At 38.9% G+C, this 57,671-nt stretch carries 52 protein-coding genes, 1 tRNA gene and 1 other annotated feature; of the genes, 15 read left to right on the top strand and 38 right to left on the bottom strand.

What is annotated here, in order from left to right:
- Nucleotides 1-4: 4 nt before the first annotated feature.
- From alr to EQ827_RS03270, 3 genes are all read right to left on the bottom strand, one after another.
- The gene (alr, locus tag EQ827_RS03280; RefSeq protein ID WP_181189556.1) at nt 5-1,111 is read right to left on the bottom strand and encodes an alanine racemase; all 1,107 of its coding nucleotides are present in this window, start codon (nt 1,109-1,111) and stop codon (nt 5-7) included.
- Between the two features lie 2 nt (nt 1,112-1,113).
- A complete protein-coding gene (gene acpS / locus EQ827_RS03275; RefSeq protein ID WP_181189555.1) occupies nt 1,114-1,473 on the bottom strand; it encodes a holo-ACP synthase in 360 nt (119 codons plus the stop codon).
- 72 nt (nt 1,474-1,545) lie between these two features.
- A complete protein-coding gene (locus EQ827_RS03270; RefSeq protein WP_181189554.1) occupies nt 1,546-3,048 on the bottom strand; it encodes a DEAD/DEAH box helicase in 1,503 nt (500 codons plus the stop codon).
- Nucleotides 3,049-3,363: 315 nt separating this feature from the next.
- Here EQ827_RS03270 and EQ827_RS03265 point away from each other — a divergent pair, with 315 nt between their 5' ends.
- The gene (locus EQ827_RS03265; protein ID WP_181189553.1) at nt 3,364-4,344 is read left to right on the top strand and encodes an aldo/keto reductase; all 981 of its coding nucleotides are present in this window, start codon (nt 3,364-3,366) and stop codon (nt 4,342-4,344) included.
- A 185-nt stretch (nt 4,345-4,529) separates the two neighbouring features.
- Here the strand turns inward: EQ827_RS03265 and EQ827_RS03260 are convergent, their stop codons facing one another.
- Nucleotides 4,530-5,888, bottom strand: coding sequence for a UDP-N-acetylmuramoyl-tripeptide--D-alanyl-D-alanine ligase (locus tag EQ827_RS03260; protein WP_181189552.1), 1,359 nt, complete (start codon nt 5,886-5,888; stop codon nt 4,530-4,532).
- Nucleotides 5,889-5,993: 105 nt separating this feature from the next.
- Between EQ827_RS03260 and EQ827_RS03255 the strand changes: the two genes are divergently transcribed.
- Nucleotides 5,994-7,190, top strand: coding sequence for a multidrug efflux MFS transporter (locus tag EQ827_RS03255; protein WP_309109328.1), 1,197 nt, complete (start codon nt 5,994-5,996; stop codon nt 7,188-7,190).
- A gap of 121 nt (nt 7,191-7,311) precedes the next feature.
- Here the strand turns inward: EQ827_RS03255 and EQ827_RS03250 are convergent, their stop codons facing one another.
- The 5 genes from EQ827_RS03250 to EQ827_RS03230 form a co-directional block, all read right to left on the bottom strand.
- Nucleotides 7,312-7,560, bottom strand: a complete 249-nt coding sequence (locus EQ827_RS03250) for a type B 50S ribosomal protein L31 (RefSeq protein WP_181189551.1) — start codon at nt 7,558-7,560, stop codon at nt 7,312-7,314.
- 97 nt (nt 7,561-7,657) lie between these two features.
- Nucleotides 7,658-8,929, bottom strand: a complete 1,272-nt coding sequence (locus EQ827_RS03245) for a UDP-N-acetylglucosamine 1-carboxyvinyltransferase (RefSeq protein ID WP_181189550.1) — start codon at nt 8,927-8,929, stop codon at nt 7,658-7,660.
- 72 nt (nt 8,930-9,001) lie between these two features.
- On the bottom strand, nt 9,002-10,615 hold the full coding sequence (locus EQ827_RS03240; protein WP_181189549.1) for a CTP synthase: 1,614 nt from the start codon (nt 10,613-10,615) through the stop codon (nt 9,002-9,004).
- 174 nt (nt 10,616-10,789) lie between these two features.
- Nucleotides 10,790-11,335 (bottom strand): DNA-directed RNA polymerase subunit delta, encoded by a 546-nt coding sequence (gene rpoE, locus EQ827_RS03235; RefSeq protein WP_181189565.1) that lies wholly within the window; start codon nt 11,333-11,335, stop codon nt 10,790-10,792.
- A 95-nt stretch (nt 11,336-11,430) separates the two neighbouring features.
- Nucleotides 11,431-11,868 carry a DUF1934 domain-containing protein gene (locus tag EQ827_RS03230; protein WP_181189548.1) on the bottom strand — a complete coding sequence of 146 codons (438 nt, stop codon included), beginning with the start codon at nt 11,866-11,868 and terminating at the stop codon, nt 11,431-11,433.
- A 183-nt stretch (nt 11,869-12,051) separates the two neighbouring features.
- Here EQ827_RS03230 and EQ827_RS03225 point away from each other — a divergent pair, with 183 nt between their 5' ends.
- Genes EQ827_RS03225 through mscL form a run of 3 tightly spaced genes read left to right on the top strand, consistent with a single transcriptional unit; the run spans nt 12,052 to nt 14,589 of the window.
- On the top strand, nt 12,052-12,864 hold the full coding sequence (locus tag EQ827_RS03225; RefSeq protein ID WP_181189547.1) for a lipoate--protein ligase family protein: 813 nt from the start codon (nt 12,052-12,054) through the stop codon (nt 12,862-12,864).
- Between the two features lie 3 nt (nt 12,865-12,867).
- The gene (locus EQ827_RS03220) at nt 12,868-14,202 is read left to right on the top strand and encodes an HD domain-containing protein (protein ID WP_181189546.1); all 1,335 of its coding nucleotides are present in this window, start codon (nt 12,868-12,870) and stop codon (nt 14,200-14,202) included.
- A 15-nt stretch (nt 14,203-14,217) separates the two neighbouring features.
- Complete coding sequence (gene mscL, locus EQ827_RS03215; RefSeq protein WP_181189545.1) at nt 14,218-14,589, top strand: large conductance mechanosensitive channel protein MscL; 372 nt, start codon at nt 14,218-14,220, stop codon at nt 14,587-14,589.
- 81 nt (nt 14,590-14,670) lie between these two features.
- On the opposite strand, the gene EQ827_RS03210 is transcribed toward mscL, so the two are convergent.
- The 11 genes from EQ827_RS03210 to EQ827_RS03160 form a co-directional block, all read right to left on the bottom strand.
- The gene (locus EQ827_RS03210; protein WP_181189544.1) at nt 14,671-15,645 is read right to left on the bottom strand and encodes a ribose-phosphate diphosphokinase; all 975 of its coding nucleotides are present in this window, start codon (nt 15,643-15,645) and stop codon (nt 14,671-14,673) included.
- Nucleotides 15,646-15,687: 42 nt separating this feature from the next.
- Nucleotides 15,688-17,076, bottom strand: coding sequence for a bifunctional UDP-N-acetylglucosamine diphosphorylase/glucosamine-1-phosphate N-acetyltransferase GlmU (gene glmU, locus EQ827_RS03205; protein ID WP_181189543.1), 1,389 nt, complete (start codon nt 17,074-17,076; stop codon nt 15,688-15,690).
- 80 nt (nt 17,077-17,156) lie between these two features.
- Nucleotides 17,157-18,002 (bottom strand): pur operon repressor, encoded by an 846-nt coding sequence (gene purR, locus EQ827_RS03200; protein ID WP_181189542.1) that lies wholly within the window; start codon nt 18,000-18,002, stop codon nt 17,157-17,159.
- Nucleotides 18,003-18,110: 108 nt separating this feature from the next.
- Nucleotides 18,111-18,344: a Veg family protein gene (locus tag EQ827_RS03195; RefSeq protein WP_181189541.1), complete on the bottom strand. Its 234-nt coding sequence runs from the start codon at nt 18,342-18,344 to the stop codon at nt 18,111-18,113.
- 53 nt (nt 18,345-18,397) lie between these two features.
- The gene (gene rsmA / locus EQ827_RS03190) at nt 18,398-19,309 is read right to left on the bottom strand and encodes a 16S rRNA (adenine(1518)-N(6)/adenine(1519)-N(6))-dimethyltransferase RsmA (RefSeq protein ID WP_181189540.1); all 912 of its coding nucleotides are present in this window, start codon (nt 19,307-19,309) and stop codon (nt 18,398-18,400) included.
- Nucleotides 19,299-19,868, bottom strand: a complete 570-nt coding sequence (rnmV, locus tag EQ827_RS03185) for a ribonuclease M5 (protein WP_181189539.1) — start codon at nt 19,866-19,868, stop codon at nt 19,299-19,301. Before rnmV ends, rsmA begins: the two co-directional genes overlap by 11 nt.
- Nucleotides 19,855-20,625: a TatD family hydrolase gene (locus EQ827_RS03180; RefSeq protein ID WP_181189538.1), complete on the bottom strand. Its 771-nt coding sequence runs from the start codon at nt 20,623-20,625 to the stop codon at nt 19,855-19,857. The genes rnmV and EQ827_RS03180 overlap by 14 nt, the downstream gene beginning before the upstream one ends.
- Before the next feature lie 18 nt (nt 20,626-20,643).
- Nucleotides 20,644-22,650, bottom strand: a complete 2,007-nt coding sequence (gene metG, locus EQ827_RS03175; RefSeq protein WP_181189537.1) for a methionine--tRNA ligase — start codon at nt 22,648-22,650, stop codon at nt 20,644-20,646.
- A gap of 91 nt (nt 22,651-22,741) precedes the next feature.
- Nucleotides 22,742-23,044 carry a chorismate mutase gene (locus EQ827_RS03170; RefSeq protein ID WP_181189536.1) on the bottom strand — a complete coding sequence of 101 codons (303 nt, stop codon included), beginning with the start codon at nt 23,042-23,044 and terminating at the stop codon, nt 22,742-22,744.
- The gene (locus EQ827_RS03165; protein ID WP_181189535.1) at nt 23,041-23,736 is read right to left on the bottom strand and encodes an NAD-dependent protein deacylase; all 696 of its coding nucleotides are present in this window, start codon (nt 23,734-23,736) and stop codon (nt 23,041-23,043) included. Before EQ827_RS03165 ends, EQ827_RS03170 begins: the two co-directional genes overlap by 4 nt.
- Before the next feature lie 16 nt (nt 23,737-23,752).
- The gene (locus EQ827_RS03160) at nt 23,753-24,697 is read right to left on the bottom strand and encodes a hypothetical protein (protein ID WP_181189534.1); all 945 of its coding nucleotides are present in this window, start codon (nt 24,695-24,697) and stop codon (nt 23,753-23,755) included.
- Nucleotides 24,698-24,772: 75 nt separating this feature from the next.
- Between EQ827_RS03160 and EQ827_RS03155 the strand changes: the two genes are divergently transcribed.
- A complete protein-coding gene (locus tag EQ827_RS03155) occupies nt 24,773-25,282 on the top strand; it encodes a YbhB/YbcL family Raf kinase inhibitor-like protein (RefSeq protein WP_181189533.1) in 510 nt (169 codons plus the stop codon).
- A gap of 10 nt (nt 25,283-25,292) precedes the next feature.
- Here the strand turns inward: EQ827_RS03155 and EQ827_RS03150 are convergent, their stop codons facing one another.
- From EQ827_RS03150 to EQ827_RS03135, 4 genes are all read right to left on the bottom strand, one after another.
- Nucleotides 25,293-26,198: a Ppx/GppA phosphatase family protein gene (locus EQ827_RS03150; protein WP_181189532.1), complete on the bottom strand. Its 906-nt coding sequence runs from the start codon at nt 26,196-26,198 to the stop codon at nt 25,293-25,295.
- Nucleotides 26,199-26,531: 333 nt separating this feature from the next.
- Nucleotides 26,532-27,218: a DUF4811 domain-containing protein gene (locus EQ827_RS03145; protein WP_181189531.1), complete on the bottom strand. Its 687-nt coding sequence runs from the start codon at nt 27,216-27,218 to the stop codon at nt 26,532-26,534.
- 1 nt (nt 27,219) lies between these two features.
- Nucleotides 27,220-28,686: an MDR family MFS transporter gene (locus EQ827_RS03140; protein ID WP_181189530.1), complete on the bottom strand. Its 1,467-nt coding sequence runs from the start codon at nt 28,684-28,686 to the stop codon at nt 27,220-27,222.
- A 9-nt stretch (nt 28,687-28,695) separates the two neighbouring features.
- Entirely contained in the window at nt 28,696-29,163 is a 468-nt protein-coding gene (locus EQ827_RS03135) for a MarR family winged helix-turn-helix transcriptional regulator (RefSeq protein WP_181189529.1), read from the bottom strand.
- Between the two features lie 259 nt (nt 29,164-29,422).
- Between EQ827_RS03135 and EQ827_RS03130 the strand changes: the two genes are divergently transcribed.
- The 6 genes from EQ827_RS03130 to EQ827_RS03105 all read left to right on the top strand — a co-directional run bounded on the left by EQ827_RS03130 (nt 29,423) and on the right by EQ827_RS03105 (nt 34,902).
- Nucleotides 29,423-30,346 carry a phosphate/phosphite/phosphonate ABC transporter substrate-binding protein gene (locus EQ827_RS03130; RefSeq protein WP_181189528.1) on the top strand — a complete coding sequence of 308 codons (924 nt, stop codon included), beginning with the start codon at nt 29,423-29,425 and terminating at the stop codon, nt 30,344-30,346.
- A 175-nt stretch (nt 30,347-30,521) separates the two neighbouring features.
- Nucleotides 30,522-31,295, top strand: a complete 774-nt coding sequence (phnC, locus tag EQ827_RS03125; RefSeq protein ID WP_181189527.1) for a phosphonate ABC transporter ATP-binding protein — start codon at nt 30,522-30,524, stop codon at nt 31,293-31,295.
- The gene (gene phnE, locus EQ827_RS03120) at nt 31,292-32,080 is read left to right on the top strand and encodes a phosphonate ABC transporter, permease protein PhnE (protein ID WP_181189526.1); all 789 of its coding nucleotides are present in this window, start codon (nt 31,292-31,294) and stop codon (nt 32,078-32,080) included. The genes phnC and phnE (EQ827_RS03120) overlap by 4 nt, the downstream gene beginning before the upstream one ends.
- Nucleotides 32,077-32,868 carry a phosphonate ABC transporter, permease protein PhnE gene (gene phnE, locus EQ827_RS03115; RefSeq protein WP_181189525.1) on the top strand — a complete coding sequence of 264 codons (792 nt, stop codon included), beginning with the start codon at nt 32,077-32,079 and terminating at the stop codon, nt 32,866-32,868. Before phnE (EQ827_RS03120) ends, phnE (EQ827_RS03115) begins: the two co-directional genes overlap by 4 nt.
- Entirely contained in the window at nt 32,868-34,412 is a 1,545-nt protein-coding gene (locus EQ827_RS03110) for a bifunctional metallophosphatase/5'-nucleotidase (protein WP_181189524.1), read from the top strand. The genes phnE (EQ827_RS03115) and EQ827_RS03110 overlap by 1 nt, the downstream gene beginning before the upstream one ends.
- A gap of 13 nt (nt 34,413-34,425) precedes the next feature.
- Complete coding sequence (locus EQ827_RS03105) at nt 34,426-34,902, top strand: nucleoside 2-deoxyribosyltransferase (protein ID WP_181189523.1); 477 nt, start codon at nt 34,426-34,428, stop codon at nt 34,900-34,902.
- A 109-nt stretch (nt 34,903-35,011) separates the two neighbouring features.
- Here the strand turns inward: EQ827_RS03105 and trpS are convergent, their stop codons facing one another.
- Nucleotides 35,012-36,028, bottom strand: a complete 1,017-nt coding sequence (gene trpS / locus EQ827_RS03100; protein WP_181189522.1) for a tryptophan--tRNA ligase — start codon at nt 36,026-36,028, stop codon at nt 35,012-35,014.
- 325 nt (nt 36,029-36,353) lie between these two features.
- Here trpS and helD point away from each other — a divergent pair, with 325 nt between their 5' ends.
- Complete coding sequence (gene helD, locus EQ827_RS03095; protein ID WP_181189521.1) at nt 36,354-38,633, top strand: RNA polymerase recycling motor HelD; 2,280 nt, start codon at nt 36,354-36,356, stop codon at nt 38,631-38,633.
- A 12-nt stretch (nt 38,634-38,645) separates the two neighbouring features.
- On the opposite strand, the gene brnQ is transcribed toward helD, so the two are convergent.
- Entirely contained in the window at nt 38,646-40,049 is a 1,404-nt protein-coding gene (gene brnQ / locus EQ827_RS03090; protein ID WP_181189520.1) for a branched-chain amino acid transport system II carrier protein, read from the bottom strand.
- Between the two features lie 53 nt (nt 40,050-40,102).
- Nucleotides 40,103-40,338: a binding site (T-box leader), on the bottom strand.
- A gap of 202 nt (nt 40,339-40,540) precedes the next feature.
- Complete coding sequence (locus EQ827_RS03085) at nt 40,541-41,212, bottom strand: CPBP family glutamic-type intramembrane protease (protein ID WP_181189519.1); 672 nt, start codon at nt 41,210-41,212, stop codon at nt 40,541-40,543.
- Nucleotides 41,213-41,368: 156 nt separating this feature from the next.
- Between EQ827_RS03085 and EQ827_RS03080 the strand changes: the two genes are divergently transcribed.
- A complete protein-coding gene (locus tag EQ827_RS03080) occupies nt 41,369-42,085 on the top strand; it encodes a hypothetical protein (RefSeq protein WP_181189518.1) in 717 nt (238 codons plus the stop codon).
- A 58-nt stretch (nt 42,086-42,143) separates the two neighbouring features.
- Here the strand turns inward: EQ827_RS03080 and EQ827_RS03075 are convergent, their stop codons facing one another.
- The 3 genes from EQ827_RS03075 to EQ827_RS03065 form a co-directional block, all read right to left on the bottom strand.
- Nucleotides 42,144-43,355: an MFS transporter gene (locus tag EQ827_RS03075; protein WP_181189517.1), complete on the bottom strand. Its 1,212-nt coding sequence runs from the start codon at nt 43,353-43,355 to the stop codon at nt 42,144-42,146.
- 185 nt (nt 43,356-43,540) lie between these two features.
- Nucleotides 43,541-43,613 (bottom strand) — tRNA-Thr (locus EQ827_RS03070).
- A gap of 154 nt (nt 43,614-43,767) precedes the next feature.
- Nucleotides 43,768-44,289, bottom strand: a complete 522-nt coding sequence (locus EQ827_RS03065; RefSeq protein ID WP_181189516.1) for an HdeD family acid-resistance protein — start codon at nt 44,287-44,289, stop codon at nt 43,768-43,770.
- Between the two features lie 84 nt (nt 44,290-44,373).
- Between EQ827_RS03065 and EQ827_RS03060 the strand changes: the two genes are divergently transcribed.
- Nucleotides 44,374-45,042, top strand: coding sequence for a metal-dependent transcriptional regulator (locus EQ827_RS03060; protein ID WP_181189515.1), 669 nt, complete (start codon nt 44,374-44,376; stop codon nt 45,040-45,042).
- A 92-nt stretch (nt 45,043-45,134) separates the two neighbouring features.
- Here EQ827_RS03060 and EQ827_RS09160 read toward each other — a convergent pair whose 3' ends face one another.
- The 8 genes from EQ827_RS09160 to EQ827_RS03020 form a co-directional block, all read right to left on the bottom strand.
- Nucleotides 45,135-45,887 (bottom strand): DUF975 family protein, encoded by a 753-nt coding sequence (locus EQ827_RS09160; protein ID WP_181189514.1) that lies wholly within the window; start codon nt 45,885-45,887, stop codon nt 45,135-45,137.
- A 46-nt stretch (nt 45,888-45,933) separates the two neighbouring features.
- A complete protein-coding gene (tyrS, locus tag EQ827_RS03050) occupies nt 45,934-47,199 on the bottom strand; it encodes a tyrosine--tRNA ligase (RefSeq protein ID WP_181189513.1) in 1,266 nt (421 codons plus the stop codon).
- Nucleotides 47,200-47,220: 21 nt separating this feature from the next.
- On the bottom strand, nt 47,221-48,390 hold the full coding sequence (locus EQ827_RS03045; RefSeq protein WP_181189512.1) for an aminotransferase class I/II-fold pyridoxal phosphate-dependent enzyme: 1,170 nt from the start codon (nt 48,388-48,390) through the stop codon (nt 47,221-47,223).
- A 54-nt stretch (nt 48,391-48,444) separates the two neighbouring features.
- A complete protein-coding gene (locus EQ827_RS03040; protein WP_181189511.1) occupies nt 48,445-49,134 on the bottom strand; it encodes a YczE/YyaS/YitT family protein in 690 nt (229 codons plus the stop codon).
- Nucleotides 49,135-49,139: 5 nt separating this feature from the next.
- Nucleotides 49,140-49,688, bottom strand: coding sequence for an ECF transporter S component (locus tag EQ827_RS03035; RefSeq protein ID WP_181189510.1), 549 nt, complete (start codon nt 49,686-49,688; stop codon nt 49,140-49,142).
- Nucleotides 49,681-50,517 (bottom strand): PfkB family carbohydrate kinase, encoded by an 837-nt coding sequence (locus tag EQ827_RS03030; RefSeq protein WP_181189509.1) that lies wholly within the window; start codon nt 50,515-50,517, stop codon nt 49,681-49,683. Before EQ827_RS03030 ends, EQ827_RS03035 begins: the two co-directional genes overlap by 8 nt.
- Nucleotides 50,495-51,058 (bottom strand): elongation factor P, encoded by a 564-nt coding sequence (gene efp / locus EQ827_RS03025; protein WP_181189508.1) that lies wholly within the window; start codon nt 51,056-51,058, stop codon nt 50,495-50,497. The genes EQ827_RS03030 and efp overlap by 23 nt, the downstream gene beginning before the upstream one ends.
- Nucleotides 51,059-51,201: 143 nt before the next feature.
- On the bottom strand, nt 51,202-57,468 hold the full coding sequence (locus tag EQ827_RS03020; protein ID WP_181189507.1) for a BspA family leucine-rich repeat surface protein: 6,267 nt from the start codon (nt 57,466-57,468) through the stop codon (nt 51,202-51,204).
- Between the last annotated feature and the right edge of the window lie 203 nt (nt 57,469-57,671).

The raw sequence follows: 57,671 nt of genomic DNA, 5'->3' as shown, positions 1-57,671 counted from the left end.
GAGATTAATTCACGTACTTTCGAACAATTCGATCTGATAAATTGCAAATGATTTCATAATTGATAGTTTGGGCATACTTAGCTGCCGCTTCAACGCTTAAATGAGCTTGATGGTCTACACCAATTAAGGTGACTGTGGTTCCTAAAGGATACAACTTAGGTACCTTAATCATTAATTGATCCATACAAACACGTCCAACAATCGGACAAAAATGGCCTTGCACCAGCACATAGCTGCCACTCATCCGCCGCAGCCATCCATCAGCATACCCAATAGGTACTGTTGCAATAATTTCTTCACTTGGAGCGGTGTAAGTCGCTCCATAACCAATTTTTTGACCCGCAGCAACCTTTTTAATATGCACAATTTGCGACTTAAGAGACAAGGCCGGCTGTAAATCATAAGGTGGCTTAATGGCAGTTCCAGATGGATTCAATCCATATAAAGAAATACCTAAGCGAATCATATTGCTTTGACAATCTAAATGCCATAATGAAGTGGCCGAATTGGCACAATGAACATATTTAAATTGAATTGGTAAATCAGCGGTTAATTCTTTAAATATTTGCACCTGTTGTTCAAAATAATCAGAATCAACTTCATCAGCAGTCGCAAAATGAGTAAAAATCCCTTCCGGAATCAAGAAAACTTGTTGTGAAATGAAGTCACAGGCACAAATAACACTAGCTTTATCGGTAAAACCTATGCGTCCCATTCCGGTATCTAAGGCTAAATGAACTTTTAAGGGTTGACTCAAAGTAGCAGCAGCTTCTTGAAGCCAAGATAAGGTGGCAACCGTTAAAGAAATATTATTTTGAGCTGCTAAATTAGCCTGAGCTACAGGAGTAACTCCTAGAACCAAAATAGGTTGGGTGAGCCCTGCTGCCCGTAATTCTAAAGCCTCATCTAAAACCGCCACACAAAAGCCATCAACGCCAACTTGGCTTAAGGTCTGAGCAACCTCAAGCGCTCCATGACCATAAGCATTAGCCTTTACTACTGCAAAAATGCTAGTTTGAGAATTTAATAATTGACGTTCCTGCAATAAATTATTTTTAAGAGCTTGCCGGTCAATAATTATTTCTGTTGGCCGATGTATTGCTGGTTTCATAACTAATCGACTCTTTTCTCAAGAATAACTTCTGTAAACACGTAATCTTTAGTATGAGAAATAGACACAAATACTGAGCCCAAAAACACTTGTTGTTGAATATACGGTTTGCCTTGGGGATTATTCAAGATGGATAAATCTTGAAAACCAACTTTGCCAATGCCAGTACCTAAAGCTTTAGTAAAAGATTCTTTAGCCGAAAAACGCCCCGCCAAGTATTCTTTTTGCCGTTGTTGTTGATAATGATTAAACTGCTCCAATTCTGAAGGAGTTAAAACTCGCGCAACAAAGCCAGCAGTCCGCTGGGCAGCTTGCCAAACCCGGTTTATTTCTGTAATGTCTATTCCTAAACCTTGAATCATCAACTTCACTTCCAAAAATATAAAAACGCCATAAAAGTATCTTAAACTTTAACGACGTTTCTATTTACATAACTAGGCTTGAGCACGTACGGTATATTTACGCCGCCGCCGTGGCTGTGAATGCCTACTATGGCTGTGTTCACCATTACGATGACTATCGTGATTACCACCACGACGATCAGAGCGATTATTTCGATGTGAACTATGACCGTGGCCAAAATGGCCGCCACCGCGGTGACCATCTCGGGAACGCCGGTTTGGTAAGGGACGTTCAGGAGTAATCTTGACTGGAATGGATTCTGGATCCTTACTCAAATTCTTTAATAATAATTGAGCCAATACCAACGGATCATAATCTTGTAATAATTGTTGAGCTGCTGGAGTGAATTTATCTAATTTGCCAGCTTGTACTTGACGAGCAATTTCTTGCTTAGCGGTCTCAATTTGACCTGCAAGTGCTTCAGCATCGGTCGGTGGCTTTAAAGGCAACATCCGGACATTAGTTAACTGCTCAATACCCCGTAAATAACTAATTTCATTAGGAGCCACAAAAGTTACAGAAATCCCTGAATGACCAGCACGCCCTGTCCGGCCAATCCGATGGACATAACTGTCTGGATCTTGAGGAATATCATAGTTATAAACATGACTAACGCCTGAAATATCTAGTCCCCGAGCAGCAACATCAGTTGCTACAAGATAGGTCAGCTTGCCTGTTTTGAATTGGTGGAGTACACTCATCCGTTTTTGTTGGGACAAGTCCCCATGAATACCTTCAGCATTATAACCCCGTGCTTTCAAGCCGCGTGTTAATTCATCTACACGCCGTTTGGTACGTCCAAAAATCAAAGCTAATTCTGGTTTTTGAACATCGAATAAACGCGTCATAGTATTGAATTTTTCGTATTCTTTAGAGCGCACCATATACTGTTCAATTTTATCAGCTGTTAATTCTTTGGATTTAATTTTAATAATTTGAGGATCCTGCATGAATTTTTCCGCAATCCGCATGATAGGCTTGGGCATAGTTGCAGAATATAACAAAGTTTGGTGTTGAGATGGCACATTCTTTAAAATGTTTTCGATGTCTTCGACAAAGCCCATATCTAACATTTCATCAGCTTCGTCCAAAACAACCTTTTGAACATGTTCCAATTTTAGGGTATGCCGTTTAATGTGGTCTAATAAACGGCCGGGAGTCCCCACAACTACTTGTGGATGAGCCTGTAATTGCTTGATTTGCCGCCGAATGTCGGCACCACCATAAACAGCAATTACTTTAGTATGACGATACTTACCTAAACGCTGCAGCTCTTCTTGAGTTTGTACAGCCAATTCACGCGTAGGTGAAATAATTAAGGCTTGGATGTTAGCATTTTTTACATCTACTTCTTGTAAAATCGGTAACCCAAAAGAGGCCGTCTTACCAGTACCAGTTTGGGCTTGCCCAATGACATCTACTCCTGACAGTACCAACGGAATAGTTTGGACTTGAATCGGTGTTGCTTCACTGAAGCCGGCATCATTAATTGCTGATAGCAGGCTTTCATCTAAATTAAGTTCACTAAATTTCAAAAATATCCTCCTAGATTTTGTGAAAGTCTATCACAAACCCGGCGTTAATCTTTGAAAACCTAGCCGTCTTGTAATGCAAATTATTTTTCAGAAACTTTCACTAATAAATAACTTTACCATTTTTTAGGCTGAAGATAAAGTAATACACTGACTTTTTTCAGTCTAATCATATAAATCTTTAACCAGTAACACTCTAACTATTTAAATTTATCAAGTATCGGTTTTGGTCACGCTTACAATAAGTGATATACAGCTAAATCTTTTTCCGATATAATTAATTGGTAAGTTAATATTATAAAGATATGGAGGCAAATAATGGTTAAACAAGTAAGAATTGGCAAAACTGATGTTCAAGCAACCGCTCTAGGCTTAGGAGCCAATGCTGTGGGCGGCTATAATCTTTTCCCTAATTTAAAAGATGCAGCTGGCTTAGAAATTGTGCGCACGGCTTTAGAAAATGGTATTACCTTATTAGATACCGCTTTTGTCTATGGACTAGGACATTCTGAAGAATTAATCGGTCAAGCCCTGAAAGATTTTAACCGCTCTCAAATCATCATCGCTACCAAAGGAGCACAAGATTTTTCGAGTGGTGAACAAGAAATTAATAATGACCCCCAATTTTTAACCCAACAAGTTGAAGCTAGTCTTAAAAGATTACAAACTGATTATCTGGATATTTATTATATTCATTTTCCAGATAAAAAAACTCCTAAAGCAGAAGCTGTAGGAGCTTTGCAAAGATTACGCGAGCAAGGCAAAATTCGCGCCATTGGTGTATCTAACTTTAGTTTGGAACAAGTCAAAGAAGCCAATGCTGATGGATATTTAGATGTAGTAGAAGATGAATTTAGTCTTCTTCACCAAGATCGTGCTCAAGATTTGCTGCCTTATCTTAAAGAAAATCAAATTAGCTTTGTGCCTTATTTTCCTTTAGCATCGGGTTTATTAACAGGAAAATATGAAAATGATGTCCATTTTCCGGCTGATGATATTCGCAGCCAAATGGCCGATTTTCAACAGCCTCGTTATGGTCAAATCTTAAAATCCGTCAACCAACTTCGCCCCATCGCCGCTGCTCATCAAGCAACCGTGGCCCAGTGTGTCCTTGCTTGGTACATGATGAATCCTTATATTAGTGTGGTCATCCCGGGTGCTAAAAAAGCAGCCCAAGTAGCTGCTAATGCTCAAGCCTTAAACATTGATTTAAGTACTACTGAATATGAAGCAATTACTGCGGCCTTTGCCGAGTTTGAAGCAGAAAAATCGGGTAAATCTTTAGCCGACCCTGATTAGAAGACTACAATTAAAATAACCAAGAGCTGTAATACCAGAGGCTAAGATATTGAAATATGAACCCGTCCATTAACGGTTGGACGTAAACTTGTATCTGATGCCAGCGTTATATTAGCTACAATGATAAAAAGGGAGAAGACAAAATTTTTGTCTTCTCCCTTTTTTATTAACATTTTTGGGGTTATTTATAGTAGTGCTTTTAAAACTAAGTCTAAATGCAGACCATTGCTGGCTTTTAGCATAATTATATCCTGGGGTTGTAAATCTTGCTTAATAGCCTTGATTAAAGCGGGCATTTGTTGTGCGGTAAAATAATAAATTGGCAGTTGATGAGCCAACTTATCTCTTAAAGCTTGCATTAAGTCACCAAATAAATAAACAGCACTAATTTGCTTAACATCAATAGCCGCGGCAACTTGTGCATGTAAGGCGGCGGCTTGTTCACCTAATTCTAACATATCTCCCAAAACTAAAATTCGACGGCCAGAAGTTGGTACTTGGCTAAAGTTTTTAATTACATCAATCATTGCTGTCGGATTAGCATTATAAACATCACTTAAAATTTGAGCGCCATTACTAGCCGTGAGCCATTGGGTCCGATTTTTAGTAGGGTGAAAATTAGCTAAAGCTGCTTTAATTTGCTCAAATTCCACATCATAGGCCAGACCCACTGCAATAGCTGCTAAAGCATTATTAACATTGTAATCCCCTAACATGGGAATGACTAACGGAGATTGGGGCCATTTATTAACTGTAAAGGTAGTTTGCGTTTTGGCAGCGTCAAGACTTAAAGCAAATAAATCATTTTGAGGCTGTTGGCCAAAAGTATATTGCTTTTGGCTGAGCTTTTGCGCCCGCTCACTCAATAATGGCTCATCACCATTATATACAAAAGTACCTTTAGGATTTAAGGACTGGGTGATTTCCATTTTAGCATCAGCAATTTTGTCCCGCGTACCAAAAAATTCAATATGTGCCTCACCAATCATGGTAATCACGGCCAAATCTGGCTGAACCAACTTCGACAAAGCAGCTAACTGTCCCGCATGATCCATTCCCATTTCTACTACCAAGATTTGAGTGTCGGCAGCCATAGATAAAATTGTGATAGGAACTCCAATTTCATTATTATAATTGGCTTGTGTTTTGGTAATTTTGTACTTTTGTGCCAAAATTGCAGCAGTCATATCTTTGGTCGTAGTTTTTCCATTACTGCCAGTAATGGCAACTACTTGAGGCTTAATCTTGTGTAGATAGTATTGACTTAACTGCTGCAAAGCCTTTAAAGTGTCATCAACCACTAAGTAATTGGCACCTGCCGCTACGGGGAGTGGATGATCCTTCTGCCATAAAACGGCGCTAGCTCCCTGTTCAAAAGCGCTAGCAACAAAATCATGCCCGTCGCGTGCAGCAATCAGCGGCACAAATAAAGAACCAGCAGTTGCTTGACGACTATCAAAAACTACTTGTTGAATAGTTACATCTGCAAGATTGGGCGCCTGAATCCCTAAGGCGTAAGCAATCTCAGTTAATTTCATTTGCATAAGTTTACTCCTAAAAATATTTCTTTATTTAGAATACTAAAAAATATACTACAATGATAGTGCTATAATAATTTGCAATACTGAAAAAAAGTAGGTGGTGAAGCAGTGCAAGCAGATAATTATTGGCGTCGCAACATGTACATTTTAACTTTTGGCAATTTTATTGCTGGAATTGGTTTTAGTATGGTCACGCCGTTCTTATCATTATATATTAATACTTTGGGCCGATTCAACAACCGTCAAATTTCCATGTGGTCGGGGATTGTCTTTTCTGTGACTTTTATCGTTTCGGCCTTGATTTCTCCTTTTTGGGGAAAATTAGCCGATCGTAAGGGTCGTAAGCTGATGATTTTACGAGCTTCCTTAGGTATGGCAATTGTGATTGGAACCATGTCTTTAGTTACTAATGTTTATCAACTAGTATTCTTAAGAGCATTACAGGGGATTTTTTCTGGTTATATCGGCAATTCTAACACCCTGATTGCTACATCTGCTCCGCACAAACACGTGGGCAAAGCATTAGGAACTTTAACTACTGGTACCGTTTCAGGTTCCTTATTGGGCCCATTAGTTGGTGGGGTTATTGCCCAAATTTGGGGCTATCGGCTGCCCTTTTTGATGACTGGATTATTATTGTTATCAGCATTTTTCTTGTGTTTATTTTTGGTTAAAGAGGACTTTACCCCAGTTGCTAAAGAAAAGCAGCCTTCCCTGCGGGAAGTAATGCAAAAACTATCGCAGCCACAAGTGGTAATTGGGATGTTTGTTACGACCTTAATCATTCAAACAGCTAATAATTCAATTAACCCTATTATCAGCTTGTATGTAAAACAATTAATGCATAACTCCGGACAAGTTGCTTTAATTAGTGGGATTGTTACCGCTATGCCGGGGATTCCTTCTGCATTATTATCTTCTAAATTTGGTGATTTAGGTGATCGTTTTGGTACTAAAAAAGTCCTCATTTGTGGTTTGATTTTGGCCACTCTTATTTATATTCCACAGGCAGCTGTTACTCATGTCTGGCAGTTAATTGTATTAAGGTTTTTTGTTGGTATTTCTGATGCAGCGTTACTACCCCAAGTGCAAACCTTGTTAGCGAAAGATAGTCCGCATGAAGTGTCAGGAAGAATTTTCGGTTATAACCAAAGCTTTCAATATATTGGCAATTGTGCGGGACCACTATTAGGTTCTACCATTTCCAGCAGCTTAGGTTATGGAGCTGTTTTCTTATCAACCGCATTTTTGGAATTTATTAATCTATTTTGGGTTCAACGTGTTACCAAGAATGTTCAAGAATAACTGTTCCTTTTAAGTTATAAAAGCCATTTTAACTGGTAAACGACATTAATTAACTGGATATATAAAAAAGAGCTGAGATAATATCTCAGCTCTTTTTGTAAATCTAAGTGTTGACTCCACATTACTTGTTGGTAAAGCCATACTTTTTGTTGAAACGATCGATCCGACCATCGGCTTGAGTAAACTTTTGCTTACCTGTGTAGAATGGATGGGAATCAGAAGTGATTTCTACCCGAATTAAAGGATATTCCTTACCTTCGTAATCGGTAGTTTCTTTGGAATTAGCAGTTGAACCTGCTAAAAATTTCTTTCCGGTAGCTGAATCCATAAACACAACTTGATGATAATCTGGATGAATTCCTTTTTTCATTTATTATCCACTCCTTGCCCTAAATCATCTGCTGATCTAGAGATTATATTTACTGACAATAAAATATGATAGCACGAATTGTTATTATTTGCAATTGCTAAAATGATTCTTTGCCTGAATAACTTACATCCGCCTTTAAACTCTGCAGTTTGTCAATGATACAATCATAGCCACGCATAATATTTTCAGCTTGGTTAATCACGGTAGTGCCCTCAGCCATTAAGGCAGCAATCATTAAAGATGCCCCGCCGCGAATTTCTTCTGCGGTAACTTCCGTACCAACCAATTTAGTAGTTGGTTTAACTTCAATATGGCCATCAATTACGCGAATAGCGGCACCCATTTTAATTAATTCAGGAATATGACGGGTGCGCTTAGGATAAATAGTATCAACAATTATACTTTGACGATCTGCAAGCAGCATTAAGGGAGTTAACGGCTGCTGCAAGTCAGTAGCAAAACCCGGATAGGGACTCGTTTTAACTTTGACGCCGGTTAATTGATTGTTAGGATAAACAAAAATACTATCTTCGCGAACATCTAAATTAACGCCCATTTCTTGCAGCTTTGCTAAAAAGGCATCTAAATGTTCCGCAATAATATTTTTAATTAAAATCCCATCACCCACAGCCCCAGCTAAGGACAAGTATGTGCCCGCTTCAATTCGGTCTGGAATAATAATATGAGAATTAGTGGACTTTAAATGCGGTACACCAATGATTCGAATTGTTTGAGTTCCAACGCCCCGAATTTTAGCACCCATATTATTTAAAAAGGTTGCCAAATCAATAATCTCTGGTTCTTTAGCAGCATTTTCAATAATTGTTGTCCCTTCCGCACGAACAGCAGCTAGAATGATATTAATAGTTGCTCCTACTGAAACCATATCCAAAAAAATGCGGGCACCATGCAGACCTTCTTGGGGAGCTTCAATTACAATTGAATTATCATATTCTGTTACTTGCGCCCCTAAAGCCTTAAAGCCCTTAATATGCTGATCAATTGGTCTCGGACCAATATCATCGCCTCCAGGAAAACCGACCACTGCCTTGCCAAAACGTCCTAATAAGGAACCCATAAAATAATAAGAAGCTCTTAAACTAGTAACTTTACCATGCGGCAACGGTACTAGTTTAATTTTGGTCGGGTCAATCTTCAAAATATGTTCATGAAAACTCGATTTAACCCCCATATCAGCTAACATATCCATGAGGTTGTAGACGTCTTTAATCTGCGGTACCGAATCTAAAATGACCGGGGTATCCGACAAAATGGCTGCGGGGATAATCGCGACAGTACTATTTTTCGCCCCGCCAATCGTAACGGATCCAGACAGTCTCTTTCCCCCGTGTATAACCATCTTTGCCATAATTTTCTCAGCCCTTCTTTATTACTACTACTTTAAGATAATAATATAAAATCAGATGAAAGTACACCCAAATTAGATGGCACTGACATTTAAACCGCATGCAGCACCAATAAATTGTTTGTAAATGGGTTCCGGACGATTAGGACGGGATAAAAATTCAGGATGATACTGGACACCTACGAAAAACCGGTTTTGCGGATATTCTACCACTTCTACTAAGCGATTATCCGGTGATACGCCAGAAAAGACTAATCCATGTTGACCTAATAAATCCCGAAATTCATTATTAAATTCATAACGGTGCCGGTGACGTTCTTGGATAACACTTTGATTATTATAAGCAGCCGCTGCTACAGTTCCGGACTTTAATTTACATGGATAAGCACCCAATCGTAAAGTACCGCCACGATTTTCTACATGTTTTTGATCGGGCATCAAGTCGATAATCTTGTGTGCAGCATTGGGATCTACTTCACCACTAATTGCATCTTTAATACCAGCTACATCGCGGGCAAATTCTACACATGTCATCTGCATCCCGAGGCAAACTCCCAAAAATGGTACATCATTTTCACGTGCATACTTAATCGTTTGAATCATGCCTTCTAAGCCGCGGGTACCAAAGCCGCCAGGCACAATAATACCATCAATCCCCTGAAGCTTTTGTGCCACGTTATCAGCATTGATGTCTTCGGCACTTAAACGCTCAATTTGCACATCAGTATCGTACGCATAACCGGCATGTTTTAAAGCTTCATTTACTGAAATATAGGCATCTTTTAATTCAATATATTTACCAATTAAAGCAATTTTAGTGTGATGCTGTAAATTTAATACACGATGTTCCAAACGCCGCCAGGCAGTCATATCAGCTGCTGGTGTTTGTAGATGTAAATAATCGCAAACAATTTGATCCATTCCTTGTTTTTGCAAATTTAAAGGAATGGAATACAGTGAAGGAACATCTAACGATTCAATAACTGCTTCTGGATCGACATCACAAAATGAAGCAATTTTATTACGCATTGATTGTGAAATTGGCTTTTCAGTTCTTACTACTAAAATATTAGGTTGAATCCCTACACCCCGCAGTTCTTTAACACTATGCTGTGTAGGCTTGGTCTTCATTTCGCCAGCAGCTCGTAGATATGGTATCAAGGTAGTATGAATATAGATAACATTTTCTGTACCCACTTCAGCTTTCATCTGACGCAAAGCTTCCAGGTAAGGCAAAGATTCAATATCACCAACCGTACCGCCGACTTCAGTAATGATGACATCCGAATCTGTCGTGGTGGCTGCGCGCATAATTTTTTCTTTAATCATATTAGTAATATGAGGAATAACTTGCACGGTGGCACCATTATATTCGCCTTTACGTTCTTTTTGAATTACTTCAGAATAAATTTTACCGGTCGTAACGTTGGAATATTTATTCAAGTCAATATCAATAAAACGTTCGTAATGGCCTAAATCTAAATCAGTTTCGGTACCATCATCTGTAACATAAACTTCCCCGTGCTGATAAGGACTCATTGTTCCCGGATCAACATTAATATAAGGATCAAACTTCTGTAAGGTAACTTTTAAACCGCGATTTTTTAATAAACGTCCTAAGCTAGCGGCGACAATTCCTTTACCTAAAGAAGATACAACTCCGCCCGTAACAAAAATATATTTGGTCATGTACCTATCTCCCTTAATTTAGATTAGCTGGGTGGAACTAATGTGGTCAATCTAATAAATGAAAAAAGGCCTCCATTCACATTTACCTAGAATAGAGAGCCTGCTCAACGCACTATAAAGCGCCCAAATAACATTGTATAAATATTTAACAGAATCGTCAAACTTTTTTAATTATTAATTATCCTTATCGGGATTATCTTCATCGTCTTCTTCTTCATCATCATCGGCAAATTCACTTAAATCGCCTTCCAGACCATCATCTAATTCATCGTCATCAGGCAAAGTATTTTCTTCATCATCAAAGTTTAGTTCCGAATGCGAGAACTGTGATAAATCAGGCACCTTATCCTCTTCACTGTCATCATCTAAGACATCAGTGCTGTCATCATCGTAGTCGATAACATCGTCGTCTTCATCTTCGTCATCATCTAAGAAAGCATTAACCCGCTTAATTGCTGGTGTCTTAACATCTTCAGCATCTTCAGGATGATTAACTTCTTCATCTACCGAATCATAAGGATACCAAGTCCGTAGTCCCCAAACATTCTCCCCTAAAGAGATAAAGCCACCGTCATCATTTAAATCTGTATAAAATTGTGGCAGCCGTTCCCGAATTTCTTGATCGCTTTTACCTAAATATTGCTGAATTTCATTGACAATATCTGCAAAAGACATTGCCTCACCTTTTTGCGTTAAAATAGCCTGGGCTACTTCAATCATTGATAAATTTGCTTTATTTTCACCGTCGAATTGCTTGAGTTCTAAAGCCAACTACGTCCACATCCTTTCAACAGTCTGTCTTTAATCTTACCGATTTACCCCTTAAAAATCAATCTTAACTTATAATCGCCGACTAAATTATTTTGCGACCTCAATGAATATTCCAAATTTATTTCGCCCGTCAATGGAATTTTGGAAATAACGAGGCGCATTTTTTTAGTGTGTGTTACTAAAGCTAAGTCCCCATACTCGGTCGGATAACTCGCCATCTGATCATGCTGGCGGCTAAATACTAGACGGGTGGTAGGTTGATTATCCACTGCTCTTTTAATAGTTAGTAAGTTATCGGCTGATATCTTAAAAAGTACTTTAATTTTTTGCTGGGAATTAGTTTCCTGATAGCGTAAATAAAGTTGATCGCCAATAGTAATTATCTGGCCATGCTCTTGAAAAGAATACTGATTAGTATGACCATTTTGTGTGGTGCGAATCGTCAAATTAATTTGAACATTTTGTGCCTGTCGGGCCGTCATGGTTTCACCTTCAATAACATCAATCTAAATTATCAAATTCACTTCCTTATTATAACGATTAACAACCTCCCCTGCCAAATAAACACTATTAATTTTTCTTTATGCATAATTTTTGGTAAAGTTGGATTTGTAATTGAGTATTTTTTTGACTAAACTACAATTAGATAGGGAGATGAAATATTTATGCCAAGTACTGCTTGGGTTTATGACCACGATTATGCAACAGCAGCCCAATTAGAAGATATTTTTCCTGAAACTAATTATTTACTGCAGTGGTGCAGCAGTAGCCAACAACCTATTTTACATTTTTGGCAAAGTTGTCCAACTGTCATTTTAGGATTGCGGGACAAGCACCTAACAGACTTAGCTGCCGGCTTAAAAGTTTTACAAGCTAGCGATTATCAAGCCTTTATTCGCAACTCTGGTGGACTTGCAGTTATTAGCGAACCGGGTATTTTAAATATAAGTTTTTTTATTCCTCAAGCCCATACAATTGACGTTAATCAAGCTTACCAACTAGTATTTGATTATCTTCAAAAGGCTTTTCCGGAGTTGACTCTAAAACATTATGAGGTAGTGCATTCTTATTGCCCTGGTGACTTTGATGTCGTAGTGCAGCAGCAAAAAGTCGGCGGTATTGCCCAAAGACGCCAAGGTGATGCTGTCGTCGTTATGTTATATCTATCCGTTAATGGTGACCAATCGGCGCGCGGGCAGCTCTTACAGCGATTTTATCAAGCAGCTAATACTACTAGCAATGAAGCCTATCCTAAAGTTTGGCCGGAGACAATGGCCAATATTCAGGATTTTTTGGAAGGTCAGTTAACTCTAAATGACTGTAAAAAACGTTTAATGCAGGCTTTTAAAACTTCCCATCCCGCTTTAGAAATTTTGACGCCAGCTTTGTTGCAGCAACAAGTTAATTATAAAAAAATCATTACTAAGCAAAAAGCTCAACAACAAAGATTAAACCGAGTTTTAACCAAAGGAGAATAATTAATGGAAAGTGATCTGTTAACTCGAGAAAAGGTTTTTCGCGACCCCGTACATAATTATATCCACGTACAACATCGAGTTATCTTGGATTTAATTAATACGCCGGAGTTTCAACGTTTACGCCGAATCAAACAATTAGGGACAACTTCATTTACCTTTCATGGAGCAGAACATTCACGCTTTGGTCATTGTTTAGGTGTTTATGAAGTTACTAGGCGAATTTGTGATACTTTTGCCCGAAATTACCCCAGCACATCCCCTGATGATGGTTTATGGGATGATCAACAGCGTTTAGTCGCCTTATGTGCCGCATTATTACATGATATTGGCCACGGACCTTATTCACACACCTTTGAACACATTTTCCATACGAACCATGAAATATGGACACAAAAAATTATCACTGATCCTAGCACTCATGTTAATCAGGTTCTCCAAAAAGTATCCCCGAACTTTCCTGACCAAGTAGCTAGTGTGATTGCCAAGACTTATCCTAATGAACAAGTAGTGCAAATGATTTCTAGTCAAATAGATGCTGATCGGATGGATTATCTTTTACGGGATGCCTATTATACAGGAACTCAATACGGAATGTTTGATCTCACGCGAATTATGCGTGTAATTCGGCCTTATGCTGGGGGTATTGCTTTTAATATTGAGGGAATGCATGCGGTCGAAGATTACATTGTATCGCGTTTTCAAATGTACCAACAAGTTTACTTTCATCCCGTTTCGCGGGGAATGGAAGTTATTTTACTTCAGCTTTTACATCGCGCCAAATATCTGTATGAACAAGGAGAAATGGCAGGATTTGAAATGCCGAGTTTGCTGATACCCTTTTTTGAGAATCAAATTACTGTCAGTGATTATGTCCGTTTAGATGATGATGTTTTAAATACTTACTTCAATCTATGGCGGGATCATCCCGACGCAATTTTGCGGGATTTAGTACACCGTTTCTTAGATCGGCGACCTTTTAAGTCCATTATTTTTGCGCCTGAGCAGCAAAATAAAATTCATTACTTACAAGAGCTCGTGCAAAATGCTGGCTTTAATCAACAATTTTATACAGCAATCAATAATAGCTTTGATTTACCTTATGACTTATATCGTCCCTCATCTAAAGAACCTAAAACACAAATTGAATTTCAACAGCACGATGGCACTTTAGAGGAATTGTCGACCATTAGCCCGCTTGTACAGGCTTTAAGTGGCCGTCAAAGTGGCGATCATCGTTTTTATTTCCCTAAAGAAATGTTGGCTGCACCTGAAAGTAGTACATTTGCTCCCTATCTACGAGAATTTCAAGCTCAAATTGTTAATCAAACTTTAAAATAAGAAAGGATGTTTATTATGTTAAAAGAATTTAAAGATTTCATCTCACGTGGCAACGTTGTGGACTTATCTGTTGGTGTTATTATTGGGGGTGCATTTAATAAAATTGTCAGTGCCCTAACTAAATATATCTTAAATCCTTTTATTGGACTTTTTCTAGGACATATTGACTTATCTTCTTTAACAATTGGCATGTTCAAAGTGGGCGACTTTTTAAATGCAGTTATTGAATTTTTAATTATTTCTTTTGTAGTCTTTTTAATTGTGAAGGCCATTAATAAGCTGCATCATCCAAAAAACGAACAGCCAGCTCAACCTAGTCCTGAACAAATGTCTGAACAATATTTGGAAGAAATTCGTGATTTATTAAAACAAAAACAAGAGAATTAATTTCTCTTTAGCGTTAAATATTATATACTAATTTTCAAAGTAAACAAAAAAGCGGCCTCAGCCGCTTTTTTATTACTTATTTTAATGTCTTTTAAATCTGTTGTTAAACAATGGACTAACGGGCTCATTATGGTAAATACGACTAATAGCATCACCAATTAAAGGCGCAACGGAAATTTCAACCATTTTGGCAATTCTTTTGGCTGCGGGCAATTGGATGGAATCAGTGACAATCACTTTTTTAATTGGTGATTGTTCCAATCGCTCAATAGCTGGTCCTGATAAAACAGCATGCGTGCTGCTAGCATAAACTTCTTTAGCACCAGCATCAATTAAGGCTTGAGCAGCTAAAGTAATAGTTCCAGCTGTATCAATCATATCATCAATAATAATTGCGCGTTTGCCATCAACATTACCAATAATATTCATAACCTCTGAAACATTAGGTTTCGGCCGCCGTTTATCAATAATTGCAATTGGAGCTTTCAAAAATTCAGCTAAACGCCGCGCTCGTACTACGCCACCATGATCTGGTGATACAACTACTGCATCTTCATCTAAATGATTTTCTAAAAAGTAATCCGCCAATAAAGGTGCTCCAAAAAGATGATCCACCGGAATATCAAAGAAGCCTTGAATTTGAGCGGCATGTAAATCTAAGGCTAATATTCGATCAGCACCAGCTTTTTCCAACATGTTGGCAACTAACTTGGCTGTAATAGGTTCTCGAGAACGGGCCTTACGATCTTGACGGGCATATCCATAATAAGGCATCACTACATTAATAGTTTGTGCGGAAGCCCGTTTTAAAGCATCAATCATGATTAATAATTCCATTAAATTATCATTTACTGGTGCTGAAGTAGATTGAATGATAAAAACCGCAGCTCCCCGGATACTTTCCTCAATGTTTATCTGTATCTCGCCGTCACTAAATCGACTTACTGACGTCTTACCTAAAGGAACCCCCACCGCTTTAGAAATTTTTTGGGCTAAAGGCTTATTCGAATTTAACGCAAAAAGTTTCATTTCACATTCAGATTTATTTATCGACATTGCTCTCTCAACTTTCCTCAATTATTAATAAATTTCCAACAATTATTGCCATTCTGGATCATTAGCCAGAGGTAACTTAGACCAATAATTGTCTTTGTTTACCTGCCGCGCCCGTCCAATGGCAAGCGTGTGCTGTGGAACATCGCTAGTGATCGTTGAACCAGCAGCAATAAAAGCATGATCTTTAATTTTTACTGGTGCCACAATGTTGGCATTGCTGCCAATAAAGGCATGATCCCCAACATCAGTATGCCATTTTTTTTGGCCGTCAAAGTTAACAAAGACCACTCCACAACCAATATTAATATCACTGCCCAGTGTAGCATCACCGACATAACTCAAATGACCCATTTTGGTACGTGCTCCAATGACGGCATTTTTCACTTCACAAAAGTTGCCAATATGAACTTGCGGACCAATATCTGCCTGTGGCCGCAAATGTGAATTAGGCCCAATATTGCTGCCCTGATGCATAATTGCCTCTTCAATCGTAGAACTTGTTACTTTAACATCATCTTCCAAAGTTGCCTTAACTAAGCGCGAACCTGAACTAATATAGCAATTCCGGCCAATTTTACTACCAGTTTTAATTACCACATTCGGCTCAATCACCGTATCAGCACCAATTTGGACATCAACATCAATCCAAGTATGTTCAGGGTCAAACAAAGTGACCCCATTTTGCAGATGAAATTGATTAATACGTGCTTGCATAATTTTATTGGCTTGCGCCAAAGCAGCTCGATCATTAACACCCATGGATTCGTCAAAATTATCCATTTGATAGGCACAAACTCGATCTTGATGTTGCTGCATCAAGCCAATAACATCAGGCAGATAATATTCTTTTTGTGCATTATCATTTTTTACCTGATGTAAATATTCAAATAACTTTTGGTTATCAAAACAATAAACACCAGTGTTAATTTCTTGAATTTTTTGTTCCACTGCTGTGGCATCCTTTTGCTCGACAATCTTTTCTACTTGCCCTTGAGCATTGCGGACAACGCGGCCATACCCAAACGGATTAGGTGCCTGGGCGGTTAAAATAGTCGCCTGGGCGTGCTGCTGTTCGTGATAAGTAAATAATTTTTCCAAGGTGGCAGCAGTAAATAAAGGTGTATCACCACTCATCACTAAAGTGGTGCCAGAACTGTGACCCAAAAGTTTTTCTGCTTGTAAAACAGCATGTGCTGTTCCTAACTGCTCTTTTTGTTCTACATATTCTGTCCGCTTGCCTAATACCTCTTGTACTTGCTTTGCACCAGCTGCTATCACCGTAATAATTTTAGCAGGTGCCACATGCTCAACTTGAGTCAAAACATGTTCAACCATTGAGCGGCCACAAACTGGATGTAAAACCTTATAATATTGGGATTTCATCCGTGTACCTTTGCCAGCTGCTAAAATTACGGTAAAACGATTTGCCATTTCTAAATTCCCTTCAATCGTTATAATTTCACATCAATATCATACCTTATTGGAGAAGCTGGCTCAATATTTTATACTAGTTAATTACTTGTAAAGCGACTAAAATCTGTTACCTGCAGGTAATTACCAAAGCCCACTTCTAAAGCTGGAGCTTGGACATCTAAGTGCTGCACATTTAATAAGGTCGTAACCAAATTGGCGTCAATTTTACGCTGCGCACTAGAATCAACCAAGACACTAATGCCCAACAGTTCTCCAGCAAATTCGCGGATTAAATTCCGCATTCCGCTAACAGTACCGCCACCTTTCATAAAATCATCAACCGCGATTACCCGAGCCCCACTTGGCAAACTCCTTTTAGAAAGTTCCATTTTTTCAACTCGTGAAGAAGAACCTGATTCATAATTAACACTCAAAGTCGGCCCTTCCGTAACTTTGGATTCTCTCCGAACAATTACAAAGGGTACGTTCAGATAATAAGCCACGCTTTGAGCAATCGGAATTCCCTTAGTGGCCACCGTCATAACCGCGTCAACTTTTTGACCAGCATAGCGTGTGGCAATGAGTAAACCAATTTGGCGTAATAAAGCCGGATCCCCAATGATATCTGAAGAATATAAATATCCCCCCGGTAAAATCCGCTGCGGATCAGACAACTTCTGCTGCAAAGTAACAAGATACTTCTCGGCTTGCTTTTGACTAATACCCGGAGTATACATCACGCCGCCGCCAGCGCCCGGCAGAGTTTCAATATAGCCAATATTATTAGCTAAAAAGGCATGTTTTAAGATACCAATATCCTCACTAATGGAAGATTTAGCTGATTGATATTTTTCAGCAAAAAAAGGCAATGGAATTAGTCGATAAGGCTGCGTTTCTAAATAATGAGTCATATCGATTAACCGCTCGCTTCTTCGTATTTTCATAAAATGTCCCTACTTAACTTTTGTTTTAGTATCATTATAACCGATAAACCGAACAATTTGGCCATTAGTAAGGAATTTTTTGCATAAAAAAAGATTGCTTTCGCAATCTTAGTCAAAAGTCAATTCAATTGACTTTGTTAATAAATCTACATAACTATACGAAACCCGCTCAAAAGAATTCTCCGTTGGATCTAAATCCACGACAAAGACGGAATGAAAAGTTTCGGCTAATTTCCCATGACGCCGGGTTACGCGCTTACGACCAGCTTGTGCCACAATCGTGATATCATCACCAATATGGCTATCCAAGTCGTTCTTGATTGAAGCAAATGATACTGGCATATACTCAACCCCTTCGCGGGTACAGTATATCACAAAAATTAATAAAATTCAATCTAATTAAAAGAATTTTTATTTTTTTCTGATAGCAACTTACTTAAAGCTCCCTGCAGCTCGACAATTTGTCCTAAAGTTAACTGTTCTGCTCTAATAGTCGCAACATAGCCCAACTGCTGATATATTTGGGTTAATTCCTGGCGGTGAGCTTCAGTTTTGCCAAAATATGCTAAAAGATTATTCCAAAGAGTCTTGCGCTTATGGCAAAAAATAATCTGAGCAAATTTCGTAAAAGCTGCATAATCGGCAATCTTAATCGGTAAATCTGCCGTTAAATCAAATTTAACTACGGCAGAATCTACTTTAGGCTGTGGAATAAAAGCATTACGAGATACAATTTGAGTAATCGCCACAGCACTCTTAGCCTGAACGCTAACGCTTAAAGCCCCATATTCATGATGCTGAGGCTGTGCACAAACTCTTTGAGCCACTTCCTTTTGCATCATAAGCACCAGACTTTGTAAAGGCACACTCGTCTGCAAAAAGCGCATTAAAATCGGCGTAGTAATATAATAAGGCAAATTAGCAACTACTTTAACCGTACGCTGAGTTAAGTGGGCTTGTGTGAAAAATTCTTCCAAATTAACTTGCAAAATATCTGCTGGAATAATTGTAATATTTTCCAATGAGGCTAAATTTTCGCGTAAAATGGGAATTAAGTGCTGATCAATTTCCCAAGCATAAACATGGTCTGCAACTTTTGCCAGTTGCTGGGTGAGACCGCCAATTCCTGGTCCTACCTCTAAGATAATATCATCAGAGTTGATGTCCGCAGCGTCCACAATCTGATCGATTACCTGCGGATCACGTAAAAAATTTTGGCCTAAGGATTTATGAGCCCGCACCTGATAGCGATCTATAATCGCTCGCGTTCGTAAGGGATCCGCAATATCAAATTTTTCAACTACCATATAATTCCTCTTTTGCTTGTTTTAAGGCTGCTTGTAATTGGGGAGCTGAAATTGCAAACATTGCTAAGCGCCGGGGAAATTGCTTAGCATTGGCGTAGCCAATATGCAAGATATCGCCCACTAAAGAACGTAATTTTTGAGCATCTACTCCACCAAGTAAGCCCCAATCCACTAACTGCTGTTGTGCAATAGTTATGGGAGCTTGTGTCAGTGGTGTCCAGACCTGCTCTAATGCCTGTTTAATTACGGCTGCACTAGCATGTTCTAAACCTAAACTGCCCTGATGATTAGCAGGAACGCTATCTTGGCGTCGCAAGTAAACTTGTTTAGCCTGGGGAACAGCAGTCATGATTTTTTGGCGGATTTTTTGCCCATTAAAGTCAGGATCAGTAATCACAATTACCCCACGTTGCTGCTGGGCCTTTTTAATTAAATTAATGGTGGTATCACTAAGTGCGGAACCCTGGGTTTCAATAGTATCAACTGGTCCTAGTACTTGGTGTAAGCGTGCTGTATCTGAACGTCCCTCCACCACAATGACTTCTTTAATTCTTTTCATTTAACCGATACACCTCATGGGCATTTTGCCAAGTATAGTTTGCCACTTGTTCTAAAGTTTCTTGGCGGCATTTAGCAACAGCAGCCGCTACAAACCGGGTAAAACCAGGTTCATTTTGCTCACCACGATGGGGTTCAGGAGTTAAATAAGGTGCATCAGTTTCCACTAATAAACGTTCAGCGGGCGTATTTTGCGCAGCTACACGAACTTCCGGAGCATTTTTAAACGATACAACTCCGCTAAAAGAAATATAACAGCCCAAGGCTAAAAACTTCTCCAGCCAATCCAAAGGGCCATTGAAACTATGCATTATTACCCCAAAATGCGGCCAGTGGGCCCTTAACACCTCATAAGTGTCTGCAAAAGCATCTCGAGTATGAATATTAACTGGCAACTGATATTGCTCAGCTAAGTCTAGCTGCCGGGCAAATAGCTGCTGCTGTTGGGCTGGTTGGGGATTTTGGGGCCAATGATAATCTAAACCAATTTCTCCCACAGCTACAACTTGCGGCTGCTGTAATTGTTGAACTAGCAAATCTTCATCATACTCCGCAGCAAATTCCGGATGCCACCCAATCACAGCATGTAATTGCGGGTAATCATGCGCTAAAGTCAAGGCCCGTTCATTGAATTGCTGATTAGAACCTATAATTGCCATTTCGACTACGTCTAAATCTTGAGCGCGCTGCAAATAAGACGCGGTTTGTCCCCAAAAGGGATCGTCATTTAAATGTGTATGTGCATCAAAAATTTTCAAAATTTACCTCATTATTCCTTATTCCACGCTGGAGCCATTCACTAAAGTCTGGGGAACAATTACTAATTGAACTTGACCGTCATGTTCAGCTGACAATAACATACCTTGACTGACTACGCCCCGCATTTTGCGCGGTTTAAGATTTGTAATTGCCAATACTTTTTGGTGCTGTAGACTTTCAGGGTGAGGATAAAATTCCGCAATTCCAGAAATAATTTGCCGAGTTTGACCGCTACCATCATCTAATTGAAATTGTAATAAGCGATCTGCACCAGCAACTTTTTGCACATCCAAAATTTCTACAACCTGAATTTGAATTTTATTAAAATCATCAATTTGAATTTGGGCTTTCGCACTAGCGGCGGCTTTAGCAGCGGCCGATTTGGAAGTCTTCAAACTACCAGCAGCTTGAGCCTTTTTTTGCTCTTCTGTCATTTTTTGCTTAATATAAGCAACCTCTTCATCAGCATCCAAGCGTGGAAAAATTGGCTGTGGCTGCGCTACTACTTGAGCTTCAGGGAGATGTCCGAATTCAACCTGATCTAAAGCTGATTGATCCAAACCTAATTGCTGTAAAATTTTAGCTGGCGCATGAGTCATTACGGGACTGATTAAGATTGCAATAATCCGTAAAGATTCTGCCAAATGAGCCAAAACATTCCCTAATTGTGTTTTTTGCTGGGGATCTTTAGCTAATACCCACGGTTCAGTTTGATCGATATACTTATTGGTGCGACTGACTAATTTCCAAGTAATATCTAGAGCAGTCGAGAATTCATAGCGATCCATCGCTGCATCATAATCTTGTAAAGTCTGAGCTATAGTGGCCTCCAAATCTTGATCAATGGCAGTTTTTCCTGATTGTAGTGCTGGCATTTGTCCGGCAAAATATTTGTTAATCATCGCTACAGTTCGGTTTAATAAATTACCCAAATCATTAGCCAAATCATAATTAATCCGATCAACAAAATCTTCCGGTGTAAAGATTCCATCACTGCCGAAAGGAATAGCCCGCATTAAATAATAGCGTAAAGCATCTAAGCCATAACGTTCTACTAACATTTCAGGGTAAACTACATTACCCTTGGACTTACTCATCTTGCCATCTTTCATCAACAGCCAACCATGACCAAAAATGTGCTTCGGCAACGGCAAACCTAGGGCCATTAAGATAATTGGCCAATAAATAGTGTGAAAACGCATGATTTCTTTGCCCACAAAATGGACATCAGCTGGCCAAAACCGCTCAAACAAGCTTGGATCATCACTCCCGTAACCTAAGGCAGTCACATAATTCAATAAGGCATCCACCCAAACATACACCACATGTTTCGGATCACTAGGGATTGGCACACCCCAATTAAAGCTCGTTCTTGACATTGCTAAATCTTCTAGACCCGGTTTAATAAAGTTATTAATCATTTCATTTTTACGAGTCTGTGGCTGAATAAAATCGGGATGATCTTCATAATATTGCAAAAGCTTATCTGCGTACTTGCTCATTTTAAAGAAATAAGACGGCTCTTTAACAAGTTTCACTTCATGTCCAGAAGGTGCTCGGCCGCCAATAACCTCACCTTGGTCATTACGATAAACTTCTGCCAATTGAGATTCAGTAAAGTATTCTTCATCATCAACTGAATACCAGCCGGTATATTCACCTAAGTAAACATCCCCCTGATCAATCAGCTTCTGAACAATTTTTTGTACAGCTGCTACGTGTTCAGGATCAGTAGTACGAATGAATTTATCATTAGAAATTTCTAGAAGCTTCCATAAATCCTTAATTTGTCCCGCCATTTTATCAACATAAGCTTGGGGAGAAAGATTTTGGGCTTGAGCCTTTTGCTCAATTTTCAAACCATGCTCATCAGTTCCGGTTAAAAAGAAAACATCAAAACCACGAGAGCGCTTATAGCGGGCTAAGGTGTCCGCCGCTACAGTGGTATAAGAATTACCAATAGTTAATTTACCCGAAGGATAATAAATTGGGGTTGTAATATAATAGGTTGGTTTTTCAGACATTTTTTACTCACTTCCATCATTATTGTCATAAATTATAGCATTGCCCGCTTCGACAAAAAAGTGGCGATTAGCTATCTTCATTATAAATATATCACTGATCATTATTAGTCTGGCGATCTTGCTGTTGACGATACACTTTAGCCTGATACTGGCGGGTAATAATCCGTAAGTCTTGAAACAAATCTTGCAAATACGAACGATATTGTGGCTTTGCGACAGCGGCTAATTGCTTGTTCTGTGTTATTAAATCTTGCCCACGCGTAGCCAATAACGCTGCTTGGGGCTGTTGATGTTCGACAGCCTTTTGAGCAAGATCCAATTTTTGGGCGAATAATTGTAAAATTTGTTGATCTAATTGCTGCATTTGTGCTTCATAATCACTATTGCGGATCATTTAACCGTGACCCCCTTAAAAGTATCCACAGCATCAGCCACAATCATTTCTCCTCCAGTTGGCATTGGTAAAGGAGTTTTATTGATAGCAATCAATTGTGCTGCTTCTTGACGGTATTGAATCAATCCAGCAAAAGGATAAACTTGAAAACTAGTTCCAACTACAATAATTAAATCTGCCGCGGCAACCGCCTGTAAAGAGCGGCTAATACTATTCTCATTAATGCTTTCACCATAAAGAACAATGGAGCTGCGAATGATACCACCACAATTTTGGTGCCGATAATCCTGCAGATATTCATGCCAATCCACTGCCTGACCGCATTTGGTGCAGTAGGTATCATATAAAGTACCGTGAAATTCTACCAAATTTTTACAGCCGGCCTTGCGATCTAAGCCATCCACATTTTGCGTAATTACTAACCCTTTTTGATTGGCAATTTGAGCCATTTTTTGATGAATGATATTAGGCTGAGCTTGAGGGAAATATAAATTTTCCTTCACAAAATGCCAATAATCAGCGGGATGTTGAATAAAATTATCATGACTAAGCATGTATTCAGCATTTTTCTTACCCGCATATACACCCGTTTCCGAACGATAGTCCGGAATTCCTGAAGCTGTAGAGACACCAGCTCCAGTCATAAACACAATCTGGTGTGCTTGTTGCAGAGCTTGATTTAAATCCACCATCAAAATTCCTCTTTTCTTAACGCAAATAATAATGAATTTTTTGCAATTGTAAAAATTGAGACACTGGCAGTTGATAGAGCTGACGGTACTGTTCTGGCGTCGGTTCAGCCGCAAAATATAACGTCGACACCATTTGCTGATCATTAAGACCCACCAAGGCCAAAGCCCGCTTACTTGTTTGTCGATCACTAAAGTCTAAGTGTTTAATCTGGAAAACTTGGTTCACATTTAATCGCAGTTGGCGCTGACTTAAAACCGGCTCCAGAGCCACAAATTCCTGAAAAGGCAACAGAGGAAATTGCTGATTCTGCAAAATTTGATTAAATTGGTTAAATAGTCGCACTTCTTGTCGCCTCAGAGAAAATGCTGTCGGTTCTAATTTAGAAGCCAGCAATTGATATAATTGCTGAGCGGCTGCCCAAGAATGGGGGTAATGCTGCTGCCACTCATCCAAATCTTCACCTTGACTAAAAGTTAAAGCATCTAACATCACTAAGGTATCAAAGATAAAATAATGGTCAACATCCGTCGTTTCGGGCACTAATTGCTTACGTAAACCGCGCTTAAAGTCATCTTTAATGGCAGCAGTAATTTCTTGATTTTGATAATGCTGCTGCATGATTAATATGTGTTCGACGCTACCAATTAAAGCAATCGTACAAACCTGTAAATCCCGATCTAATTCAGGTTGAGAACTAGTCACCGGAAATCTAACCTGCGCAAAATCACTCAATTCCACTTGTAAATGCCGCAACTCATGGGCCAAAGTAAAGTCCGGATTGCTAGATTGAGCCATTTCCAAATGGATTTTGCCGGCATTATCTTTTTTGTGGCCAGATTGGTCAAAAGCCAGCCAATTTTCTCGGCGGCCATTGTCCTCTAATACGATGGAACATTGAGCTTGTTGTTGTACTTGTTGATATAATTTCTGCACTGGCAAACTAAATTTTGTTATTTGCATATCTTTCCTCACTAATTGTACAATAATCACAGAACTAATTTGATTATAGCATTATCTTGAAAGGAGTCCTCTTTAATGAAAATTTCTGTTCCGCTAACTCAAGGTCAACTGCCGGCTGCTTACGGCAAATTTGCTCAGCCGCAAACTTTTAAAAACGGCCATCCTTTAGTATCTTTTCCCATTCACATCACCGACGTCCCTGCGCAAACAGCTAGTCTGGCTCTTACCTTTGTTGATCCTGATTCAATTCCAGTAGCTGGTTTTCAATGGATCCACTGGACAGCGGCTAATTTACCAGCTGATCTGACTGAAATTCCCGAAAATGCCAGCCAAAAGCCACCATTTTCAATGATTCAAGGCAAAAATTCCACTGCGAGTCCTTATATTAATGAAACAGATCCTACTATCAGCCAGCGCTATGTCGGACCTACTCCGCCCACCGGTATTCACCAATACGAACTGCGAGTATACGCTTTAGACAAAGTATTAGATTTGCGGCCGGGATTTTGGATGAATGAACTTCAACATGCAATGTCTGGACATATTCTCTCCCATCAAAAATTAATCTTGCCTTACCGTGGCTAATTCCTATTAGCTATCCTGGGATAGAGTCTAGGGAAATTTGTTCTAAATATTCTTGTAAGATGCCGTTTCGTAAGCCTGCTTTGCTAAAACAAATTTGCTGGACTGCAAAATAATCAATAATCGTTTTTAAGGGTAATAATCCGGCAGGCATAAATGGCGCCCGTTGAGTTTCCATGTGCTCTAAAGTGAGGTTTTGGGCAAGAGAATTTTGCTGGATTAACTGCACCCAAGAATTAACTTTTGCTGCTGATAACCAGTGGGCAGCAGGCTGATCCATTATTGTAAACAAAGTCCGGTGAACTCCGCCAATAACTACTAAGCGCCGCATATTATGGGAATTAATCTGTTGGAGGCCTTGTTGCAAGTGCTGCTGTACTTTCTTAATTTGGGTGCTGGATAATTGCGTAGGCGCGTGCAGACTATCATACAGCTTCACGGCTCCAAAAGGCCAACTTCCCGCTTGCAGCAACTCTTGTTGACCCACGGCCCCCATTTCAAAACTACCGCCGCCAGTATCTAAAAATAAAAAATTCTGCAATTGTAGATCAGTTTGAATCGCTAACGCGTCATAAGCTGCTTCTTGTTTGCCGGATAAGACTCGAATCTTAATTTGAGCTTGCTGCCATGCAGCTTGAATAAAATCTTGTTTATTTTTTGCCTGCCGAATTGCTTCCGTCGCGGTGGCAATAACCTGATCCACTTGTTGTTGGTTGATAATTTGCTGGAACTGCCGCAATGCTGCAATTCCTGATTGAAAATTAGCTGTATTAATTTCCCCCGCAGCTGTCATATCTTTAGCCAGCTGAACAAAATGACGATAGCGCTCCAATTCGTGATATTGCCGCTGGGCATCGATTTGATATAAGACCATGCGAATAGAATTGGAACCAATATCAATTAAGGCCACTTTTGTCATGACTTTATCCCCCATAATTATTCTTTTAAACAGAATACACAAGATTGGCGCAAAATGCGACCCCCTGAGAAAATATTAATTTTAAATTCATTTTATTATAAGTCCGATTTATATATCCAAAAGTAGTACTTTAATAGATTCTCTGCTTTGCAATTCTAAAATCTTGATCAGGTCGCATTCTAATTGCCCGTAGATTGATTCTAATAAAACCTTAAAAATTTTATTTTTGTTGCTGATACTATCGGCATCCCAATGAATTTACTAATAACTAATCCTAACTCTACTATAAAACACTAAGGTAATAAATAAGCCCCCTTTACAGGAGGCTTATTTTTATTTAACTAATTTTTCTAGTGCTTGGCGTTGATATTTAGTCTGCAGCTGGTGCGTTAACTGCTTTTGCTGAGTTAAAGAGTAGTGGGGATGCTGCTTCAACTCAGCTAAAACTTGCTGGCTGACTGTTTGTTTTAAACGCGCCTTAACTTGCGGATTAGCCAGTTTAGCAGGGAGTGCTTTAGCTTGACCAGTAGATAAAACTAACCAAGATTGCGGCACATAAAAAGTATTAACAGTTTGAATATGATGCCCCTCATTACCTGCTACGCCAAACAGCGCTCGATAAAAATTATTGCGATAGTGCCATTGCTTCTTTTGCGAAACTAAATGGGGCTCTTGAGAAGTACGTTTAACTTTAATAGTAGTTTGTTCGGGGCTAGTATGTTGAGTTTTTAAATTAGCCTGATAAATATACACCCGATTCTTTCCATTAGTACCGATATTTTTATAGAGCAATAGAGGCAAAGAAGAATGCGGATTAGCGCTTTGAATTGTCGTTTTGGTAGTCTGAACTTGAGGCTGCATACCAAAATGGAAGGTATCATTTGCGACCATTAAAGCTAAAATGCCAATAATAAACAAATCACAGATGGCGCGTATCCAATTGGCTACTTGGCGATTATCAACATACACACCGCCAAAATAAGCGATTAAAGTCATAATTACTAATAAAAAAATAATCATCTTATTTCACCTCCTGCTGCAAATCAACAGAACGTTGCTTATCTTTAAGTAGAAATGACATGGTAAAGGTTATCAAACATAACAGAACTGCAACGCCAAAGGCCGCTCGATAACCCATAATAGTTGACGAGGTCATTTGATCTTTGTAAGCGAGCGGATTAGCTGTTAATAAATGGTGAGCAGGCTTCAAAGTGTTAGTGACGTTCGTTAAAACACTAATCAAAACCGCAGTCCCCATCGAAGTAAATACTTGCCTAGTTGTATTATTAACCGCTGTTCCGTGACTAATTAAATCAAACGGCAAAGAGTTCATACCCGAAGTAGTAACCGGCATATTAACCATAGAAATACCAAACATTCTAAAAGCATACAATACTACAATATATAAAGTCGAAGTTTCTTTAGTAATAAACAAAAAAGGAATTGTTCCTGCTGTTAAGAAAAACATCCCCGTAGTTGCTAAGCGTTTAGCGCCGTACTTATCAAAAGCTGCTCCAGTTACAGGACTCATAACACCCATGATTAAAGCTCCTAATAGTAAAGCTAAGCCAGAATGAAAAGCTGAGAGGCCTTTAATCATTTGCAAATAAAGCGGCAAAATCATTTCAATACCCATCATTGCCATATTAGTTACCGAAGATAAAACTACTGACAAAGAAAATTCAGGAGATTGAAAAACGCGCAATTGCAAAAAAGGATTTTCCAAGTGTAATTGCCGCCACACAAATAAGCCAATAATCACAATACCCAACAAAATTGACCCATATACTAAAGGCGAGGCCCAACCATGATCACCCACAGAAGAAAATCCATACAATAAACTACCAAAGCCTAAAGTAGATTCTATAATAGATAAAATATCAATCGAATTATCAGACGTCCTTAATACAGAGTGCATAGTAAAGAAGCTGGCAATAACTACTAACGCTACAATAGGAATGATAATACTGAACAAATCTCTCCAAGTCCAATTGTCAATTACCCATCCAGATAAAGTCGGACCAATCGCCGGAGCCAAACCAATAACTAAGCCGCCTAGGCCCATAGCCATACCCCGCTTTTGTGGTGGGAAAATAGTTAACATAATTGTCTGCATTAAAGGCATCGTCACCCCAACAGCCACACCTTGGATTAAACGCCCGCTTAACAGCATGCCAAAACTATTAGCAAAATAACAAATCACCGTGCCGACTAAAAATGTACTCATAGCACTAATATAGAGTATCTTAGAGTTTACCCGAGTGCTAATCCAAGCACTAACAGGAATCATCACTCCATTTACCATCATAAAACCAGTGGTCAGCCATTGAACTGTAGAAGCCGAAATATTAAAAGCTTTCATTAAAGTCGGAAAGGCCGTTGCCAGAATGGTCCCATTTAAAACTGTACAAAAAGTTCCCGCTAATAAAGTTATCACCATCGCAATTTTATTGAAAGTTTTACCATTCATATCGACAGTTTCACTCATAACAACACCTCATTTTTTACTAGTTTTGGTCAACTCGGCAATTAACTGCCGATAATCAACCTTTTTCAAATCATTTTCCACACGCAGTACCAACTCATCTAAAGTCTGCAATTCTTGCGCATTTAAATCTTTAAAAATCACCTTATCCCAATTATCCAAAAAATTATTCAACGCCTGATAAATTTTGGTTGCTTGAACTGTAGGATAAACTAATTTTTTACGATGATTATTCGGATCTTCATGACGCACAATCAGCTCCTGGTCTTCTAAATTGCGCAAACCACGAGCCACACTGGCTTCATCTGCCATTACATAATTGATAATATCACCTTGGCTGCAGCCCGGCCGAGCAGCTACCATCGTTACTAATAACCCCTCAAATACTTTTAAATTATAGGGCTTCAAAAATTCTTGCAGTAGTCGGCGCTTTAAGCGATAAAACCCAATTTCAAAATGTAAAAAAGATTTGCTATTCATAACGTCCCTCCTCCAAAGAAAACATAAAATATTATAAGCACTAACTTGACTTTAGTCAAGTGTTTACATATGCCAAGTCAAATGATTAAGCTCGTTCAAATAAGCAATATTCGTTTTATAGTGTTAAATTACCGTTTTAAGGCTATAATACTATCTATTATCATAAATAAACGTATTTTATTTAATTAAATACTTGATATAGTTCGTATTTTATATTAAAATGGTTCCATCTTAATCATACGGAGGTCGATTTTAAATAATGTTTAACTGGAAGCAAAAATTAACTACAGCTTTAGCAATTGCCATGGCCGCTACACCAGTCCTGGCTTCTACCGCCCAGGCAGCGCAATATACGCCCCACAAGTTAACAGTTCAATTTGTCCCGTCAACTGATGCGAATTCTATTGAAGCTAAGGCCAAGCCTTTAGAAGGTTTATTGTCCAAACAGCTAGGCATCCCGGTCAAAGTCAGTGTTTCGACCAACGATAATACTATTGTCGAAGCCATGGGTGCCAAAAAAGTAGATGTCGGTTTTTTACCGCCAGATGCCTACGTTCAAGCTCACCAGCAATATCATGACAAGGTCATTCTACAGTCTTTACGTCACGACTCTAATAAAGCCGGTACTAAAGAAAGCAAAAAATTAGTTGATTTTTTCCGGGCACAAATTTTCGTTCATCAAGGCAGCAAAATTAAAAATATTAAAGATTTAAAAGGTAAAAAAATTGCTGTCCAAGAAACGGCTTCTACTTCCGGCTGGATTTATCCCGTAGTCGAGCTTTACCAACATGGAATTGATATCAATAAAAATAAAATTAAAACCGTACAAGTAAAAGGCCATGATCAAGGAATTCTTTCAGTTTATAACAAGGACACCGATGCCGCTTTTGCTTTTCAACGGGCACGGATGATTGTCCAAAAAGACACCCCCGATGTTATGAAGAAAGTCGTTCCCATTTACACAACTGCTAAAATTCCGAACGATACCATTACTGTTCGTGGAGATATGAGTCCTAAATGGCAGCAAAAAATTGCTAGCGCCTTTATTAAAATCGCCAAAACCAAAAAAGGGCATAAGATTATTTCCGATGTATATAGTCACGAAGGCTACGTTCGTTCTAAAGACAGCAACTTTAATATTATTCGTAAATATGACAAAATTGCCCAAAAAATCAATCACTAATTGCACTTCAATTACGGCCAAAGCTGTTTAAAATTGTTGCCCAGACTAATCGCTAGGTCTCAATTTCAGGCTTTGGTTTTGTGCTATTTCAGATAATAAACTACAAACAAATTTTGATATAAGAAGTAACCCCACAAGGTTAATAATGACTCTTTGGTGGGAAGAAAGGATAAATATGACCACATCGATTATTTCTATTCAGGATGTTTCGAAAATTTACGCTAATGGAACTATTGGCTTAAGCCATATCAACTTAGATATTGCCGCTGGAGAATTTGTCGTAATTGTTGGACTTTCTGGAGCCGGCAAAAGTACTCTTTTACGGACTATTAACCGTATGCATTCTATTAGCAGCGGTGACATCTTAATTAACGGCCAATCCATTAGACACTATCAAGGTCAAAAGCTACGGGTTTTACGTCGAAATATTGGGATGATTTTTCAAAATTTTAATTTAGTTGAACATTCCACCGTTCAGCGTAATGTGTTATCAGGACGAATCGGCTATTACTCCACTTGGCGCAGTATTTTGAATTTTTTTTCTAAAGCGGATAAGCAAAAAGCCGTTCAGGCATTGCAGCGCGTTAATTTGGCAGAAAAGTTATATACCCGCGCTGATCAGCTATCAGGCGGCCAGCAGCAACGAGTAGCAATTGCAAGAGCCTTAATGCAAAATCCACAAATTATTTTGGCGGATGAACCGATTGCCTCCTTAGATCCCTTAACTACCACAGCCGTTATGAATGACCTCAAGCGTCTCAATCAAGAATTAGGAATTACGGTTTTAGTTAATCTGCATTCCGTGCCCATTGCGCAAAAATTTGCTGACCGCATTGTCGGGCTGCGGGCTGGTAAATTAGTCTATGACAAGCCTATTGAACAAGTTCAAGCAGATGACTTTCAGCAGATTTATGAATCGACTCCCGCTTCTAGTGAGGTACGCGCATGAATCAATTACCCACCCAAAGCTGGACAGCTAAATGGCATTTGAAAACTATCATTATTGTTCTGATTTTATGCGGACTGCTAATTAAAAGTGCGCAAATCTGTGAAATCAACGGCAGCGCATTAAGCCAAAACTTTTCTCAATTTTTTGATTTGTTAAAGAAAATGTCCCATCCCCAGTGGAGTTATGGAGAAATCGTCCTCCAGCCTATTATTGAAACCATTAAAATGGCTATTATCGGTACAACGCTTGGTGCCATCTGTGCCTTGCCGCTTTGCATTTTTGCCGCACGCAATATCATTACTAACCGTTTTATTACTAGCAGCATTCGGTTTATTTTAAACATTATCCGGACTATTCCAGATTTAATGTTAGCAGCAGTTTTTGTAGCTATTGTCGGTATTGGGCCTTTAGCCGGGATTTTTACTTTGGCTGTTTTTTCTTTTGGAATGATTGCCAAGTTATTTTATGAAGCGATCGAAACTATTGATAACGGTCCGTTAGAAGCCTTAGAAGCCGCTGGCGCCAACAAGGTGCAAATCATAGTCTTTGCTGTCCTTCCGCAAGTAATGAATAATTTTATTAGTTATTTTTTGTATACCTTAGAAATCAATGTGCGGGCTTCCACAGTCTTAGGTTATTTAGGAGCTGGCGGAATTGGCGTCTATTTGCAGCGTTCGCTGGATTCTTATAATTATCAACAAACAGCCATTATTATTTTAGCTATTTTAGTAGTGGTTTTAATAATTGATGGTTTAAGCAACTATTTACGGGAGAAATTACTGTGAAAAAAGCGACAACTAAAACTCAACTCAATTGGTTTATTACAATAATCATTTTACTGTTAATTTATTGGTTCAGCTTTCAAGGAATTAATTTTTCAGGTATTAAGGATTCAGCCGGGCAAGTTCTTCAAGCTATTATTCATGGTATCGTACATCCCGAGTGGAAATATGTTTACGACGGTTCTGGGGAAGACTTAGTCAGTTTACTAATTCAAACTTTGGCGATTGCCTTTTTAGGAACTTTTATTTCCGCCTTGTTAAGTGTTCCCTTTGCCTTTTGGGCGGCACGCAGTAATCATGAATTAGCTGGGCACCCACGCTCTAATTCTGGTAAAATAATTTTAACAGTGGTGCGTACTTTTCCAGAAATCGTCCTCGCCATTATGTTTATCAAAGCGGTCGGTCCAGGATCTTTTGCTGGCGTTTTAGCTGTCAGTATTCATTCCATTGGAATGTTAGGCAAACTCTTCAGTGAAGCCATTGAAAATATGGATCAACGTGCTAATGAAGCCTTAGTTAGTGTCGGAGGAAATTCTTTGCAAGTTTTATTTTTGGCAACCTTACCGACAATCATGCCGGAATTTTTATCTTATACACTTTACCGCTTTGAAATTGCTGTGCGTTCAGCTTCTATCTTAGGAATGGTAGGCGCTGGTGGAATTGGTACACCGCTGCTTTTTGCAATTCAAACCAGAAATTGGAGTCGCATGGGAATTATTTTAATAGGAATTATCATCATGGTAACTCTCATTGACTGGTTTTCTGGAATCCTCAGAAAGAAGTTAGCTTAATGAAAATCAAAATTTTATCAACGAGCGATATTCACGGTTACTGGTACCCTACCACTTATAATCGCCCTGATGATTATCAGCCGCTAGGGCTTTTGAAGGCCGCTAGTATCATCAAGCAAATTCGCCAAAACAGTGAGGATACTGATTTAATTCTTACTATTGAAAATGGCGATTTTATTCAAGGTTCACCTCTTACCTATTATGCAGCCAAGGTCAAGCCTCAAGCTCAAAAGCTATATATGCAATTAACTAAGCAAATCGGTTATGATTTTGGTATTTTAGGCAATCATGAATTTAATTATGGGGCTTCATACTTAGAAAACTGCGAAAAAGACCGCAACTATCCCATTTTAGCTGCTAATATCCAGACTGATAGCCCGGCAGTCGATGGTGCGTATCGAATAATTGAACATCAAGGATTAAAAATTGCTGTCGTCGGTTTTACCACCCAATTTGTCCCCCATTGGGAAGATCCGCGTCATATAGCAGGCTGGCGCTTTAATTCTGTGGTCGCTACAGCCAAAAAATTAATTCCGCAGCTACAAAAACAAGCAGATATAATTGTTGTTGCTTACCATGGGGGCTTTGAACGCGATTTACAAACTAATGAACCTACAGAAACCCTAACTGGTGAAAACGAAGGCAGTCAATTGCTGCAAGAGGTACCGGGGATTGACGCCTTAGTAACTGGACATCAACATCGGGCTTTAGCAACTACGGTGCACGGTATTCCTATAACTCAGCCAGGCTATCAAGGGCGGTATGTTGGTGAAATTGACATAGAAGTCAACAGCCAAAAACAGATAATTAACCAGCAGGCACAATTACATGAAGTTGAACCAGCTGACTTAGAACCTGCCTTGCAGCACTTAGCCGCACCGCTGCAACAAGAAGTTCAGACTTGGCTAGATCAAATCTTAGGCCAGGTAAATGGTGATATGACAATTGACAATCCGCTGCAAGCTCGTTTACACCATCATCCCTATCTAGAATTTATTAACCAAGTACAAATGCAGGCAACCAATACTGATATTGCTGGGACCGCTTTATTTAATGATAATATTCGTGGCTTTAACCATGACGTTAGTCTTCGCAATATCTTAACAAGTTATCCTTTTGCTAATACATTAGCTGTAGAAGTTATTACTGGTGCTGAACTGAAAGCTGCCTTAGAGCAAGCCGCTAGTTATTTTGCCTTCGAGGAGGGCCAAGTACAAGTAGCCGCCACCTTTTTAAAGCCGAAGGTGCAGCACTATAACTATGACGTGTATAGTGGCATTGACTATGAATTTGACCTACGCCAGCCGGTTGACCATCGGGTTGTCAAATTGCAATATCACGGTCACGAGGTTCAACCCCAGCAAGAACTGGAAGTAACTCTTAATCGTTATCGAGCTGCTGGTAATGGTAATTACCCCATGTTTAGTCCCGAAAAAATTGTTCGGGAAGTTCAAATCGACATGACCGAGTTAATCAGTGACTATTTCCGGCAGCACCCTGTTATTCAGGCTATGCAGCCTACTAATTTTACCGTTAAATATTAAAAGGGAGTTTATCATGAAAATCTACTTTGCCAATGCCTTATTCTCACAAGCAGAAATTAATTATAATGCTGCTTTAGCACAAAAAATCCGCCAACTCAGTCCCCAAATTGAACTTTATTTACCTCAAGAAAATGGCGAGATTAACAATAAACAAGCTTATGCTGATTCTAAAATGATTGCTCAAGCCGATACTCAAAAATTAACCAGCAGCGATTTGCTTGTGGCTATTTTAGATGGCAATACTATTGATAATGGTGTAGCCAGTGAAATTGGTGTCGCTTATGCAAACAAAATACCCATTATTGGCCTTTATACTGATAGTCGCCAACAGGGCGCCGATAATCAGGCTAAACTAGGCGCTTTAAGCCAAATTGCGGAAAATCAATTTCATTATCTTAACCTTTATACTACTGGCTTAATTAAACTTAATGGACAGATTGTTAATAATGAAGCCGACTTATTAAAGGCTGTTCAACAGCACTTAAGGTAATTACGCTTTTTTATATAAACACAAAAATAACCTGGATAATAATTATCCAGGTTATTTGCTGTCTCTTAACTATCTTTTCTTCTGTTCCACACAGAAAAATCTTCCACAATTATTCAAAATAATTAACCCCAATAGCAGCACGAACTTCTTGCAAAGTTTGTTCCGCCACTTCATTGGCAGCTTGGCTGCCCTGCTTTAAAATGCGATAAACTTCACCTAAATCCTGCTCATACATCTGGCGACGCTGACGAATAGGATCCAAGACAGCATTTAAGACCTCTTCTAAATACCGCTTAACCTTTACATCACCCAAGCCACCTGCTTGATATTGTGCCTTTAATTGCTTAATATACTCTTTGTCAGTACCAAAAACATCTAAGTATTCAAAAACAATATTGCCAGCAATTTGTCCCGGATCTTCTACGTGAATATGATTAGGGTCAGTATACATTTTCATTACTTTTTGATGCACAATCTCCGCACTATCAGAGAGATAAATGGCATTATCTAACGACTTGCTCATTTTAGCATTGCCATCTAATCCTGGCAGCCGGCCTTGACCTTGAGGAGGAAAAATTCCTTCTGGCTCTACCAAAACATCTCGTTGATAGATTGAGTTAAAAGAACGAACAATTTCGCGAGCCTGCTCCAACATCGGCTCTTGATCATCACCTACAGGCACTGTATCGGCCTTAAAGGCGGTAATATCAGCAGTTTGGCTGACAGGATAAGCCAAAAAGCCGGCAGGTACACTTTCACCAAAATTTTTTTGTTTAATTTCGGTTTTAACAGTAGGATTACGCTTTAAGCGCGCTAAAGTTACCAAATCCAAATAATACATCGTTAACTCATTGAGAGCGGGAATTTGCGACTGCACAAAAATTGTCGACTTGTGGGGGTCAATCCCCACTGCTAAATAATCTAAGGCCACTTCGGTTAAACTCCGGCGAATCTTCTCCGGATTGCGGGCATTATCGGTTAAAGCCTGCATATCAGCAATCATAATAAAGGTGCGATAATCTCCTGTATTTTGTAACTTAACGCGATTTTTTAAAGAACCAATATAATGGCCGATGTGTAGTTTTCCGGTCGGACGATCAGCTGTTAAAATAGTATGTTGAGACATATTTATTCTCCTTTATATTAAAAAATCCTATTGTTCCAAGGAACAATAGGACGACATTGCGCGGTACCACCTGTTTTGCAGATATATCATCTGCCGCTTTAAGCTGGCTTAAGGCGCCAAACACCAAATTCTCAGCTCCACTTCTTGTCACTACCGGGCTAACCTTGCAGCTAACGGCTAGTCTCTGTTTTCCCGTAGAAACAATACTTTGCACTTTCATTTAATTAAAACAATATTATAATAACTTCTAAACAAATGTCAAATTAATTTTGAATCCACTTTTAAATGAATTAAAAAACTTATAATAATATAAGGAAGGTTTATAATGCAATTTCCTAATGAAACTAAGGCGGCTGAACAAAAACGTGTCACCTATGTTGATGACATCATTAACCAGCAGCTGCAGGAAACCCAAATTAATATTGAACAAGCTCAGCACGAACGCCGCCAAGTAGAATTAAATTTTGGTGCTAATACCCGGGCTAATTATATTGAAACCGATGATATTATCGAAACCAATGCTACCTTACAGCAGCAACGGCAATTAATGACCAGTGCTGTCAGCAATGAAGAGATTCTCCAACAAAAACAGCGCGCCTTACAAGCCTTAGCAGGCTCTCCTTACTTTGGCCGCATTGATATCCAAGAAGACGGCGATAACGACACCCTTTATATTGGCACAGCCTCTTTAAGTGATGAACAAGGAGAATTTTGGGTTTATGATTGGCGTGCACCTATTGCCAGCATTTATTATAATGGCACCTTAGGTCAGGTACACTATGAAGCACCGGCTGGGCGCCAAGAGGTCACCTTGCAGCGCAAACGCCAATTCTCTATTCGTAACGGCCAAATTGAAAATATGTTCGACACCAACGAAACAATCGGCGATGAAATCTTAAAAAATGCCCTTGGTCAAGCCAGCAGCGCCCAAATGAAAAATATTGTTGCAACCATTCAGCGGGCGCAAAATCAAATCATTCGTGATACAAAAACAGCACTCCTAATCGTGCAAGGAGCTGCCGGGTCGGGGAAAACTTCCACGATTATGCAGCGGATTGCCTATCTGCTCTACCATAGTCGTCAACAATTAGATGCCGAACAGATTATTCTATTTTCACCTAATAATCTGTTCTCTAATTATATTGCTCAAGTATTGCCTAGTTTGGGAGAAAAAAACATGCGGCAAGTGACCTTGCAGACTTTTTTGGCCCGCCGTTTACATGGTGTCCAAATTCAATCTTTATTCCAAAGATTTGAACAAGACCAAACCACTTATAGCCCGGCTCTTCACCAAATTCGTCAATATAAAGATAGCCTTGATTTTGTTACTGCCTTACAAGCTTATGGTCGACAAGCTGATTTAACCCAAGCTTTTTGCGACGTGATCTTTGAAGGCCGGGTATTCTTTAAAAAAGAAGAAATCCAATCCCTTTATCACCAGCTGCCCCAGGCCTTATCGAGTGCCGATAAATTTTTACAAACTAAAAACGCCTTGATAAAAAAATTACAGCACCATTTACATCAACAAGAACAGGCCGATTGGGTTCTAGAAGCCTTGGATGACATGTCCGAGGCTCAATACCAACAAATCACCCAGAAACTGAATTTAGAAAATTATACCAGCAGCCAACAGCAACAGTTATTAGCACGTAAGTTTTTAAAAGACTATTATCGGCCAGTTTATGCCGCTCTTTATAATGATTATTTCTTTGATATCTTTAAGTTATACCAAAACTTTCTACAACATGTGCGGCCCGACTCAATTAGTCCCACGACATGGCAGGAGATGATTGCTGATGTAAATGACAATTTAGAGCACCACTACCTGCAGCTAGATGACGCCAGTGCCCTCTTATATTTGCAGCAATTGGTAACAGGCAGCGGCCAAAACCAGCGCATTAAATATCTCTTTATTGATGAAATGCAAGATTATTCTGCCATGCAGCTAGCTTATATCCAGCACTCCTTTCCCAATGCTAAATTAACTTTATTAGGAGACATTGAACAAAACGTATATGCCCATCAGCAGCTTTCTCAAAAGCGTTTTGAAACTTTAACCCACCTATTCCCACAAAAAAAGGCTGCTTTAATTACGCTGAACCAAAGTTACCGCGCAACTGCAGCCATTACTAATCTTGCCAAGCAATTCATCCCTTCTGGTGCACAAATTCAAGCCTTCAATCGAGCCGGTGAATTGCCCACCTTATGGATTAGTGACGCCGAATCTTGTCAGGCCAAAACCCTCCAATTAGCTCAAGAATTTGCGAAAAAATATCGCAGCGTCGCTATCATTACCAAAACCCAACAACAAGCCCAAAAGCTCAGTGATATTTATCAAAATCAAGCCAGTTTATTAACTGAACAAAATAGTAAAATACCTGATGGCATTGTCATTTTGCCTGTCTATTTGGCTAAGGGGTTAGAGTTTGATTGCGTTATTGGTTATGATGTCTCTACTCAAAATTACTCTTCTTCCAACGATTGGGGAATTTTATATACTATCGCTACTCGAGCCTTGCACCAATTAAATTTCACCTGCAATCAGCAACCAGCAACCATATTTCAGCAGGTACAACCCCAAAGTCTTCATATTAAAACAATTTAACCCGAACGCCCACTAGCTCTTTTGTTGGGCGTATTTTTTAGCCTTCACGGGCCGATGATAACGATCGCCAAAGTAAAAGGCTAAACCAATAATTGCACCTAAAGCCGCAGGAACAACCCAATCCATGCCCACATTGGCGAAGGGCAAATATTGTTGCTGCCAAGCGATCAAGGCCTTTGCCCAAGAAGTTTGACTAATTACTGGCGGAAAAGCAGCCACCATATCTAAACAAGCAGCTATCGCAGTCAAAGCCACGCTCCAACCATAGACCCGGGCATCGCGATGGAATAGTGGTGAAAGAATTGATAATAAAATCAAAACCATCGCAAAAGGATATAAGAACATCAATAACGGTGTCGACCAGGCAATAATCGTATCAAGACCAAAGTTAGCAGTTCCAAACGATGCCAAACATGTCAAAAATAACCAAGTATGATAACTAATCTTTGGAAAATGGTGATAAAAATCTTGTGCAAAAGCTGCTACCAAGCCCACAGCCGTCGTTAAACAAGTTAAAACGATTAACACAGCTAATAAGACCTGACCTAAACGGCCTAAATAAAAATTAACTAATTGAGTAAACGCCACGCCACCATCAGCTGAAAGCTTGAACTTACCTAAAGTAGTAGCTCCAATCCAAATTAAAGCGACATAAATCAGACCAATTAAGCCCGTAGCGATAACGCCCGCCTTAGCTGTAACTTGGGCATTGCTGCGTGGAGTCGTCTTACCCAATTGTCTAACAGCAGTAACAATAGTAACTCCAAAAGCCAATCCCGCCAAAGCATCCATCGTATTATATCCTTGCAAAAAACCATTAAAGAAAGCTTTATCTTGATAGGCAGTCGTTATCGGCTGTTGTGAAGCGGCACTCATCGGCTTGAAAAAGGCCAATAAGAAAATTGCAAATAACAAGAGTAAGAATAATGGATTCAACACCTTACCAACACTAGTCATAATACTGGTTTCCTGATAAGAAATCACAAACGCTAATATAAAAAAGATTGCGGAATAAATTAATAAACCACTGTGAGCCCAGTTTGCGGGCAATAACGGTTCAATCCCAACGGTAAAAGAAACTGTCGCCGTCCGGGGCGTACCAAAAAGTGGACCAATAGCTGCGTGAATTAAAATCATGAAAAGTAAGGCAAAAGCTGGTCCTAACGGCCGGCCAATATCATAAACACCTTGCGAGCGGGTAATACTCACTGCCAAAACTGACAACAATGGTAAGGCGACGGCAGTTACCAAAAAACCAATCATTGCCGTCACCCAATGTCCACCCGCTAACTGTCCTAAGTGCAGGGGGAAAATCAAATTTCCAGCTCCAAAAAATAGGCCAAATAATAGCGAACCAACTATTAAATAATCCTTGATTGACAATGGCTTTGGATTTAAATCATGTTCTTGATGCATAGTTATTTCCTCCCCTTTTTAATATAAAAACGCCCTTAACCAACTAAAAATAGTTAAAGGGCGCTCTAGCACGGTACCACCTTTTTTTAGAAACTAATAACCGCAGTTTCTCTTCACATATAGCCTCATGACTATACGTATTACATGATAATGGATGTCCCAATGCCAGCTACCAATTTCACCGCATAACTCAAAAGTGATTGTTATAATAGCCATCTAGCTTCCTTACACCAATTGAAGCTCGCTTGATAGTGGGTTTATTATAACTCGTCTTTCTCATTGTTTTCTAATGAATTACTAATATAATAAAGACCAATCTAATAAATGTCAAGCTTTTATTTAATTTTTTTCAGGACCGAAAAAATTTGTAAAAACTGTCGGTGTTATTAAACTTGTCAGTAGCTTAGCTGAAAATCCACTTAATAACAAAAAAGAGTGCGGACAAAAATTGTCCGCACTCCGCTTTGAATACTACAGCATATATTCACAGATTAAATTAATATCACTTTTAATAATGCTATAAAAATTGCTATCAGCATACAAACTCGTAAATTTTGCGTCGACAAATAAACCGTTGCTAGCATCCAGCCAATTGAAACATAAATAAAGAAATTGATCCAATGCCAAACTTCAAAATTCAAAGCTCCAAAAATGAGGCCGCTTAAAAAGACTCCCAAAAAAGCGCCTCCGAGTGAATTACGCCGCATAAAGTAATTAAAGAAAAATCCCACTGTCACAAACTGCTGTTCAATCGCAATAATAAAGGCACTCGCGAGTAAATCGAACCAAAAGGCCGCTGAACCGCGCTCTAAATAATCACTGCGATTAATTAATGAGGGAAAATGACCCATAGCTTTCAAATAACTAACCAACAACATAAAAACGCCAATAGTGATAGTTGCAAATATAATCAGACCAAAAAATTCAGTAATCCCCTCTAATAAACCTGTATGTAGCTTAACAAAATAACGTTGTTCATGGCGATAACGCAGTAACATCAAAAACAAAGTAGCAAGCGAAAAAGCCAAAAAAAAGACCACAGCTACCGGATGAAGTCCCTTATTGCTAAGGCACAATTGTTCTAATTTTTGAGAAAAAACAACTAAAATTAACCAAATTGCGTACCAAGTAAGGCGAATTGATGGTGTTTTGAGTGCTTGCATAAACTTTCTCCCAAATTTTATATTTACCTAGGCATTATAACATTAGCAAGCTAAACACCTCAAATCATTTCCAAAAATCACTGTTTCTTCATAACTATCAATGTAAAAACTGGTATAATGAAGTTTATATAATAAAAGAAAGTGTGGTTATAATTAATGTTTAGTAAAAAAGTAGCGACTGCGGTTGCGGGCTTAGCAATTTTGTTGACCGGCTGTGCCAACAACAATTCTAGTAAATCTAACACCAATCAGCCAATTAAGCCTTTTAGTGCCCAAGTAACTCCTAGTAATAATGGATTAAAACAACAAATCAGTGGTACATCCACTAAGGGCAGTAAGGTTTATTATCAAGTTGCCGATAACGCTAAAGATTCTACAACAATCAAAAATAAGCGTTTTACAATTACCTTACCTGCTTCTTTAAATACTCGTAAAGTAACAGTCAGCCAAAAGCAAAATTTAAGTAAGCCAATTAAAGTAACTGTTAAAAAGCCTAAAGTAGTGATTAGCAGTGCAAAGTTTGCCAAAAACTTTAACAATTCTAAGAAAATGCAAGCTAAAATGCCAACTAAAACACCAAAATTAGATCGTCCTTTAGATTTAATGTTTAGTCCAACAACTACCTATCATTTCTTAAGTGATGAGACACATATTTATAGTATGCAGTTAGAAATTACTGATATTACTAGTTCTGAAGTCAAATCTCATGTTAGTGCAATGGCTTCTGGTTTAGGTATTAAGAAAGCGGACCTAACTGACTTAGTTGACCAAGCCAAAAAGAACAAGGGCAAAAGTCAAACTAAAGATATCCAAGGTTACCACTTAACAACCTTAGTTGAAGGCAAAAAATTAACTGTCAATGTTACTAAATAAGTTTGATAATAAAAAATCTTCCAAGCAATTGCTTGGAAGATTTTTTTATTTAATGACCTTAATTACTATTCTCTAGTTTAGGAGCTCTAATAAATAAAGTTAATAAACCACTCACAAATAATAACGCTCCTAAAACCAAAAAGGCTACCACAAAACTACCCTTAAATAAGTCTACTAAAAATCCAGCTAAAGAAGGTCCAATGACACCGCCAAAGGTTCCTCCAAAATTCAAAATTCCCGTAGCGGATCCAATGCGGTCTTTGCTGAACAAGCGCTGAGACCATGTAAAAGAACCCGTAAAAGTCGCTACAATCGTCAAATTAGAAATAGCTAACATTACTGTCACCAAAAGCAAATTATGTACAGAAACCATAACCGCTGTGGACAACATTCCAATAGCAGCAGTTGTCACAATAAATTTCTTTTGTTGGCCGGCAAACCATTTAGTCAAGACCATACCGCTGCCTAGACTGCCGACAATTTGCCAAATTGCATTAACCGCCAAGATATTACCCGCAGCCTTTAAAGACAAATGATAACTCTTAGTCAAAAAAGTCACCATCCACGAAGAACTGCCATAAGCAGCCACATTAATCAAAACCAATACCAATGCCAAAACAATCACATTAGGGTCTTTTAAGACTTTGCCTAAGCCCACCTTTTTAGTAGTAGTAACCGCTTGGACTTGTTTTTGATCTTTTGGGACAAAGAAAGTTACAAAGAAAAAAGCCACAACAAATAACGTCCCTAATAACACATAGCCATACCGCCAATTAATAGCAATCACGCGCGTCCCCACAGCATAGGCTAAAATCGCCCCAATACCAGTAGTAGTCAAAATTGCTGACTGCATAAATACCCGTTTGTCGCTGTCAAAATTCTCGGCAATGGCTTTGGAAGCTGCTGATGGATAACCACTATGTCCAACCCCCGAGCCAAAACGCATCAAAATAAAGAACAACAACCCACTGGACCAGCCAAATGCATAAGCAAAAACAGCTGTTAAAATCATGGAAAGCATTAAAATATTCTTCGAGCCAAACTTATCTACTAACCAGCCTGCAGGAATACTCATCAAGCAGTACGCCAGAAAAAACGCACTCATAATAAAACCCGCTTGCTGGGAGGCCAAATGAAATTGCTGCGTAATAGGAACAACAGCAGCCGAAATCATCTGCTTATCCATATAAATTACCGAATACCCAGTCATTAAGGCAATAACCATGGCCATGCCGCCACGCTTAACTGGAGTTTGCGTCTTCTTTTCCATTAAAAGCACCTCACTTAATCGAAAACGATTACAAATAATAAATTAAAAAACATCTACCCTATCAAAAAACCTTAATAAGGGATTGGATTAAATAATATTAATTATACCAATAAATTCCTAATTTATCAGCAAAATTTACCAAATAAAAAAGCATCCCCTTTGAGGATGCTTATTACCACAATATAAGCCATCTATCGGATTCGGACCGACGACCTCCACCTTACCACGGTGGCGCTCTACCTGCTGAGCTAAGATGGCAACTCAGTACTTAACTATAATACCAAAAAATTATAATTTTGCAAGAGCAAATTCGGCATAAATTTCAGAAATAATTGCTCCAACCCCATACATTGCTATTACATCAAAAAATCAGAAAACACCCGCAATAAGATGTTTTCTGATATGTAAATACTTAAAATGCTTCGATAATTTCTAAAATGCCGGCCATAAAAAAGTAAACCGCCGCTAGCGAAACAATCAAAACGCCACCAATCAATGGCCGAAATAGCAGTGTAATACCTGCAACAATACTTAGAATCGCTAAAATAATAATTAACCAATGGTAGCTTTTGCCGACACGCCGATAAATTGGGGCCAGGCTCAATTCAGCCACCCCATCAATAATAAACCAAAAAGCCAAAATATAAATTAAAGTCGTCAAACCTAAAGGAAAATTAAACAAAAACACTAATCCTAAAATAATATCAATCACACCGGAAAAGATTAGCCACCCCACCCGGCTGCGCATCATGATTTGATGGATCTTAGCGGCCAGCCAAAGTTGATAACAGCCCCGCACCAGCGAAAAAGCACCTAACAATATCATAATTGATATCAATCCAGAAACTGGATTACGTAAAATCTGCACGCCGACTACTACCGAAAAAATACCAATAATTAAACTTAACCAATCAAAACGTTGTGTCCTACTCATTGCCAAACTCCCCCTAAATAAATTGCGCCCGCACCAACAACACCGTATAATAAGACTATCAACTTTATAAAAGAGGTTACATAATTGTCTCCCAGTCAAGAAGATTATCTCAAAAATATTTTCGAGCTGCAGCATAGTTTTCAAAAAGTTACTAATAAACGCCTAGCCGAAATGATGCATGTCAGTGCGCCCTCAGTTACGGAAATGCTTTTAAATTTATCCCAAAGCGGTTTTATCGAACACACTCCTTATAATGCAATTGCCCTGACAAAAAAAGGGCGCCAAGAAGCTGAAAGATTGGTAAAAAAACACCGACTTTGGGAGTTTTTCTTAACTGACAAACTTCATTATACCACTAATAACGTTCATCAAGCGGCGGATTCTTTGGAACATTGTACAGATGACAAATTAGTGCAAGCTCTCAATAAATTCCTCAATTATCCTCAAAAATGTCCCCATGGCGGTATCATTCCCGGCAACGGTCAAGGCGAAACGGATGATGATGATTTGGTCTTAAGTGAAGTCAAGCTGCAGACCCCTGTCAAAATTGTGCGGATCTTTGATAATCGTGAATTCCTCGATTACTTTGCCCAGCTCAACTTAAAACTAAACCAAACTGTCACTGTTTTAAAGCAGCTGCCCTTTGATGACTCTTTATTAATTCAAACCGATACCGGCGAAACATTGACTTTAAGCAAAAAAACGACCGATTTTATTTTTGTTGAAAAAGCTCATTCTGCACAAAAATCGTAGTCAGCTAAAAAAGTTCTGCCTAACCAGAACCCTGAAAACCCAATATTGAATTATAAAAAAGGAGTTGGAACAAAATCTTGTTCCGACTCCTTTTATTTAATAATAATCTTGTGGCCATTAATATTAACCAAATCTTGATAAAAAATCGCGTAACTGGCTGCCTTATAAGGCACCAAATAAAGGCTTAAAATTCCCCAAGTAAAGTAATTCAATAAATCCCAGCCCCAAAAACTCACTTCTAACCAGAACAGCCGCAGCTTTTGGCCGCGCATTAACTGCCAACTCAATCTTAAAGTCAAAAGCCACTGCCGCCAAGAAAGGGGCTTTTGCATGCTTAAATCCTTATAGATAAAATAAGTTAACATCAAGCCATAACGCACAATCAAAGCCAGCAATAAGCCAACAAACGACGGCAAACGGCCAATTAACTGAGAAATAATCAAAATTAGCAGCCACAGAGTAATCACGGGGAAAAAATATGCCTGTGAAAAAACCTGCCAGCCATCACCCCAAGTACTCTGTCGTTTTGGCTGCCGCAACAAATCCAAGCAAGCAAAGGCAACCCCCGTAAAAATCAAAAAATATGCTAGGCGGCCTTCGATAACATACCAATAAATCTGCGGATTATTAGTCAGCCAGCTATTCATCGCCTTATAAATTTGTTCATAACTTACAGCACCTGTAAATTGCGCATAAAAACTCGTTGTCAACCGCATAGCCAAGTAAACTATTAACAACACTAACAATAACGGCGCCCAACCTAAGCGTAAAATACGATTAGGCTGTTGCCGGAGGACTTTTCTTGCTAATAATTTAATTTCAAAAATACTCTTGGGAAATTGCACGTTATTTATTATCTCTTTCTAATCGCTCAAAGCGAATTTTTAATTACTAATTGTGCTGCACACGCACTAAAGTGTATTTCTTTTTACCCTTGCGAATAATGACAAAACGCCCATCAAAAGCACTTTGCGGATCCACTTGGTAATCGACATCTTGCTGCCGCTGGCCATTGACATAAATAGCGCCATTTTGAATATCTTCGCGCGCTTGACGACGTGAAGGTTCAATGTGGGTCTGATCCACCAAAAATTCTACTAAATTGCACTCTTGACCAGCGTAATCAACTGAAGGCACTGATTCAAAACCTTGCTCAATTTCATCTGAAGTTAGCTGCTGAATATCTCCAGAAAAGAGTGCTGCGGAAATCTTTTCAGCTTGGTCAACAGCCGCTTGTCCATGAACAAAACGAGTAACTTCTTGAGCCAAAGTGCGTTGTGCTTCCCGTTTTTCTGGGGCAGTTTGTATCTTTTGTGCTAGGTCTTCAATTTGATCCTGGGTTAAGAATGTGAAGTACTTCAAGTATTTCACCACATCACGATCATCAGTATTAAGCCAGAATTGGTAGAATTCGTAAGGACTGGTCTTCTTCGGGTCTAGCCATACCGCGCCGCCTTCAGTCTTACCAAATTTAGTCCCGTCAGCCTTCAATAATAAAGGAATTGTCAAACCAAAAACAGGAGTCTTGGAGCCTTCAATACGGTGAATTAAATCAATACCCGCAGTAATATTGCCCCATTGATCGCCACCGCCAATTTGCAGCTGCACTTGATGTTCACGGTATAACGTAAGAAAATCAATCGCCTGCAAAATCTGGTAAGTAAATTCTGTGTAAGAAATCCCCACATCCAAACGTGAGGCCACAATTTCCTTATTCAGCATGGTATTCACATTAAATAATTTACCATAATCCCGGAGAAAAGACAGCAAATCCATTTTGGAAAGCCAGTCATAGTTATTAACAATTTCAAAATTTTCTGTCCCAAACAAGTTAATCATTTGCTTGGTTAAAGCATCTTGGTTATGGCGTACTTGATCCATTGACTGTAAAACCCGTTCCGATTTTTTACCGGAAGGATCACCAATAGAACCCGTAGCGCCGCCAATAACAATCACCGGCTTATGCCCCAACATCTGAAAACGTTTCAAAATCATGAAAGTAACCAAATGACCAACATGTAAAGAATCTCCTGTTGGATCCACTCCACAGTACAAGGCAATTTGGTGGTGATTCACGTAGTCTTTTAGCCCATCCGCATCCGTCTGCTGATTAATAGCTCCCCGCCATGTCAGTTCATCAATAATATTTTTTGTCATTGTCATTCTCCTTCAAGGTATTTATTGCGCTTTCTGTAAATAATCAGCCAAGCGCTGCAATGTTAAGTGGATATTTTCCATGCTGGCAGCGTAACTAATGCGAAGGTAACCAGCGCCGCCTTGACCAAAGAAACTGCCCGGCAGAACTGCTAGTTGCTCTTGAGCAATTAAGTCTTCGGCCAATCGTACATCATCTTGAATGAGCGAAGCGGGAATCTTCGCAAAAATATAAAATGCACCTTGTGGCTTTGTCACCGCAAAACCGAGCTTCGGTAATCCCGCAACCAAAACATCGCGTCGCTCTTGATACTGAGCCTTCATCACTGCTGCATCGTACAAACCGTTAGTTAAAGCCTCTTGAGCAGCATATTGAGAAACTGCGGGAATGGAAGTCGTCACCAATTCATGTACATGCAAAATATGCTGCATAATTGCCTGAGGTCCGCAAATATAGCCTACCCGCCAGCCCGTCATCGCATGAGATTTAGAAACTCCATTCAGCAATAATGTTTGCTCGGGTAATAACTGAGCCAGGCTAGTATGAGGAACATCATAAGATAATTCACTATAAATTTCGTCACTAATTACAAATAACTGATAACGTGCCAAGACAGCAGCTAATGCTTGCAGTTGCTCCTTGGTATAAGTAACACCAGTAGGGTTGTTAGGATAATTAAGAATAATCGCCTTAGCGTGGGGATGTTGAGCTAAAGTTTGCTCTAATACCGCTGGGTCTAAGCGAAAGTCCGTCTGTGAAGTATCAATAATTACCGGCACCCCTTGGTTCAAGCGAATATTAGGTTCATAAATAGTAAAACACGGTGTCGGCAGCAACACTTCATCACCAGGATTCAGAAGAGCCTTTAAAGTCGTAAAAACTCCTTCAGTGACCCCAATAGTTGTCACAATCTCTGAATCTGGCTGATAGTGCAGCTGATATTTGGCCGCCAAAAAATCTGCGATTGCTTGGGTTAATTCCACTTTACCCTGGGGCAAAGTATAGCGCACAGGTAAAGAATCAATAGCCGTTTTAGCCGCTGTCTTAATATGTTCTGGAGTGCTAAAGTTCGGCTCACCCACAGTCATATTAATAATTCCGGGCGTTTTTAAAGCACGAGCATTAAATAAAAAAATATCCTGGGGCTGCAATTGCAATGCCGCGGTACTCATCCGCTCTTCTAATGTTGTCATATTAAATCCTCCCCCTTAGTGAATTTTTAAATACTTAATTTTAACATAGAAATTTTAGGAACGAGACTTCAAAAACAGCCGATGTTTCAACTTGGGAAAAATCCGCTGATCAGCCCAGCCAATAATCGGTCCTTGACAGAACAAAGCAAAAAAAGTCCCAATATTAACAGCCAATAAATGCCCTGTCCGTCCAAAACAATATCCGATAATTACCACCGGAATCACATAGCTTAAATATTGCCCCCAAGCAGCGCTGCCATGGACAAATTTAAAACGAATCAAGTAACTAAATTCATCATTCGGATGCAGCATGACATCGACACGTTGATAAATTGACGTTGCTAAAGCAATTCCGCCAATTCCCAAAATATCTAAGATTAAGCGTAATCCCCAGGGCAAGTGCGTAACACCTAAATACTCTAACAAATGAGTCCAAAACTGCACCAAATAGCTAAACAAAAACGCAAATAACAAATTTGCGAAAACTGCACGCCAATCCACAGTCTGCCAGCGAATCAGCAAATTAATAACTTGAACCAAAATAGCATAGGTAAATAAAATTGTTCCCAGACTGCCCGGCAAAATACCATGTAAGTTCACGGCAGAAGCCGTCCATACCGCACTGCCCAGATTAGAAGCCACAGCCAAACCATTAGCGAACGAATTCAAGACAATCGAAATTGCTAAATAAAAAATCACTTCGCGGGCAGTCAAACGCCGCTTGCGGCCATTTTCTTCAATCATAAATTTTATAACCGTATCCGTTTCAAAATCGTTTTTTCTAAAGCTAAGTACAATAAAGGCACAATAACAAAAGTTGCAAGGGAATTAATTACCGTTGCCGGCAAACTTAAAAACGCATTAATCGCAGCTACCTTGAGCTGCGTACCGACCATAAGACTTTCGACAATCCCTGCTAACCAGGAAGTGACAATCTTAATCAAGCCAGCACTAAAAGACACTACATATAGCTTTGCCCATTGGCCGGGTTGATAGTGAAGTGCGCGAAAAACTCCAGCAGTCACAAAAGCTAAAATCAACGCTTCAATCATGGTAATCCAAGCCGTAGCCGCATAACCATTCAAAATATCAAACAGGCCTAAACCCAAAACAGCGGCCGCCGCTCCATATCTAAAGCCCAAAATCAACACAGCAATAACCGCAAAAGTATTACCAAAATGAATAAACGGGCGGCCAACAACCGCCGGCAAATTAATTCGAAATAAACTAACACCAATAAAAATAATCGCTGCACATAAACCAGCAAACACAATCTTTTGCAGTTTTTTCTTATTCATCACTATCCCCCCTTAACCGCAGCAATGGTGCAATAATTGCTGTTAATTCCACATCTAAAGCTGACTTAGCAGTTTGCCGCACAGCTTGTGCCGTCAAATAAGCCGCCTGCCTAATAGCTGGAGCAAACTGGAAGTTGGCCAACAACAAAAGGCTTAACAATGCTGTAAATAAATCCCCGCTGCCAAACAAATGCCGGGGATAATAAGGCTGCATGACCTTAACCAACTGCTGACCTTCTAAATAAGCACACCCAATCTGGTCAGCTGTCCGCACACTAGTAATCACTACTTGCTGGCCGCGCATTTGCCCGCTTAGCTCTTGTAAAGCCAACTGCAGGGATTGATCATCATTAAGCGACCTTCCCGTCAATAACTGGGCTTCGGTCACATTAGGAGTTAATACATCGGCCCAAGGCAGCAGCTCTTGAAACTTTGTCACATAATCAGGGGGCAATCCGTGATATAAGTGTCCTTGATCAGCCATAGCCGGATCCAAAATAACAAATCCTGCTTGGTGGCTTAAATAAGCCTGCCAAAGATCAATCAGTGCTTTTGAACCCAAATAACCTAAACAAATTCCGCGCCAAGAAAAGTCCGACCAGTCTTGTAAAGTTGCTTCTAACCAAGAAGTCAAGCTGACAGCCGGAGCCTGCTTACTCCAACCCGTATGAGCCGCTAATAACTGCACCGGCAAACTGACAGTCGGCAGTCCCCAAACCTCAAATAAAGTCGTGGCACTTTTTAGAGAAATATCGCCCCAGCTCGACCAATCTTGTGCCAATAAAACCCGCTGGGCTGCTAATTTTTTATTTATTAGCGCGCTTGACATAAGAACCATCTTGAGTATTAATCTCTAACATATCGCCCACATTCACAAAATCAGGGACTGTCACAACTAAGCCAGTGGATAAAGTTGCTGGCTTACCTGAGCCTGAAACAGTAGCACCCTTAATCGAAGGCTGTGTATCAGTAACTTCTAAAGTTACCGTCGTTGGTAAAGTAATCCCTACCACTTCATCACCGTAAAAGTCAATCTTCACAGTCATATTCTCTTCCAAAAACTTAGCTTCATCACTAATCAAATCTAGTGGCACTTCATATTGTTCATAAGATTCTAAGTCCATGAATACGGCTGTTTGATCTTGGGTATATAAGTACTGCACATTCTTCGTGTCAATAATCGCCTGTTCTAATTTAACATCAGGATGCATGGTCGTATCAGTAATGGCACCCGTCCGTAAGTCCTTGAGTTTTAAGCGCATTACCGTATTACCCTTGCCCGGCTTATGATGGTCGGCGCTCATTACCTTAATTAACTTATTATCTTGGACAAAAGTCATGCCCGCTCTTAAATCAACTGCTGAAATCATTCCTTATCTCTCCTTTAAAAAAGTTTATACAATTAATTGTAGCAGATATTCATTGATAATTTTAGGTTTAGAGCTAATTAATATTTGATTTTAGATATAAAAAATGAGTCTACCACTAATATAATTAGCAGTGACTCATTTTTCTATTGCAGAGAATCAACCAAAGTGTACTCAATTTTTCCTTTATAAGTCCCAGGTGCAGGAGTAGATAGAACGTTCAGTTGAATTGGATTATTAAATTCATAATCCCAAACTTTTGGACCATTATTACTTTTGTCTATCTTTGTAATACTGTTACTATCACCCACTGGAAAAGGACTCGTGTAGTTATAGTTATTGTTATTTGCGTTAACTTCAAAATTTAATGGTGTTCCATTTGCTTTTAAGCCCTTATCCATACTTGCCATTAATTTCCAATCATTATGGATATGACGAGTATCTTCAACTTTAAATTGACTGTCTGCTGTAAATTGCAGTGGATTTATAAGAGGATTATTAAAACCTTTATACTTTAAATTTTTAGGCCAATTCATTAGTGTCAGATAACCTGCTTCAAATGGCTGCCAAACATAAGTGTGGTTTTTGCCATCAGAAGTCATTGAATTTAGATCTTGAGCTGTATAAGTACTACCATTAGGATGATAGTCACTACCATCTCCTACTTCCTGCCATTTCACACTACGACTAACAAACATACCATCTGGAACATTCTTACCATCTCCCGGAATTGGTGTGTCATCACTAGGAGCAGGATCGAACCATTTACTATTTGCTTGTGCTTTAAAATTAGGACCAATTGTTATTTTCCACAAAGTTGGCTTCTTCATTAAATCGTCTTTAGAAACCATATCTTGAGTATCTTTTACGTTTTTCATATTAAATGAACTAATATCAATAGTCTGTAAACCTGTCCCCCAGAACATGGAACGCATACTTAAAACATTTTCAGTGTCTATATTCTTTAAACCAGTAATCGAGGTCATATTGTGCATATGCGCAAACATGTTCTGCAAAGTGGAATTAGTGGCAGTAGTAACTTTCCCAATTATTTCTGCCTTTTTGATTGTGTCCCTAAATTCTTGAACATGCTGTTTAGGATCCCAAGGCCAAGCAGGGGCATGATTTGCATCAACATATGGATAATCTATTTCATGTTGGTAAATCTTCAAAATTCCATCATCAGTAACATCCCACCAGCGAGTATCCCAAACATATGTTTCTTTAAGGTTGCCAGTTTTGTTTTTATGATAATTATTATAAATATCATTAGCAGTCAAGGCATCTCCAGCTGGATTAGTAACAGTACCGCTACCAACAGCCTGCCATTTTTCAGTATTAGGACCCTTGCTAGTGTCAGCTTTAGTTAAGTTTGGATCAGTTGCAAAGTAAGTGTTCGCACCTAAAGTCAATTGTTGAAGATTGTTGCTACCTAAAAACATACCGTCAGAACTTTGCACATTGCCCATATCAAAACTGCTAATGTCAAGTTTATCTAGTTTATAACAATATTTGAACATCCCAGACATATTAGTAACATTTTCAGTGTTTAACTGATCTAAATCACTAAAACTTGTTCCTGTTAGACTAGTATCTCCTTGGAACATATCACTCATGTCCGTAACGCTAGAAGTATTTAAATTACCTAGACCAGTAATACTCGTTAACTTAGGCATACTCATAAACATTCCGGCAGTTGTATCAGTAGTAACACCAGACTTAATCTCAATAGATGTGACTGGAGAAGGATTAACTTTCGGATCTTGATACCACGGCCAATCACTAGAATTAACTGGACGTTTTAAACTAGCCTGCAAGTCAATCTTATGAGGATAAATTGTTAATTTGTTCTGTCTGTCCACATTCCACCAAGAATCATCTCGCACAAATGTTCGAGTGCTTGAGATAGTATTGTTGTTACTACACAATCCTATTACCTCAACTGAGTCATAGATATGTTCTGCATGATTATCATCTTGACCAGCTATATCTTCGCGCCATCTAGCAGGAATTAATCTTGGATCCTGATTAACAGTAATAAACTTATTGTTTTTCCCTAAAGTAATCTTATTTAGATTAGAACTATCGTTAAACATATCACCGGTATCTGTTACTTGACTCATGTCAAAATTGCTAATGTCCAAATTAGTTAATCCCGTATCATAAAACATACCATGCATGTTGACAGCATTAGCAGTATCTAATTTATTTAAATCGGTAATGGAAGTTACTTTACTCATATGAGCAAACATATTCTGCAAGGTCGTATTAGACGCAGTAGTAACGTCTCCCTTAAAGACTACCCCTGTTAAATTCGAAGCCTGTGAAGCCCATGGCCAAGTGGGAACACCATTATTTACATTATAATCAATTGTATGTTTATAAATAGATAATACATTATTATCAATGACCCACCAACTCTTATCCCAAACGTAGGTTTCAGCTGGATTAGGTGCACTAGAAGTTGGTACTTTGTTATACTTGTCAGTTAGATCTTTAGCAGCTAATACTTCACCCAGGGGATTATCGATGGTTCCACTGCCAACGGCTTGCCATTTTTCAGTATTATGACCTGTATTATGGTCAACAGTAGCTGAAGTCAATTTTGGATCAGTTGCAAAGTAAGTTTTCGCACCTAAGGTCAATTGTTGAAGATTTTTGTTGCTGCCAAACATATTGGAAGTGTTTGACACATGACTCATATCAAAACTACTAATGTCTAATGTTTTTAAATCGGTGCCATTATAGTCCTTTGGATTATTTGGATCTGGGTTTGGTGTATTTGGATGTATCTTATCACCGCCTTGGAACATATTACTCATATTTGTAACGTTAGAAGTCTTAAAGTTACTTAAATTAGGATTATCTAGGGCATAACAATACCTAAACATCCCAGACATATTAGTAACATTTTCAGTTTTTAACTGATCTAAATCGCTAAGACCTGCACCGGTTAAAGAAATATCTCCATAGAACATATCACTCATGTCCGTAACGCTAGAAGTATCTAAATTGCCTAGACCAGTAATACTCGTTAACTTAGGCATGCTCATAAACATCCCGGCAGTTGTATCAGTAGTAACACCAGGTTTAATCTCGATAGATGTGACTGGAGAAGGATTAGTTGCCGGATCTTGATACCATGGCCAATCAACTGACTTAACAGGACGATTTAGAATAGTTTGATATTTAATATTATGTGGATAAATTGTTAATTTATTATTGTCAATGTTCCACCAATCATTTTCCCAAGTATAAGTGTCCTTAGGACCAAACTGATTATCGTATAGTTTTTCTAGAGCGTTACTGGTATAAGTTTTTCCATCGCTCAAAGCACTCCAATTTTGAGCATGATTAAGTGAATCTGCGGGTGGTGTCGGAATCGCTGGACTTTCAAGAAATTTTGTCTTATCGCCTAACGTTAGTTCTTTTAATTGAGAATCCCTCGAAAACATATCTGTTGTTGCCGTATTAGTACTGGTTGTTCCATTACTCTTGCCATTGTCAGCGGCTTTAGACATATCTACAGTGCTCATATCTAAAGTTTGTAAACCTATACACTGTTTAAACATCTCAGTAAAATCAGTAACATTAGGTGTTTTTAGATCTTTTAAATCAAGTTGGGTTAAAGCATAATCAAATTGAAACATATTACTCATATCTTTAACCTGAGAAGTGTCCAGATTTTTTAATCCGTTTATTTGATTTAATTTGGTCATATACATGAACATTGCTGCGCAAGTGTTGATTTTAACACCCTCTTGAATATCAACCGTTTTAACTTTGCCTGTATCATTACTCCACGGCCAATCTCTATACGACGTAATATTAAGATCTATAGCATGCTTATAAATTGTCAATGTTCCGCTGTTATCCAGATTCCACCAATCATCATCTCTGATAAAAGTCCGTGTACCGGACAGAGACTTGCCATTACTATACAAACCGATTAATCCAGATTGAGATATAGATGAATCATAGAACTTATTTGCATGATTGTCGTCTTCACCAGTTATATCTTCGCGCCACTTAACAGGAATATCATTGTCAGTTTGGCCATAATTAGTATCTTTATAACTAGCAACTAAACCAGGATCTTTAGGAAAATAATTGTTGGCACCTAAAGTAAGTTGACTCAACTTATTAGTATTAGGATTAGTATCACTGCTAAGCATGGACGTTGTATCTTGAACACCCCTCATATCAAAGTGACTAATATCTAGACTAGTTAAACCAGTGCCCCAAAACATTGCCCGCGTGCTTCCTGGATGATCGACATGAAAATTATCTAAATTTTCAATCGTCTTCAATCCTGACATATGCGCAAACATATTCTGCAAACTCGCCCCTTTAGTATTAGTGACAACACCTTCAAATACAACTTTCTTAACACTACCAGCTGCATTGAGCCATGGCCATGGGGCAGCATTTGTTGAGCCATCGTAAGGATAATTAATAGTGTGGCTATAAATAGTCAAAGTACCACTATTGTCAAGATTCCACCACGTCTTAATCTTAGCTATTCCTTGCCCGGAAATATCATAATTATCGGTGGCAGTAATAGTCAAAGGCTGAGCATAGTTACTATCATCTGTTACTTTTTGGATATCATTCGGCAATTCTGCCTCAAAATTAATATCTGTTCCTGGGTTAGGGTTATCAAGCCGATTTGGCTGACTTGGAGATGATGACTTCAACTTTAAAGGAGCTGTGACCGAATTACCTTGATTATTTGTATAAGTAATCTTCATATCCAAGTAATTAGTATCTCCACTGTGTGTTAAAGCATCATTTACTGTACCCTTCAGGGTTTCTTTATCTCCAAAGACATCATTTACCTTAACGGTAGGAAGATCTGGATATTTAATCTTCTGATCATTAGCCGTGGCAGAGTTATTAACTTTTTTGTTGGTGCCTGCTACTTGATAAGAAGCAGTAGCTGTATTGTCCTTTGTTGCATAATTAAGAGTAAGCGGCAATTTTTCGGGAAACTTATTATCAACTGTTCTCACAAAACTACCCTTAATAACGAAATTATACACATGATTGTAAAAACCTTTATCGGCTAAGGCAGCAGTGGTAGCAGCAATGGTCAGCTTATTAGTACTATCGACTGTTGCTGTAAAGTAACTATTCTTCGATTTTCCATTTTCATCTGTAATAATAAGACTAGAGGAAACATCTACCGTTCCCGTTGGTTTGTCTGGCGGAGTCATTGTCCAATAAGGATCTAAATTATCAGTAATAGAATAAGAACTCAAATAACCTGCGCTTTTACTGGGCATTATTTGGAAAATAGTATACAGAGGACGCAATTTCCAGATATCATCCCCATTATTAGCTCCTCGAGGAGACAATTTAGGCACCTGAATCTGCTGTTGAACATTGTTTGCTTGCTTATTTGCTGGTGCTAAATTAGGAATCTCCCAACTTCTAGGAGAAAGCGTAGGAGTATATTCATTTTTGACTTGAATTGGACTTTGTATGCTTTTAGGCATCAACCCCTGAAGCTTTTTCTTGCTAGTATCATCTACACCTGACTTGTTAGGACCAGGAATCTCCACATCAACTAGTGATCCCATTTCAAATCCAGCCTTAACTTTATACCAACCAGCTTGGTTAAAACTATAACTTAATTGGCTTTTATTCTTAAAAGTTCCCGTAAATTTGACAGTATCTTTATCTTTGGTATTATTCTGCGCCGTCAATTCATATTCAGAAGTATTGTTGTTAAGGTCATAAATCTCACTAGCTGGATCACAATAAATAGCATTAAACATGTCTCTGCTTATATGAACATGTTTTACACTATTAACGTTAGCAAAGGTCAAATGCCCAGAGACATTAGCGGGAGAATGACTATCATGGGTCAAAAATTTCATCGTCACAGAAGCATTCATAAGATAAGCATCACCAATACCAGTAGTAGCCATTTCTACAAAACCAACCGGACTAATTGTAGCCCAGCTTTTAACGCCCAGAGTAGCAACAGTAACATCTGCATCAATGGCTTTCCCATTTACATCAAATCCCACATTAGTATATCGTAAAGTAATTGACATATTGCCAGTTGTATCAGTTGGTTTGATTTCAAATTCATTATCCACAATATCTGCTGGTTTGGGACCAGTTTTCTCCTTTGGATCCCCCGTAAAATTATTTTGATTGACATTATCATAATAATTACATCCACTATAGTCTATTACTTGAATGTCAGTCTGCGAACTAATAGTAGGTGAAAAAGCGTATTCACTGGACATTTGTGTGCCCTTAGCTCGGATATCTTTTAAATAAACATTCGCCGCTTTAGTTGGTATGGCAAATGCCATCAATAAGCAGGCAAATTCCACCACTAATAAGCCAACTCCGGCTATAAAACTAAACCTATGTGAACTAATTGTTTTCATTGACATGAATAGCAAACTCCCCCAAAATTTCTTCAGATTGAATTATCCTGTCAAACTTGTGAAAAAAAAATATGTAAAATGAGCATTACGCTTGACAGGTATCACTATACTTAATAATAGTTATTCTAACCTAAATTGTAAAGTTTATCTAAAGAAACTAATAATAGTTTACAATTTAAAAAATCCTATCAAGACAAATTATATCGTAT

The sequence above is a fragment of the Bombilactobacillus bombi genome (assembly GCF_013607485.1).
GTDB classification, from domain to species: Bacteria; Bacillota; Bacilli; order Lactobacillales; family Lactobacillaceae; genus Bombilactobacillus; species Bombilactobacillus bombi_A.
Note: the sequence above shows the minus strand (reverse complement) of the source record. Positions and strands in the feature narration are given on the sequence as shown.

Bases quoted from the DNA above. Each gene is read 5' to 3' on its own strand.
- mscL (WP_181189545.1), top strand. From the start codon at position 14,218: ATGTTAAAAGAATTTAAAGATTTCATCTCACGTGGCAACGTTGTGGAC.
- metG (WP_181189537.1), bottom strand. From the start codon at position 22,650: ATGTCTGAAAAACCAACCTATTATATTACAACCCCAATTTATTATCCT.
- EQ827_RS03130 (WP_181189528.1), top strand. From the start codon at position 29,423: ATGTTTAACTGGAAGCAAAAATTAACTACAGCTTTAGCAATTGCCATG.
- EQ827_RS03045 (WP_181189512.1), bottom strand. From the start codon at position 48,390: ATGACAACATTAGAAGAGCGGATGAGTACCGCGGCATTGCAATTGCAG.
- rsmA (WP_181189540.1), bottom strand. From the start codon at position 19,309: ATGGTAGTTGAAAAATTTGATATTGCGGATCCCTTACGAACGCGAGCG.
- EQ827_RS03245 (WP_181189550.1), bottom strand. From the start codon at position 8,929: ATGGCAAAGATGGTTATACACGGGGGAAAGAGACTGTCTGGATCCGTT.
- EQ827_RS03250 (WP_181189551.1), bottom strand. From the start codon at position 7,560: ATGAAAAAAGGAATTCATCCAGATTATCATCAAGTTGTGTTTATGGAT.
- helD (WP_181189521.1), top strand. From the start codon at position 36,354: ATGCAATTTCCTAATGAAACTAAGGCGGCTGAACAAAAACGTGTCACC.
- efp (WP_181189508.1), bottom strand. From the start codon at position 51,058: ATGATTTCAGCAGTTGATTTAAGAGCGGGCATGACTTTTGTCCAAGAT.
- EQ827_RS03220 (WP_181189546.1), top strand. From the start codon at position 12,868: ATGGAAAGTGATCTGTTAACTCGAGAAAAGGTTTTTCGCGACCCCGTA.
- EQ827_RS03080 (WP_181189518.1), top strand. From the start codon at position 41,369: ATGTTTAGTAAAAAAGTAGCGACTGCGGTTGCGGGCTTAGCAATTTTG.
- alr (WP_181189556.1), bottom strand. From the start codon at position 1,111: ATGAAACCAGCAATACATCGGCCAACAGAAATAATTATTGACCGGCAA.
- EQ827_RS03155 (WP_181189533.1), top strand. From the start codon at position 24,773: ATGAAAATTTCTGTTCCGCTAACTCAAGGTCAACTGCCGGCTGCTTAC.
- rpoE (WP_181189565.1), bottom strand. From the start codon at position 11,335: ATGATTGAAGTAGCCCAGGCTATTTTAACGCAAAAAGGTGAGGCAATG.
- EQ827_RS03105 (WP_181189523.1), top strand. From the start codon at position 34,426: ATGAAAATCTACTTTGCCAATGCCTTATTCTCACAAGCAGAAATTAAT.
- tyrS (WP_181189513.1), bottom strand. From the start codon at position 47,199: ATGACAAAAAATATTATTGATGAACTGACATGGCGGGGAGCTATTAAT.
- EQ827_RS03195 (WP_181189541.1), bottom strand. From the start codon at position 18,344: ATGCCAGTATCATTTGCTTCAATCAAGAACGACTTGGATAGCCATATT.
- trpS (WP_181189522.1), bottom strand. From the start codon at position 36,028: ATGTCTCAACATACTATTTTAACAGCTGATCGTCCGACCGGAAAACTA.
- EQ827_RS03030 (WP_181189509.1), bottom strand. From the start codon at position 50,517: ATGTCAAGCGCGCTAATAAATAAAAAATTAGCAGCCCAGCGGGTTTTA.
- glmU (WP_181189543.1), bottom strand. From the start codon at position 17,076: ATGGCAAATCGTTTTACCGTAATTTTAGCAGCTGGCAAAGGTACACGG.
- EQ827_RS03040 (WP_181189511.1), bottom strand. From the start codon at position 49,134: ATGATTGAAGAAAATGGCCGCAAGCGGCGTTTGACTGCCCGCGAAGTG.
- EQ827_RS03225 (WP_181189547.1), top strand. From the start codon at position 12,052: ATGCCAAGTACTGCTTGGGTTTATGACCACGATTATGCAACAGCAGCC.
- EQ827_RS03265 (WP_181189553.1), top strand. From the start codon at position 3,364: ATGGTTAAACAAGTAAGAATTGGCAAAACTGATGTTCAAGCAACCGCT.
- EQ827_RS03145 (WP_181189531.1), bottom strand. From the start codon at position 27,218: ATGATTATTTTTTTATTAGTAATTATGACTTTAATCGCTTATTTTGGC.
- EQ827_RS03240 (WP_181189549.1), bottom strand. From the start codon at position 10,615: ATGACCAAATATATTTTTGTTACGGGCGGAGTTGTATCTTCTTTAGGT.
- EQ827_RS03165 (WP_181189535.1), bottom strand. From the start codon at position 23,736: ATGGTGGATTTAAATCAAGCTCTGCAACAAGCACACCAGATTGTGTTT.
- EQ827_RS03230 (WP_181189548.1), bottom strand. From the start codon at position 11,868: ATGACGGCCCGACAGGCACAAAATGTTCAAATTAATTTGACGATTCGC.
- EQ827_RS03085 (WP_181189519.1), bottom strand. From the start codon at position 41,212: ATGCAAGCACTCAAAACACCATCAATTCGCCTTACTTGGTACGCAATT.
- EQ827_RS03260 (WP_181189552.1), bottom strand. From the start codon at position 5,888: ATGCAAATGAAATTAACTGAGATTGCTTACGCCTTAGGGATTCAGGCG.
- EQ827_RS03140 (WP_181189530.1), bottom strand. From the start codon at position 28,686: ATGAGTGAAACTGTCGATATGAATGGTAAAACTTTCAATAAAATTGCG.
- acpS (WP_181189555.1), bottom strand. From the start codon at position 1,473: ATGATTCAAGGTTTAGGAATAGACATTACAGAAATAAACCGGGTTTGG.
- brnQ (WP_181189520.1), bottom strand. From the start codon at position 40,049: ATGCATCAAGAACATGATTTAAATCCAAAGCCATTGTCAATCAAGGAT.
- EQ827_RS03150 (WP_181189532.1), bottom strand. From the start codon at position 26,198: ATGACAAAAGTGGCCTTAATTGATATTGGTTCCAATTCTATTCGCATG.
- EQ827_RS03210 (WP_181189544.1), bottom strand. From the start codon at position 15,645: ATGTCGATAAATAAATCTGAATGTGAAATGAAACTTTTTGCGTTAAAT.
- EQ827_RS03160 (WP_181189534.1), bottom strand. From the start codon at position 24,697: ATGCAAATAACAAAATTTAGTTTGCCAGTGCAGAAATTATATCAACAA.
- EQ827_RS03020 (WP_181189507.1), bottom strand. From the start codon at position 57,468: ATGTCAATGAAAACAATTAGTTCACATAGGTTTAGTTTTATAGCCGGA.
- phnE (WP_181189526.1), top strand. From the start codon at position 31,292: ATGAATCAATTACCCACCCAAAGCTGGACAGCTAAATGGCATTTGAAA.
- EQ827_RS03110 (WP_181189524.1), top strand. From the start codon at position 32,868: ATGAAAATCAAAATTTTATCAACGAGCGATATTCACGGTTACTGGTAC.
- EQ827_RS03135 (WP_181189529.1), bottom strand. From the start codon at position 29,163: ATGAATAGCAAATCTTTTTTACATTTTGAAATTGGGTTTTATCGCTTA.
- EQ827_RS03035 (WP_181189510.1), bottom strand. From the start codon at position 49,688: ATGAATAAGAAAAAACTGCAAAAGATTGTGTTTGCTGGTTTATGTGCA.
- phnC (WP_181189527.1), top strand. From the start codon at position 30,522: ATGACCACATCGATTATTTCTATTCAGGATGTTTCGAAAATTTACGCT.
- purR (WP_181189542.1), bottom strand. From the start codon at position 18,002: ATGAAAATACGAAGAAGCGAGCGGTTAATCGATATGACTCATTATTTA.
- EQ827_RS03065 (WP_181189516.1), bottom strand. From the start codon at position 44,289: ATGAGTAGGACACAACGTTTTGATTGGTTAAGTTTAATTATTGGTATT.
- rnmV (WP_181189539.1), bottom strand. From the start codon at position 19,868: ATGAAAAGAATTAAAGAAGTCATTGTGGTGGAGGGACGTTCAGATACA.
- EQ827_RS03075 (WP_181189517.1), bottom strand. From the start codon at position 43,355: ATGGAAAAGAAGACGCAAACTCCAGTTAAGCGTGGCGGCATGGCCATG.
- EQ827_RS03170 (WP_181189536.1), bottom strand. From the start codon at position 23,044: ATGATCCGCAATAGTGATTATGAAGCACAAATGCAGCAATTAGATCAA.